50 protein-coding genes and 1 pseudogene (1 of these 51 cut by a window edge) are annotated in these 57,193 nt (G+C 64.7%); 23 read left to right on the plus strand and 28 right to left on the minus strand.

The window, feature by feature from the left end:
• Positions 1-307: 307 nt before the first annotated feature.
• A complete protein-coding gene (locus ACKOED_RS04910; protein WP_408915461.1) occupies positions 308-1,273 on the plus strand; it encodes an aldo/keto reductase in 966 nt (321 codons plus the stop codon).
• Between the two features lie 133 nt (positions 1,274-1,406).
• Here ACKOED_RS04910 and ACKOED_RS04915 read toward each other — a convergent pair whose 3' ends face one another.
• Positions 1,407-1,874, minus strand: a complete 468-nt coding sequence (locus ACKOED_RS04915) for an Lrp/AsnC family transcriptional regulator (protein WP_408915462.1) — start codon at positions 1,872-1,874, stop codon at positions 1,407-1,409.
• A gap of 121 nt (positions 1,875-1,995) precedes the next feature.
• Here ACKOED_RS04915 and ald point away from each other — a divergent pair, with 121 nt between their 5' ends.
• The gene (gene ald, locus ACKOED_RS04920; protein ID WP_408915463.1) at positions 1,996-3,114 is read left to right on the plus strand and encodes an alanine dehydrogenase; all 1,119 of its coding nucleotides are present in this window, start codon (positions 1,996-1,998) and stop codon (positions 3,112-3,114) included.
• 143 nt (positions 3,115-3,257) lie between these two features.
• Here the strand turns inward: ald and pgi are convergent, their stop codons facing one another.
• From pgi to ACKOED_RS04970, 10 genes are all read right to left on the minus strand, one after another.
• A complete protein-coding gene (gene pgi / locus ACKOED_RS04925) occupies positions 3,258-4,865 on the minus strand; it encodes a glucose-6-phosphate isomerase (RefSeq protein WP_408915465.1) in 1,608 nt (535 codons plus the stop codon).
• A 6-nt stretch (positions 4,866-4,871) separates the two neighbouring features.
• The gene (gene pheT / locus ACKOED_RS04930; protein ID WP_408915466.1) at positions 4,872-7,265 is read right to left on the minus strand and encodes a phenylalanine--tRNA ligase subunit beta; all 2,394 of its coding nucleotides are present in this window, start codon (positions 7,263-7,265) and stop codon (positions 4,872-4,874) included.
• Between the two features lie 12 nt (positions 7,266-7,277).
• Positions 7,278-7,904, minus strand: coding sequence for an endonuclease domain-containing protein (locus ACKOED_RS04935; protein WP_408915467.1), 627 nt, complete (start codon positions 7,902-7,904; stop codon positions 7,278-7,280).
• Complete coding sequence (pheS, locus tag ACKOED_RS04940) at positions 7,798-8,868, minus strand: phenylalanine--tRNA ligase subunit alpha (protein WP_408915468.1); 1,071 nt, start codon at positions 8,866-8,868, stop codon at positions 7,798-7,800. Before pheS ends, ACKOED_RS04935 begins: the two co-directional genes overlap by 107 nt.
• Positions 8,869-8,976: 108 nt before the next feature.
• Positions 8,977-9,333, minus strand: coding sequence for a 50S ribosomal protein L20 (gene rplT, locus ACKOED_RS04945; protein ID WP_408915469.1), 357 nt, complete (start codon positions 9,331-9,333; stop codon positions 8,977-8,979).
• Between the two features lie 17 nt (positions 9,334-9,350).
• Positions 9,351-9,554 carry a 50S ribosomal protein L35 gene (gene rpmI, locus ACKOED_RS04950; RefSeq protein ID WP_408915470.1) on the minus strand — a complete coding sequence of 68 codons (204 nt, stop codon included), beginning with the start codon at positions 9,552-9,554 and terminating at the stop codon, positions 9,351-9,353.
• A 106-nt stretch (positions 9,555-9,660) separates the two neighbouring features.
• Entirely contained in the window at positions 9,661-10,962 is a 1,302-nt protein-coding gene (locus tag ACKOED_RS04955; RefSeq protein WP_408915471.1) for a sensor histidine kinase, read from the minus strand.
• Positions 10,959-11,624, minus strand: coding sequence for a response regulator (locus ACKOED_RS04960; protein WP_408915472.1), 666 nt, complete (start codon positions 11,622-11,624; stop codon positions 10,959-10,961). Before ACKOED_RS04960 ends, ACKOED_RS04955 begins: the two co-directional genes overlap by 4 nt.
• A 240-nt stretch (positions 11,625-11,864) precedes the next feature.
• On the minus strand, positions 11,865-12,752 hold the full coding sequence (locus tag ACKOED_RS04965; protein WP_408915473.1) for a YihY/virulence factor BrkB family protein: 888 nt from the start codon (positions 12,750-12,752) through the stop codon (positions 11,865-11,867).
• 27 nt (positions 12,753-12,779) lie between these two features.
• Positions 12,780-13,478 carry a tellurite resistance TerB family protein gene (locus ACKOED_RS04970; RefSeq protein ID WP_408915474.1) on the minus strand — a complete coding sequence of 233 codons (699 nt, stop codon included), beginning with the start codon at positions 13,476-13,478 and terminating at the stop codon, positions 12,780-12,782.
• 60 nt (positions 13,479-13,538) lie between these two features.
• Between ACKOED_RS04970 and ACKOED_RS04975 the strand changes: the two genes are divergently transcribed.
• Positions 13,539-14,438, plus strand: coding sequence for a DMT family transporter (locus ACKOED_RS04975; protein WP_408915475.1), 900 nt, complete (start codon positions 13,539-13,541; stop codon positions 14,436-14,438).
• On the opposite strand, the gene ACKOED_RS04980 is transcribed toward ACKOED_RS04975, so the two are convergent.
• From ACKOED_RS04980 to ACKOED_RS04995, 4 genes and pseudogenes are all read right to left on the minus strand, one after another.
• Positions 14,410-14,757, minus strand: a complete 348-nt coding sequence (locus tag ACKOED_RS04980; RefSeq protein WP_408915476.1) for a YkvA family protein — start codon at positions 14,755-14,757, stop codon at positions 14,410-14,412. The genes ACKOED_RS04975 and ACKOED_RS04980 overlap by 29 nt on opposite strands.
• Positions 14,758-14,819: 62 nt before the next feature.
• Positions 14,820-14,999, minus strand: a complete 180-nt coding sequence (locus ACKOED_RS04985; protein WP_408915477.1) for a twin transmembrane helix small protein — start codon at positions 14,997-14,999, stop codon at positions 14,820-14,822.
• Positions 15,000-15,067: 68 nt separating this feature from the next.
• Positions 15,068-15,904, minus strand: a pseudogene (locus ACKOED_RS04990) (SDR family oxidoreductase).
• On the minus strand, positions 15,901-17,568 hold the full coding sequence (locus tag ACKOED_RS04995) for an acyl-CoA dehydrogenase family protein (RefSeq protein ID WP_408915478.1): 1,668 nt from the start codon (positions 17,566-17,568) through the stop codon (positions 15,901-15,903). The pseudogene ACKOED_RS04990 and the gene ACKOED_RS04995 overlap by 4 nt, the downstream one beginning before the upstream one ends.
• 170 nt (positions 17,569-17,738) lie before the next feature.
• Between ACKOED_RS04995 and ACKOED_RS05000 the strand changes: the two genes are divergently transcribed.
• The 4 genes from ACKOED_RS05000 (at position 17,739) to rbsK (ending at position 21,734) form a co-directional block, all read left to right on the plus strand.
• The gene (locus tag ACKOED_RS05000) at positions 17,739-18,257 is read left to right on the plus strand and encodes an invasion associated locus B family protein (protein WP_408915479.1); all 519 of its coding nucleotides are present in this window, start codon (positions 17,739-17,741) and stop codon (positions 18,255-18,257) included.
• Positions 18,258-18,316: 59 nt separating this feature from the next.
• A complete protein-coding gene (gene rlmN, locus ACKOED_RS05005) occupies positions 18,317-19,510 on the plus strand; it encodes a 23S rRNA (adenine(2503)-C(2))-methyltransferase RlmN (RefSeq protein WP_408915480.1) in 1,194 nt (397 codons plus the stop codon).
• Positions 19,511-19,578: 68 nt separating this feature from the next.
• Positions 19,579-20,799: an argininosuccinate synthase gene (locus tag ACKOED_RS05010; protein WP_408915481.1), complete on the plus strand. Its 1,221-nt coding sequence runs from the start codon at positions 19,579-19,581 to the stop codon at positions 20,797-20,799.
• A 14-nt stretch (positions 20,800-20,813) separates the two neighbouring features.
• Complete coding sequence (rbsK, locus tag ACKOED_RS05015) at positions 20,814-21,734, plus strand: ribokinase (RefSeq protein ID WP_408915482.1); 921 nt, start codon at positions 20,814-20,816, stop codon at positions 21,732-21,734.
• A gap of 7 nt (positions 21,735-21,741) precedes the next feature.
• Here the strand turns inward: rbsK and ACKOED_RS05020 are convergent, their stop codons facing one another.
• Positions 21,742-22,569, minus strand: a complete 828-nt coding sequence (locus ACKOED_RS05020) for a polyphosphate kinase 2 family protein (RefSeq protein ID WP_408915483.1) — start codon at positions 22,567-22,569, stop codon at positions 21,742-21,744.
• Between the two features lie 165 nt (positions 22,570-22,734).
• Here ACKOED_RS05020 and ACKOED_RS05025 point away from each other — a divergent pair, with 165 nt between their 5' ends.
• The 4 genes from ACKOED_RS05025 to ACKOED_RS05040 all read left to right on the plus strand — a co-directional run bounded on the left by ACKOED_RS05025 (position 22,735) and on the right by ACKOED_RS05040 (position 27,113).
• The gene (locus ACKOED_RS05025) at positions 22,735-23,466 is read left to right on the plus strand and encodes a TIGR00730 family Rossman fold protein (protein WP_408915510.1); all 732 of its coding nucleotides are present in this window, start codon (positions 22,735-22,737) and stop codon (positions 23,464-23,466) included.
• Entirely contained in the window at positions 23,463-25,121 is a 1,659-nt protein-coding gene (locus tag ACKOED_RS05030; protein ID WP_408915484.1) for an MBL fold metallo-hydrolase, read from the plus strand. The genes ACKOED_RS05025 and ACKOED_RS05030 overlap by 4 nt, the downstream gene beginning before the upstream one ends.
• Positions 25,122-25,174: 53 nt before the next feature.
• Positions 25,175-26,011, plus strand: coding sequence for a MurR/RpiR family transcriptional regulator (locus ACKOED_RS05035; protein ID WP_408915485.1), 837 nt, complete (start codon positions 25,175-25,177; stop codon positions 26,009-26,011).
• Positions 26,012-26,078: 67 nt separating this feature from the next.
• The gene (locus tag ACKOED_RS05040; RefSeq protein ID WP_408915486.1) at positions 26,079-27,113 is read left to right on the plus strand and encodes a J domain-containing protein; all 1,035 of its coding nucleotides are present in this window, start codon (positions 26,079-26,081) and stop codon (positions 27,111-27,113) included.
• A 254-nt stretch (positions 27,114-27,367) separates the two neighbouring features.
• Here the strand turns inward: ACKOED_RS05040 and ACKOED_RS05045 are convergent, their stop codons facing one another.
• Together ACKOED_RS05045 and ACKOED_RS05050 are read right to left on the minus strand one after the other, a co-directional pair.
• Positions 27,368-28,009 carry a DUF1638 domain-containing protein gene (locus ACKOED_RS05045; protein ID WP_408915487.1) on the minus strand — a complete coding sequence of 214 codons (642 nt, stop codon included), beginning with the start codon at positions 28,007-28,009 and terminating at the stop codon, positions 27,368-27,370.
• 18 nt (positions 28,010-28,027) lie between these two features.
• Positions 28,028-28,729 (minus strand): corrinoid protein, encoded by a 702-nt coding sequence (locus ACKOED_RS05050; protein ID WP_408915488.1) that lies wholly within the window; start codon positions 28,727-28,729, stop codon positions 28,028-28,030.
• Between the two features lie 159 nt (positions 28,730-28,888).
• Here ACKOED_RS05050 and ACKOED_RS05055 point away from each other — a divergent pair, with 159 nt between their 5' ends.
• Positions 28,889-30,130, plus strand: coding sequence for a cysteine desulfurase-like protein (locus ACKOED_RS05055; RefSeq protein WP_408915489.1), 1,242 nt, complete (start codon positions 28,889-28,891; stop codon positions 30,128-30,130).
• Here the strand turns inward: ACKOED_RS05055 and ACKOED_RS05060 are convergent.
• The 5 genes from ACKOED_RS05060 to ACKOED_RS05080 form a co-directional block, all read right to left on the minus strand.
• Positions 30,120-31,592 (minus strand): AAA family ATPase, encoded by a 1,473-nt coding sequence (locus ACKOED_RS05060; protein ID WP_408915490.1) that lies wholly within the window; start codon positions 31,590-31,592, stop codon positions 30,120-30,122. The two genes, ACKOED_RS05055 and ACKOED_RS05060, sit on opposite strands and share 11 nt — an antisense overlap.
• A 44-nt stretch (positions 31,593-31,636) precedes the next feature.
• On the minus strand, positions 31,637-32,653 hold the full coding sequence (bmt, locus tag ACKOED_RS05065; protein ID WP_408915491.1) for a betaine--homocysteine S-methyltransferase: 1,017 nt from the start codon (positions 32,651-32,653) through the stop codon (positions 31,637-31,639).
• 76 nt (positions 32,654-32,729) lie between these two features.
• Positions 32,730-33,659, minus strand: a complete 930-nt coding sequence (locus tag ACKOED_RS05070; RefSeq protein ID WP_408915492.1) for a dimethyl sulfoxide reductase anchor subunit family protein — start codon at positions 33,657-33,659, stop codon at positions 32,730-32,732.
• A gap of 4 nt (positions 33,660-33,663) precedes the next feature.
• Positions 33,664-34,461 carry a 4Fe-4S dicluster domain-containing protein gene (locus ACKOED_RS05075; protein ID WP_408915493.1) on the minus strand — a complete coding sequence of 266 codons (798 nt, stop codon included), beginning with the start codon at positions 34,459-34,461 and terminating at the stop codon, positions 33,664-33,666.
• Entirely contained in the window at positions 34,458-37,265 is a 2,808-nt protein-coding gene (locus ACKOED_RS05080; protein ID WP_408915494.1) for a molybdopterin oxidoreductase family protein, read from the minus strand. The genes ACKOED_RS05075 and ACKOED_RS05080 overlap by 4 nt, the downstream gene beginning before the upstream one ends.
• A 92-nt stretch (positions 37,266-37,357) precedes the next feature.
• On the opposite strand from ACKOED_RS05080, the gene ACKOED_RS05085 reads away from it, so the two are divergent.
• The 11 genes from ACKOED_RS05085 to ACKOED_RS05135 all read left to right on the plus strand — a co-directional run bounded on the left by ACKOED_RS05085 (position 37,358) and on the right by ACKOED_RS05135 (position 48,626).
• Positions 37,358-38,821 (plus strand): PLP-dependent aminotransferase family protein, encoded by a 1,464-nt coding sequence (locus ACKOED_RS05085; RefSeq protein WP_408915495.1) that lies wholly within the window; start codon positions 37,358-37,360, stop codon positions 38,819-38,821.
• A gap of 5 nt (positions 38,822-38,826) precedes the next feature.
• Positions 38,827-39,762 (plus strand): DMT family transporter, encoded by a 936-nt coding sequence (locus ACKOED_RS05090; protein ID WP_408915496.1) that lies wholly within the window; start codon positions 38,827-38,829, stop codon positions 39,760-39,762.
• A 220-nt stretch (positions 39,763-39,982) separates the two neighbouring features.
• Positions 39,983-40,765, plus strand: coding sequence for an SDR family NAD(P)-dependent oxidoreductase (locus ACKOED_RS05095; RefSeq protein ID WP_408915497.1), 783 nt, complete (start codon positions 39,983-39,985; stop codon positions 40,763-40,765).
• A gap of 8 nt (positions 40,766-40,773) precedes the next feature.
• On the plus strand, positions 40,774-41,856 hold the full coding sequence (locus tag ACKOED_RS05100; protein WP_408915498.1) for a mannonate dehydratase: 1,083 nt from the start codon (positions 40,774-40,776) through the stop codon (positions 41,854-41,856).
• Positions 41,857-41,926: 70 nt separating this feature from the next.
• On the plus strand, positions 41,927-42,652 hold the full coding sequence (locus ACKOED_RS05105) for a FadR/GntR family transcriptional regulator (protein ID WP_408915499.1): 726 nt from the start codon (positions 41,927-41,929) through the stop codon (positions 42,650-42,652).
• Between the two features lie 4 nt (positions 42,653-42,656).
• Positions 42,657-43,859, plus strand: coding sequence for a mandelate racemase/muconate lactonizing enzyme family protein (locus ACKOED_RS05110; RefSeq protein ID WP_408915511.1), 1,203 nt, complete (start codon positions 42,657-42,659; stop codon positions 43,857-43,859).
• 56 nt (positions 43,860-43,915) lie between these two features.
• A complete protein-coding gene (locus ACKOED_RS05115; protein WP_408915512.1) occupies positions 43,916-44,884 on the plus strand; it encodes a sugar ABC transporter substrate-binding protein in 969 nt (322 codons plus the stop codon).
• A 63-nt stretch (positions 44,885-44,947) separates the two neighbouring features.
• Positions 44,948-45,925, plus strand: a complete 978-nt coding sequence (locus ACKOED_RS05120; protein WP_408915500.1) for an ABC transporter permease — start codon at positions 44,948-44,950, stop codon at positions 45,923-45,925.
• Between the two features lies 1 nt (position 45,926).
• Positions 45,927-46,658 carry an ATP-binding cassette domain-containing protein gene (locus tag ACKOED_RS05125; protein ID WP_408915501.1) on the plus strand — a complete coding sequence of 244 codons (732 nt, stop codon included), beginning with the start codon at positions 45,927-45,929 and terminating at the stop codon, positions 46,656-46,658.
• A gap of 91 nt (positions 46,659-46,749) precedes the next feature.
• Positions 46,750-47,823, plus strand: a complete 1,074-nt coding sequence (locus ACKOED_RS05130; RefSeq protein WP_408915502.1) for a fatty acid desaturase family protein — start codon at positions 46,750-46,752, stop codon at positions 47,821-47,823.
• Between the two features lie 8 nt (positions 47,824-47,831).
• The gene (locus ACKOED_RS05135) at positions 47,832-48,626 is read left to right on the plus strand and encodes a 3-methyl-2-oxobutanoate hydroxymethyltransferase (protein WP_408915503.1); all 795 of its coding nucleotides are present in this window, start codon (positions 47,832-47,834) and stop codon (positions 48,624-48,626) included.
• On the opposite strand, the gene ACKOED_RS05140 is transcribed toward ACKOED_RS05135, so the two are convergent.
• The 5 genes in view from ACKOED_RS05140 to glgB are tightly spaced (at most 26 nt apart) and all read right to left on the minus strand, a layout consistent with a single transcriptional unit that may run on beyond the window.
• Complete coding sequence (locus ACKOED_RS05140) at positions 48,623-49,198, minus strand: NUDIX domain-containing protein (RefSeq protein ID WP_408915504.1); 576 nt, start codon at positions 49,196-49,198, stop codon at positions 48,623-48,625. The genes ACKOED_RS05135 and ACKOED_RS05140 overlap by 4 nt on opposite strands.
• Complete coding sequence (gene glgX, locus ACKOED_RS05145) at positions 49,195-53,013, minus strand: glycogen debranching protein GlgX (protein ID WP_408915505.1); 3,819 nt, start codon at positions 53,011-53,013, stop codon at positions 49,195-49,197. The genes ACKOED_RS05140 and glgX overlap by 4 nt, the downstream gene beginning before the upstream one ends.
• A gap of 9 nt (positions 53,014-53,022) precedes the next feature.
• Positions 53,023-54,453 (minus strand): glycogen synthase GlgA, encoded by a 1,431-nt coding sequence (gene glgA / locus ACKOED_RS05150; protein WP_408915506.1) that lies wholly within the window; start codon positions 54,451-54,453, stop codon positions 53,023-53,025.
• Complete coding sequence (gene glgC / locus ACKOED_RS05155; protein ID WP_408915507.1) at positions 54,450-55,712, minus strand: glucose-1-phosphate adenylyltransferase; 1,263 nt, start codon at positions 55,710-55,712, stop codon at positions 54,450-54,452. Before glgC ends, glgA begins: the two co-directional genes overlap by 4 nt.
• A 26-nt stretch (positions 55,713-55,738) precedes the next feature.
• On the minus strand, positions 55,739-57,193 hold the 3' portion of the coding sequence (gene glgB / locus ACKOED_RS05160) for a 1,4-alpha-glucan branching protein GlgB (RefSeq protein ID WP_408915508.1). Its footprint extends 741 nt past the window's final position; only the last 1,455 of its 2,196 coding nucleotides appear in the window; its start codon lies beyond the right edge, outside the window — the gene reads right to left on this strand; the stop codon is at positions 55,739-55,741.

Here is a 57,193-nt window from a genome sequence, read left to right on the forward strand (position 1 = left end):
CCCTGTCCCAACCGGCAAAAAACCAACCGGACACCCCTCCCAGGGCACCCAGCAGACCTCCGTCCTGTCAGGATCAGCCACCAAAAAACCAACAGCGCCCAAAAGCACCGCCGTCCCTCAGCAACTCCGCATATAGTCCCCCAACATACTCACTGTCAAGCGGTCTGCCGAAGAATTGTCGGTGGCGCAGAAAATGCCCGGTTTAGGCTGCATTTCCGCTCTTCGCAGCGTGACTTTCGTCCTGCCATGGCCATCGCCCCGGTCATCAGCTAGGATGGGTTTGAAAACCGCAGGGGAGCGCGAGACCATGACCAGCCTTGTCAAGATCGGCAATACCGGGGTGAGCGTACCGCGCATCGGCTATGGCGCCACGGCACTGGCCAACATGCCGGACACCTATGGCTACAGCGTTGGCGAGGACCGGGCGCTGGCCACGATTCACGCCATCCTGGCCGAGCCCCATGGTTTTCTGGACACATCCCGGAACTATGGCCTCGGGCGCAGCGAGGCGCTGATCGGCCGGGTGGTGCGCGAACTGGGCGGCTGGCCCAAAGGCCGCATCCTTTCCACCAAGCTTGACCGCGATATGGAGAACCGCCGCTTTGACGCCGCCCAGGCGCGGCGCTCGATCGAGGAGAGCCTCGCGGCGCTGGGCGTGAGCAAGGTGCAGATTCTGCATCTGCATGACCCTGAATATGCCGCCAGCCTCTCCGAGGTGACGCGCCCTGGCGGGGCGCTCGATGAACTTATGCGCATCAAGGAGGAAGGTCTGGCCGACGCCGTGGGCCTGGCGGCGGGCCGCGTCGACATCATGATGCCGATCATGCGCGACTGGGATTTCGACGCCATCATCACCCACAGCCGCTACACGCTGGTCAACCGCAATGCCGAGCCGCTGATCGAGCTCGCCAAGAGCCGCGGCATGGCGGTGTTCAACGCCGCCCCCTATGCCAGCGGCGCACTGGCCAAGGGAGCGGCCAACCACCGGCGCTATGTTTATCAGGAAGCTTCCGACGCCGTGCTGGAGCCGATTCGCAAGGTGGAGGAGGTCTGCGCCCGCCATGGCATTCCGCCCGGCGCCGCGGCGCTGCAATTCTCGCTCCGCGATCCGCGCATCGATTCGACAATCCTCGGCGTCAGCAAGCCTGAGCGCATCGCTGAGACCGTGGCCTGGGCCAACTGGAAAATCAGCGAGGAGGCTTGGCGCGAGCTTCTGTCGCTGCCCTTCTCCTGGGACGACCCGGAAACAACCCGCGTTTACACGCCGGGCTGACGGCGCCTCGCCACCGCGATGCCGATGGCAACCGGTGATCGGCAACATGACTGCCTGAAACGCCCGTTCGCGCGCGGCCGAAAAACGTCGACCGGGTGCTACGCTGGATGTACAACCTATTGAGAGATAACATCTAAATTGGATATCCGGCCCAGCCCTTGACAGTGCGCAAAGCCAGCGACGACTGGATGCGCTGCACGCCGGGCAGCCTGGAGATGCGCGAGCGGTGGATGCGCTCGTAGTCGGCGGCATCTGCGGCCGCCACCCGCAAGAGATAGTCGAACTGCCCGCTCATCAGATGGCATTCGAGAATCTCCGGCACCCGCTGCACCGCGGTTTCGAATTTCTCGAAGGCCTCTTCCGTCTGGGCCGAGAGGGACACCTCGACGAAGAACTCATTGGCGAGACCAAGCGCCGTTCGGTCGAGATTGGCGCTGTAGCTCTGGATCACGCCCGCCTCTTCCAGGAGCTTCACCCGGCGGTGGCAGGAGGACGCCGAAAGGCCTGCCCGTTCGGCCAGCTCGGCCACCGGCCGTTGCGCGTTTTTCTGAAGCTCGGACAAGATGATCTTGTCTGTCCGGTCAAGTTCGTGCGGTTTCATTCGAGAAACATATCATATCTTCGAATGAATTATCAATGCTGCACTGCTCCGGCCTGGTCTTCGGGAATTCATTTCAGCCGGTTTTGATATATTTCCGAGGTCAGGAAAGGGAGGAACTTTCATGCTGATCGGCGTTCCAAAAGAGATCAAGAATCACGAATACCGGGTGGGCATGACCCCCACCTCGGTGCGCGAGGCGGTGCGCCACGGCCACCAGCTGTGGGTCGAGGCCAATGCCGGCGCCGGGATCGGCGCCAGCGATGCCGATTATGTCCAGGCCGGCGCCAAAATCATCCCCACGGCAGCGGAAATCTTCGCCAGGGCGGACATGATCGTGAAGGTCAAGGAGCCGCAGGCCAATGAGCGCAAGATGCTGCGCCCGGGCCAGATCCTCTACACCTATCTCCATCTCGCGCCCGATCCGGCCCAGACCAAGGATCTGGTCGCCTCCGGCGCCATCTGCATCGCCTATGAGACGGTCACCTCGCCGCGCGGCGGCTTGCCCTTGCTGGCGCCGATGAGCCAGGTCGCGGGGCGCATGTCGGTGCAGTCGGGCGCCCATTGCCTGGAGAAGGCGCAAGGCGGGCGCGGCGTGCTGCTGGGCGGCGTTCCCGGCGTGGCGCCGGGCAAGGTCGTCATCCTCGGCGGCGGCGTGGTCGGCACCAATGCGGCGATCATCGCGCTCGGCATGGGGGCGGACGTCACCATCCTCGAGAAGAACACCGACCGCATGGAAGAGCTGGTCGCCCGCTTCGGCACGTCCATCAAGACGATATATTCGACGCAAGGCGCGGTGGAGGACGAATGCGCCACGGCCGATCTGGTGATCGGCGGCGTGCTGATCCCTGGCGCTGCTGCGCCGAAGCTCGTCACCAGGGCCATGCTGAAGGACTGGAAGCCGGGCTCTGTACTTGTCGATGTCGCCATCGATCAGGGCGGCTGCGCTGAAACCTCGAAGGCCACCACCCATGCCGAGCCCACCTATGTGGTCGATGGCGTGATCCACTATTGTGTGGCCAATATGCCGGGCGGCGTTGCCCGCACATCGACCTACGCCCTCAACAACGTGACTCTTCCCTTCGCGCTGGCGATCGCCAACAAGGGCTGGCAGAAGGCGCTGGCGGACGATCCGCACCTGCGCAACGGCCTCAACGTCGCCAATGGCAAGGTCACCTACAAGGCGGTCGCCGAGGACCTGGGCTACGACTACACGCCGGCTGATCTGGCGATGGCGGCTTAAGGACAGATTCGCCGCCGCCAGCGGCATTGAAAAAGCAGATGCGCTGAAATGACAGTTTAACAGTTTGTCCTTCAGAATTGAGGCCGCGGCCGCAGAAGAGCCCAGGTACCGCGTCCCTCAGGTCAAGCCGTTGAACCTCCCTGTCAGCTCAATTTCCGCAGATAGGCGGCGAGGCCGGCGGTGGAGGAATCGAGCCCGCTGGCGCGGGCTTTCCCCTCGACCACCGGCTGCAGGGCGGTGGCCAGTTCCTTGCCGAGTTCGACGCCCCATTGGTCGAAAGCATTGATGTTCCAGATGGCGGCTTCCACGAACACCCGGTGCTCATAAAGCGCGATCAGGCGGCCGAGGGTCATCGGGTCGAGCTTGCGGTAGGCGAGCGTCAGCGATGGGCGGTTGCCAGGAAACTCGCGGTGCGGGGCGAGCGCCCGGGCCTCCGCCTTGCTTTTCCCCATGGCGAGAAGCTGCGCTTCGGCCTCCCGGCGGGTACGGCCGCGCATCAGGGCCTGCGACTGCGCCAGGCAATTGGCCACCAGCAGCGCATGGTGTTCGGCCATACCCTGTTCATGCGGCTCCGCGGCGATGAGAAACTCCACGGGAATGATATCCGTGCCCTGGTGCAGAAGCTGGAAGAAGGCATGCTGGCCATTGGTGCCGGGCTCACCCCACACGATGGGGCCGGTGACGCCCGCCGGCTTGCCGTCAAGCCGCACGCACTTGCCGTTCGATTCCATGTCGAGTTGCTGGAGATAGGCGGGAAATCGCGCCAGCCGCTGGTCGTAGGGGATGACGGCGCGCGCGGCATAGCCGCAGATGCTGCGGTGCCAGACGCCGAGGAGGCCCATCAGCATGGGAAGGTTGCGAAGCGCCGGCGCATCGCGGAAGTGCCGGTCCATGGCATGGCCGCCCTCGAGGAAGCGGATGAAATTCTGTGGCCCGATGGCGATCATCAGCGGCAGCCCGATCGCCGACCAGATCGAATAGCGCCCACCCACCCACTCCCAGAAGCCGAAGATGCGGTCCTCGGGGATGCCGAAGTCCCTCACCTTGCCGATGGCGGTGGAAATGGCGGCGAAATGCGCGCCGACTTTCTTCTCGCCAAGCGTTTCGGCGATCCACCGCCGCGCCGAGCGGGCATTGGTCATGGTCTCGATCGTCGTGAAGGTCTTGGAGGCGATCAGAAACAGCGTGGTTTCCGGCTTCAGCCGTTTCAGCGTATCGGCGAGATGCGCGCCATCGACATTGGATACGAAATGCAGCCGCGGCCCGTCATGATAAGGGGCTAGCGCCAGCGTGGCCATGGCGGGGCCCAGGTCCGATCCGCCAATGCCGATGTTCACCACATCGGTGATCCTCGATGCGCGCAGCTGGCTGGCGAAGGCCGCCATGGCGGCGAGCACCGCATTGACATCGGGCATCACATCGCGGCCGTTCACCAGCACCTTCCTGTTGGCGCGGTTGCGAAGCGCGGTGTGCAGCACGGCGCGGCCTTCGGTGGCATTGATGGCTGCACCATCGAACATGGCATCGCGCCTGGCTTCCACATCCGCCACCTGAGCGAGCGTTGCGAGCAGCGCCATGGTGCGGGCATTCACCGCGCATTTCGAATAATCGAGCAGCAGATCATCATTGCGCGCCGAGAAGTCCCTGAAGCGCGCCGGATTGCCGTCGAAGGCGCGGCGCATGTCGCGCGGCGCACCAGATTTGTGGTGAGCCTTGAGCTCCGCAAGCACCTTGTTACGCGCGCTGGTCATCCCGGTCTAGCTCCGCAAGGTGCCGCCGGTCGCCTTGCTCACGGCCTGCACGATCCGCGCCGATACCGCTTCGATCTCCGGCTCAGTCAGCGTCTTGTCGCGCGGCTGCAGCGTGACCTCGATGGCGAGCGATGTCTTGCCGCCATCCAGCTTGTAGAGATCGAACACCGTGACATCCGCGATCAGCGCCTTGTCGGCGCCGCGCGCCGCCTTGACCAGCTTCTCCGCCTCGACGCCATCATCGACCACGAAGGCGAAATCGCGGGTGAGTGGCATGAGATCGGAAATCACCAGCGCGGCGCGCGTGGCGCCGCGCGACTTCGGCACCGGAATGGCATTGAGCACGATCTCAAAACCCACAAGCGGGCCTTTGACATCCATGGCGGCGAGAATGCGCGGATGAAGCTCGCCGAAGACCCCAAGCTTATTCTGCGGCCCCATCTGGATGGTGCCGCAGCGGCCGGGGTGGAACCAGTCCGGCCCGCCGGCCACCACCTGCAGGGTGGAGACGGATGCCCCCGCGGCCTCCAGCACCGCCAGCGCATCGGCCTTGGCGTCGAAGGCGTCGACGGCCCGCGCGCCACCATGCACATTGCGGCCCGTAAAGGCGCCACGGCGGCTGCCGGCGGCGCGCAGGGTCTCGTCCTGCGGCCGGTCACCGGCATAGGCGTGGCCAACTTCCGCCAGCATCAGGTCGGCAAAGCCACGGTCCATGTTGCGGCCGGCGGCGGCGATCAGGTTCGGCAGCAGCGAGGGGCGCATGTCGGAGAGTTCGGAGGAGATCGGATTGGCGAGCTTCAGCTCCGGCTTGCCGCCGCCGAACAGCCTGGCCTGTGCCTCGGGCAGGAAGGCCCAGGTGATCGCCTCGTTGAAACCACGGGCGGCGAGCATGCGCCGCGCCGCCAGCATGCGTTTTTGCAGCGGCGTGAGCACCGGCTTCGCGATGGCGCTCGGCCGCGCCATCGGCTGCGGCGGGATATTGTCGAGGCCATAGATGCGGCAGACCTCCTCGACGAGATCGGTCTCGCCATGAATGTCCGGCCGCCAGGAGGGAACCGCGCAGACAAGCTTGTCCGTCTCTTCGCTGACGCCGAAGCCGAGGGCAGAGAGAATATCCTTCTGCCGCGCCAGCGGAATGTCGATGCCAGCCAGTGAGGCCACGCGCGCTGCCGGCAGCGCGTAGCTCCGCGCTGTATCGGGCACGGCGCCGGCGATGACGAGGTTGGAGGCCTCGCCGCCGCAAAGTTCGAGGATCATGCGGGTGGCGATCTCGGCGCCAACGGGCGTAAAGGCCGGGTCCACGCCACGTTCGAAACGGTAGCGGGCGTCCGACGTGATGCCGAGCTTGCGGCCGGTGGCGGCAGTGCGCAGCGGATCGAAATAGGCCGCTTCCAGGAATACGTTCACCGTTTCATCGGTGCAGCCCGAGGCCGAGCCGCCGATGATGCCGGCAATGGCCTCCGGCCCCGCGTCATCGGCAATCACCGTCATGTCGGAATTCAGTGTGTAAGTCTTGTTGTCGAGTGCCGCGAGAGTCTCGCCCGCGTGGGCAAGCCTCGCGCGGATGTTGCCTTTCACTTTATCGGCGTCGAACACATGCAGTGGCCTGCCATAGGCGAAAGTGATGTAGTTGGTGATATCGACCAGCGTGGAGATTGGCCGCAGGCCGATCGCCTTCAGGCGGCGCTGCAGCCAGTCGGGCGACGGCCCGTTCTTTACGTTCCTGATGTAGCGGCCCACAAAGAGCGGGCATGGCTTCGTGTCGCCATCCGGGAAATCCAGCGCCACTTTGATGGGCGAATCGAAACGCCCTTCCACCTTTGGCGCAGTAAGCGGCTTCAGCGTGCCCAGGCCCTTGGCGGCAAGATCACGGGCAATGCCATAGACGCCCAGCGCATCGGGGCGGTTCGGCGTTACCTTCACATAGATCATCGGATCGTCGAGACCCAGCGCCCTGGCCGCGGGCGTGCCGATGGGCCAGCTTTCGGCCACCTCGATGATGCCGTTGTGCTCGTCTGAAATGAGGAGCTCACGTTCCGAGCACAGCATGCCTTCGGACGCTTCACCGCGGATCACACCCTTTTCGAGGGTGATTTTCGTGCCGGGAACATAGGCGCCGGGCAGCGCGATGATGCCCTTGATGCCGGTGCGCGCATTGGGCGCGCCGCACACCACCTGGATCAGGCCGGTATCCGTCTCGACCTTGCACAGCCGCAGCTTGTCGGCGTTAGGGTGCTTGTCAGCATGCTGCACATAGCCCACCTTGAACGGGGCCAGCGCCGCCGTCATGTCGGAGACCTCTTCCACTTCGAGGCCGACGCCGATCAGGCCTTCGCAGATCTCGTCCAGCGTGGCGCTGGTGTCGAGGTAATCTTTCAGCCAGGAGAGGGTGAATTTCATTGATGTTCTTCCTTATGCCGCGCCCTCACCTCCCCCAACTTCGTTGGGGCCCCTTCCTCTCCCGCGCGCGGGAGAGGACGAACGAGGTGCAGAATGTCCTCTCCCGCCTGCGGGAGAGGAAGGGGACCCATCACGCAGTGATGGGGTAGGTGAGGGGGAATGGCCAAGAGCTTGCATGATGGCGGTCAGCACCTCGTCCATGCCACTGAGAATTTCATCGTTCTGAAAGCGCAAGACACGAAAGCCCTGGGCTTCGAGATAACCGGTGCGTGCCTTATCGTATGCAAGCTCCGCTGGTGTCGAATGGGTTGCTCCGTCCACCTCGACCATGAGTTTCGAAGTCCGGCACACGAAATCAACGACGTAGGGCCCGGCAGGCGATTGACGAACGAATTTGTGACCGCCAAGTTTGCGATTACGCAGCTGTTCCCACAGCCGTTTCTCGGCGAAGGTTTCATCCCTGCGCAAGCGGCGCGCGGCGGTGGCTTTCTGGCCTTCGCGCATCAGATCCCCCGCATCTCCCCTGCGGCCATCATGACAGCCCTCCCGCCAGGCTCGGCACCTGCAGCGCCCGGAAGCCGTAGTGGCGCAGCCAGCGCAGATCGGCCTCGAAGAAGGCGCGGAGATCCGGAATGCCATATTTCAGCATCGCGATGCGGTCGATCCCCATGCCGAAGGCCCAGCCCTGCACGCGGTCTGGGTCCATGCCGCCGGCCCGGATCACGTTCGGATGCACCATGCCGGACCCCAGGATTTCAAGCCATTTGTCGCCGGTGCCGATCTTCAATTGCCCGCCTTCGCGCGAGTATTGGATGTCGACTTCCATCGACGGCTCGGTAAACGGGAAATGCGAGGCGCGGAAGCGCATCTTCACATCGTCGACCTCGAAGAACGCCTTGCAGAACTCGGCGAGGATCCATTTGAGGTTGGCGAGTGTCGCGGTCTCGTCGATCACCAGGCCCTCGACCTGGTTGAACATCGGCGTGTGGGTCATGTCCGAGTCGCAGCGGAAGGTGCGGCCGGGTGCTATGATGCGGATGGGCGGCTTCGAGGCCAGCATGGTGCGAATCTGCACCGGGCTCGTGTGGGTGCGCAGCAGCATGCGCGAGCCGTCCGGCTTCTCATGGAAGAAGAACGTGTCATGCTCCTGGCGCGCGGGGTGCTCGGGCGGAATGTTCAGCGCGTCGAAATTGTGAAAATCATCCTCGATATGCGGGCCTTCTGCCACCGCAAAGCCAAGGTCGCCGAAAATCTGCACCACCTCTTCCCACACCTGCGAAACCGGATGCACGGTGCCGGACGTTTGCGGGCGCGCCGGCAGCGTGACGTCGATCTTCTCGGCGGCAAGCCGCGCATCAAGCGCCAGGTCCTGAAGCCTTGTCTTGCGCGCCGCGATCGCCTCGCTCACCCGGTCCTTCAGCAGGTTGAGGGCAGCACCAGCTTCGCGCCGTTCATCCGGGCTCATGGCGCCCAGCGCCTTCATGCGCTCGGAGACCGTGCCCTTCTTGCCAAGCGCCGCCACGCGCACGGCCTCGAGGGCGGCCTCATCGGCTGCGGCTTCGATCTCGGCGAGGATCGACTGTTCAAGCGTAGCAAGGCTCATCTTCTGGTCCTTTGAAACAACATGACCGGGCACAGGTGTCCGGGTAGACACCATGTGGCCCGGTCAAGGCGATCGGAATTCGACGTGCGACGGAAGCGCCAGGCCCGCTCAGGCCTGCGCGGCCTTTGCCTTCTCGACGAGCGCGGCGAAGGCGGCCTGATCGTGCACGGCGAGATCGGCGAGGACCTTGCGGTCAACCTCGATCCCGGCCTTGGCCAGGCCGTGAATAAATCGGCCATAGGTCAGGCCGAGGTCGCGCGTCGCGGCATTGATGCGCTGGATCCACAGGGCGCGGAAGTTGCGCTTCTTGGTGCGGCGGTCGCGATAGGCATATTGCTCGGCCTTCTCGACGGCCTGCACGGCGACGCGGAAGATGTTCTTGCGGCGGGAGAAATAGCCCTTCGCCTGCTTGATCACCTTCTTGTGGGACTTGCGGGCGACGGTGCCGCCCTTTGAACGTGGCATGGTTTAAGTCCTCCGGCTTACTTGGCGAGATAGGGCATGTGGATCTTGACCAGGCGTTCATCGCCGGGCGCCAGAACCATGGTGCCGCGCTGGTTGCGGATCTGCTTGTTGGTGCGCTTGATCATGCCATGGCGCTTGCCGGCCTGGCCGGCCTTGATCTTGCCGGAGGCCGTCACCCGGAACCGCTTCTTGGCCGAGGACTTGGTTTTCATTTTGGGCATTTTGCTTATTCCTTTCAAAGCGTTAGAAAGCCGCCATGGCATGCCCTTTACAGGCCAGGCGGCTTGAACGAGGGTTGGTAAAGCAAAAAAGCCCCGATAATGCAAGTCAGAGGCGGATCTCGACCTTGAGACCCCCCAGCGCGGAGCGCCCGTAGATGACGGCAAATCCATAGATGTCGGCAATGTCGGCGACGATGGACAGGCCCAGCCCGGAGCCCTGCTTGCTCTCGTCCAGCCGGCGGCCGCGCTCGCCGATGCGCGCCAGTTCGGCCTCCGGAACGCCCGGCCCGTCATCCTCGATCGCCAGCACGGGCGCCGCGTAGCCTACGCGCACCGTGGTCTTGGCCCATTTGCGGGCATTGTCGAGGAGATTGCCGAGAAGTTCGGTCAGGTCGTCAGGGTCGATGGCCGCTTCGGCGCTGGCGGGAATGGCGATGTCAAATTCGAGGTCTTCGGCGCCGGGCAGCCGGCTCACCGCGGCCACCACCTTGTTGACGGCGGGCGCCAGGCTGACCGCGCCATGGCCCTTGCCGCTGGAAAGCCTGGCCCGCACCAGCGCCTGCTCGGCGTGGCGCAGCATGGCGTCCGCCTGCTCCTCGATGTCGCGGGCTTCATGCTCGCGGCCGTCCTTGCGCAGCTGGCGGGCAATCGCTGACAGCACCGACAGCGGCGTCTTGAGGCCATGCGCGAGGTCGCCCGCCCGCCGCCTGGCGCGCTCGAGCGAGGCGTCGCGCTGGTCCAGCACCTGGTTGAACTCGGCGACCAGCGGCGCCACCTCGTCCGGAAACCTGCCGGAGATGCGCTGCGCCGCGCCGCGGCCAATCGCGGCAAGCTGGGCGCGCAATTGCCTGAGCGGGCTCAGCCCCACCATGACCTGCAACCAACCCGCGCCAATCAGCACCACGGCGATGACCGAGAAGGCGAGCAGCAGCTGGTTGCGCAGTTCGGCCAGCGGCACGCTGAGCTCATCCCGGCTGGCCGCGAGGAGAAACGAGAGATCGGCCCCGCCCAGCGCGATGTTCCGGCGCACCACGATAAGCCTCTCGCGTGAGGGCTCGGCATTTGCCGCCGCTTCGAGATCGAGACCTTTGGCGGACGGCGAACTCAGGACATGCGGCATGCTGCCCTCGGCCGGTGCCGATTTGTTGACGATCTGCCAGTAGCGCCGGCCTTCGCGCTGCTGGTAGCGCGGGTCAGCGAGCGGCTGCGGCAGATCGAGCTGTCCGTCTGGCAACACCTCGACGCGGCCCACCAGCTGCGCCTTGTCGTTTTCGAGGCTGCTCAGCAGACGCTCGCGCATCTGGCCCTCGAACAGCTGCATCAGCGCCAGGCCGCTTAGGAACAGGGCAAGCACGATCAGGATCGCCGCCGCGGCGAGCAGCCTCACGCGCAGCGAGCCGGTGCTCATTTCTCGGGCGGATTGACAATGTAGCCGAAACCGCGCCGGGTTTCGATCACGTCGGCCTTGAGCTTGCGGCGCAGGCGGCCCACCAGCGCCTCGATGGCGTTGGTGTCGCGCTCATGATCATGCGAATACAGCGCCTCGCTGAGTTCGGTCTGCGAGACGATGCGGCCGCGGTGATGGAACAGGTAGTTCAAGAGACGGAACTCGAGCGGCGTCAGGCTGGTGGGCACGCCGTCGACCATCACCTCGCGGCTGCGCGGATCGAGGGTGACGGGACCCACCGCGATCAGCGGCTCGACCCGTCCGGCCGAGCGCCGGATCAGCGCCCTGAGACGCGCCAGCACCTCCTCGATGCGGAACGGTTTCGAAAGGTAGTCGTCCGCGCCGGCATCGATGCCGCCAACCCGGTCAGACCATGCACCCCGCGCGGTGAGCACCAGAACCGGCGTGGCAACACCTTCCTGGCGCCAGCGCTTCAAGATAGAGAGGCCGTCGATGCCCGGCAGACCAAGATCGAGAATGATCGCCGCATAGGCCTCGGTGCCACCCTTGAACCAGGCCTCCTCGCCATCCGCCACAATCTGGGCAACATAGCCAGCTGCCGTTACGGCATCAGCGAGATCCCGGGCGATGCGGTCCTCGTCCTCGACGATCAGGATTCTCATGCGGGAAGGCGCAGCCGGGTTAAGTTGACGTAACGGCGGGGATATGCGGGAATCCCCGGGGGGCGCCTCATATCCGACGGTGACCGGCCACGAACATACATCTTAAGTTGTCTTTTTGAGCCAAGCGGAAGGCATATCATCATTATTCAATCTTATAGCGAAATTCAGCCCAGTTCCAGTGCCGGGGCACGCGCGCCTTGCTGAGCCCACGAAAGCGGTAAATGCCGGGATTGCGCGGGCTCAGACCTCGCCATCATGCTGTTGCAGATAGCGTTCGTTGCGCAAAAGGCGGCGCATTTCCAGAACCCGGTTCACCTCGCCGCCGAGGATCAGCGCCAGCGCCGCGAGATAGACGAAGAACATCGCCGTGAATACGCCTGACAGCGAGGCGTAGGTCGAGGCGAAGGTATTGAATTTTACGAGATAGATCGAGAAGGCCGAGGACATGATCACCCAGGCCAGCACGGTGAGCAGTACGCCTGGCAGCAGCGCCAGTATGCCGTGCGCCCGCGCGGGCAGCACCCTGTGGCAGATCAGCAGGCCCACGGTGAGCAGCAGGATGCCGATCGGATAGCGCAGCTGTTCCAGCGTCACGAGGTGGCCGCGCAGGCTGGGCGCATGGGTCTCGATCTGCTGCAGCAGCAGTGGCGCGAACACGATGAGCAGGGCGAAGACCAGAAGGAAGACGGCCGAACTGATCACGAACAGGATGTCCAACGCATAGATATGCCAGTAACTCCGCGTCTCGCGCAGGTCATAGGCACGGTTGAGGCCCACACGCACGCTGTCCACCCCGCCCATGGCGCTCCAGATCGTGATCAGCGCCGAGACCGAGAGAAGCCCGGTGCGCGGCACCGTGAGGATCGACCGGATTTCGGGCGCCAGCGGCTTGACCAGTTCGGCGGGCGCCACTTCGAGAAGGTAGTTGACGACGCCCTCGGCCAGATCCTCGTTGCCGAAGAACCCGGCGAGCGCGGTCAGAAAGATCAGGAACGGAAACAGCGAGAAGACGATGCGGAAGGCAATGTTGCCGGCCAGCGGAATCGCTTCGTCGGCGAACAGCCGGTAGAAGCTTTCGCGCGCCAGCGCGGCAATGCTGGGGCTGTCATCCTCGGGCCTCGCGGTCATCGCCGCTCAATAGCCCAGCCGCGCGCTTCAGGCCACTGCCTTGCTGGCTTCCGCCTCCACGGCGGCCTTGAGCCCCGGATCAAGCTTGAGGCGCGAGGCGAGCATGGCGAGATAGGCCTGCTCGGCGGGATCGTCCGGGTCGATGGCGAGGCAGGAGGCGGCATAGATCTCGATCGCCAGTTCCGGCGTGGTGGCGGCCCTGACCACCGCATCGATGTCCAGCGGCTTGCGCAATTCATCGATGATGAAGGCCTTGGCCTCGTTATCGACGTGGAATTCGTCAAGCTTGGCGAAGATGCGGCTTTGTTCGGCCGCGTCGATCTGCCCGTCGGCCTTGGCGGCGGCGATCATGGCGCGCAGAATGGCAAGGCTCATGGCCTCGCGCTGCGGCGCGGGGGCGGGCAGGAAAGGTGTTCCTTCAGCGGCGGGCGTGATGTCCTTCATGGGCGGAACTTCGCCGGCGGCCCCGGCGTTGCGCGAGGCCTGCCACTGCGTATAGGCCTTGTAGGCGAGACCCGCGAGGGCCGCGGTACCGCCCAGCTTGACCGCGCCCTTGGCAAGCTTCTTGGAGGTCTTGCCGCCGAGCAGGATGCCGGCCAGGCCACCGGCCACGCCGCCGGCCGCCAGCCCTTTGATGAGATCGGGCGACAGGCCCGCCTGCGGCTTGCCATCGGGGCTGCGGGCGCCGCCCAATACCTGTTCCAGAAGCTTCTGCGGGTCAAACATGGGCTCTCCTCACAATTCCGTTTCCCGTTGCCACGAAAACCTGTGCAAATGGCGGGCACCATGAGCAATGCCCCCGCCACCCGCCTGCTGATCGCCGCGGCGCCTGTCCTACTCGTTGTTATGTGGGCGACGGGCTTCATCGTTGCAAGGTATTCAGCGCCCCATGCCAGCCCGCTTGCCTTCCTGTCCATCCGTTTTCCGCTGGCCGGGGTCCTGTTCGTGCTGATCGCGCTGGCCATCCGGGCGCCGTGGCCGGGCGCCAGGCCGGCGCTGCATGCCGCCGTTGCCGGCGCCTTCCTGCATGGCGGCTATCTGGGCCCGGTCTATTGGGCGGTGGCCCATGGCATGCCGGCGGGGGTCTCGGCGCTGATCGTCGGGCTGCAACCGCTGATGACGGCCATTCTTGCCGCGCGGATGGTGGGAGAGCCGATCTCGCTCCGCCACTGGCTGGGGCTGGCCATCGGCATTCTCGGCGTGGCGCTGGTCGTTTCGCCCAAGCTGCAGGGCGGGCTCACCGGGGGCATCACGCCGCTGACGGTCGCTGTCAATGTGCTGGGTGCGCTGTCGATCTCATTCGGCACCGTCTATCAGAAGCGCTTTGCCACCGCGCTCAACCTGGCCAGCGGCGGCGCCTGGCAATATGCCGGGGCGACGCTGGTGGTGCTGGCGGCGGCGCTGCTCACCGAGGAGATGCGTTTTGATGGCACGTTCCAGGCCTGGTTCGCGCTCGCCTGGTCGGTGATCGTGCTGTCGCTGGGGGCGATCACGCTGCTGATGCTGCTGATCCGGCTGGGCGATGTGGGCCGCGTGGCGAGCCTGATCTTTCTCGTGCCCGGCGTTTCGGCGCTGATGGCCTATGGCCTGTTCGGCGAAACCCTGACGCTGGTTCAGGTCCTCGGCATGGCGGTGTGCGCTGGCGCGGTGCTGATCGTCACCCGGCAACCTGCTCGCCGCGCCTGAGGCGGGCGAGCGTCTCACGGGCGCGGGCGCGGTGGGCCGCCGTCACATGGGTCCTGACCACATTGACGGCCGTCAGCAGCACGGCGAGATCGTCGGTGAAGCCAAGCCCCAGCACGAAATCCGGCACCGCATCGGCGGGCAGCACGAAATAGGCGATGGCGCCCAGCAGGATGCCCTTGGCCTTGAGGGGTGTCGCCCGGTCGAAGGCGCAATAATAGGCGGCAGCCAGATCCTCCGCGAAAGGCACGCGGGCCAGAACGCGCGCCAGCTTGGGGAAGAACTTCTCCTTCACCTCGGTTTCTTCGCGCGTCAGAATCATGGCGATGCCCTCCCAGACAGACCTGGCGATGAAATGGGGAGTGGGGGCCCGGAGATCAAGCCTCAGCGCTGGGTGAAATAGAGCGTCAGCATCAGCACCAATATGGCCAATGCCTGCAGACCTACCCGCCAGCGCATCAGCTTTTGCGAGGTATTGGCGGAGCCGCCGCGGAACATGTTGACGAGCCCCAGCAGCAGCACAACCGCCACCGCGCCCACCGCAACATAACTGATGTAATCCATGATCGAGGGAGCCTCCGGAACCTGACCCTGCATGGCCCCGGGGCGGCCTCCCGTCAAGATCGGATGACTCAGTCGGACGCCTTGTCGAGCAGCCCGTCCAGCATGCGCTGCGGCAGCAGGCGGCGGGCGAGCGCCATGTAATGGGTCGGTTTGGTCACGTAATAGCGGGCCTTTGGCCGGGGCGATTCCACCGCATGGATGAGTTTTTCCAGCACCGCTTCCGGCCCCAGCTTGTAGCGGGACGAACCACCGCGAGCGAAACGGGCGCGCTGGCCGGCATAGGCCTCCCGGTAGTGCGACTGGGTGTCGTCGATGTTGCGTTCGAAATGCTGGCGGGCGTTTTCCACGAATTTGCTGGTGATCGGCCCCGGCTCGATCAGCGAGACGAAAATGCCGGAGCCCTTGAGCTCCAGCCGCAGCGTATCCGACAGGCCCTCGATCGCGAATTTCGAGGCATTGTAGGCGCCCCGCCATTTCAGCGCGACGAGCCCCAGCACCGAGGAGCATTGCACGATCCGGCCATGGCCATTGGCGCGCATCAGCGGCAGACAGGCGCGGGTCAACTGGTGCCAGCCGAAGAAATTGGCGGCGAATTACGCCTCCAAGACCTCGCGCGTCAGATCCTCGACCGCGCCCGGCTGGCCATAGGCGCCGTTGTTGAACAGCGCGTCGAGCCTGCCGCCGGTGAGGCGTGAGGTTTCCTCCGCGCAGGCGGCGACCGAGGCGGGCGCGGCATAGTCAAGCGCCAGCGCTTCCAGCCCTTCGGCCCGCAGCCGGGCCAGATCTTCCTCCCGCCGCGCCGTGGCCAGCACCCGCCAGCCGCGGGCCTTCATGCCCAGCGCGCAATGCCAGCCGATGCCGGAGGAGCAGCCGGTGATGAGAATGGCCCGCGCCACGCCGCTCAGTTGCCACCCTCGAGCAGGCGGCGGGCGATCACCTGCGCCTGGATTTCCGCGGCGCCCTCGAAGATGTTGAGAATGCGGGCATCGCACAGGATGCGGCTGATCGGATATTCGAGCGCGAAGCCGTTGCCGCCGTGGATTTGCAGCGCGTTGTCGGCCGCCGCCCAGGCCACCCGCGCGCCCAGCAGCTTGGCCATGCCTGCCTCGAGGTCGCAGCGGCGGCCGGCGTCCTTCTCGCGCGCCGAAAACAGCGTGAGCTGGCGCGCCGCCATCACCTCGGCGGCGATCAGCGCCAGCTTGTCGGCAATGCGCGGGAAAGCGATGATCGGCTGGCCGAACTGCACCCGGTCGCGGGCATAGCCAAGGCCCTCGTCAAGGGCGCTCTGAGCGACGCCGACGGCGCGCGCCGCCGTCGGGATTCGGGCGGCCTCGAAAGTCTGCATCAGTTGCTTGAAGCCCTGGCCCTCGATGCCGCCCAGCAGGTTCTCGGCCTTGACCGCGAAATCCTCGAAGCGGATTTCATATTCCTTCATGCCGCGGTAGCCCAGCACTTCGATCTCGCCGCCGGACATGCCCTCGGCCGGAAACGGATCGTCATCGCTGCCGCGCGGCTTCTCGGCGAGGAACATCGAAAGGCCCTTGTAGCCGGTCTCGTCGGGGTTGGTGCGGGCAAGCAGCGTCATCACATCGGCGCGCACCGGGTGGGTGATCCAGGTCTTGTTTCCGGTGATCTTGTAAACGTCACCCTCGCGCACCGCGCGGGTGCGCAGTGAGCCGAGATCGGAGCCGGTATTGGGCTCGGTGAAGACGGCGGTGGGCAACACCTCGCCCGATGCGATCTTCGGCAGCCATTTCTCCTTCTGCTCGCGGGTGCCGCCGCACAGGATGAGTTCGCTGGCGATCTCGGCGCGGGTGCCGAGCGAGCCCACGGCGATCCAGCCGCGCGACAGCTCTTCCGAGACCACGCACATGGCCTCCTTCGACATGCCCATGCCGCCATAGTCCTCGGGCAGGGTCAGCGCGAACACGCCCAATTCGGCAAGTGCCTTGACGATCTCCATCGGCACATAGGCATTGTCGAGGTGCCATTGGTGGGCGTGGGGCGCCACTTCGCTCTCGACGAAGCGGCGCATGGCATCGCGCATGCCGGACAAGGTCTCGTCGAGGCCCGAGGAACCGAAATTGCCGTCCGCGAACAGGCTCACCAGCCTCCGGCGCGCCTCCGGCGTGTTGCCGCGCTCGAGCAACACCAGCTCATGAAGCCCACCCATTTCCGACCGGGTGATCCCGAGGGCGGAGAGACGCACGAATTCCCCCTGGTTCATGGGAATGCCGCCGGCCACGTGGTTGAGGTACTCGCCCGCCGCGATCTGGAGTGTCAGACGCTCGGTCTCGCCAAGCTGGCCACCGGCCGCCAGGCGGGCCGCGAAACTGGCCAGTTCGCGCAGGGTTGCCGCATAGGTGGCGAGCCAGGCGAGGCCATGCGCGGCATGCTGGGATTCGTCCAGCAACCGGCTGGAAAGCTTGCCACCCGGCATCAGCCGCGCCGCCAGCCGCCCCTTGGCCTTGACCAGCAACGCCTCTACCGTGGCCGCCGCCTGGTCCAGATGGCTTTCCAGATTGGCAACACAAGTGTCTGATAACGCTTCGCTTTCGACTGCGGCCATGGTGGCGGACCCCGGTTTCTGTGGCGCAACGCTAGCCGATGAAATGTTGCACCGCAATCAGCCATCCGGCCAGTTTCGCCTAAGGTTTTCCGCTTGCCAAAATTGGGCCGGAATCTTTGGGTCTGTCACCCCGATGGATTTCCCCAACAGGCAAGACTAAGCTTTCGCACATGATTGAAAACCGGCGAACCGGCGCCCTGGCGCTCACCTTCTTGTTTTTGTCCTCGGGGCTTGGCCTCGCTGGCAACGAACCCCAGCAGATCGGCGTCTATGAGGACTGGGTCGCCTATTTCTTCGAGTCCGGCGACGGCAAGGTTTGCTACGTGTCCTCGACGCCCAAGGCCAGTGAGCCAAAATCCGTGAAGCGCGATCCGGCGTTCTTCCTTGTCACCCATATGCCTGGCCGCAAGCCGCCGGTGAAGGGCGAGGTATCCACCATCATCGGCTATCCGTTCAAGGAAGGCCGCCCGGTGAAGCTCACCATCGATTCTCAGAGCTATGAAATGTTCTCCAAGGGCGACACCGCCTGGGTGGACAATGGCACCGACAAAAAGATCGTCGCCGCCATGAGGGCCGGTGCTTCGTTGAAGGTCCACGGCACCTCCTGGCGCGGCACCGAGACCGTGGACAGCTATTCGCTGGCCGGCATTTCGGCGGCGCTGGCGGCCATCGACGAGTCCTGCAAGTAGCGGGGCGGTAATCGCCGCCTGCTCGCAATTCCGCCGGTTTCTGTGCTATGGCCGATCGCATGACCACGCTCTTGACCGCCCGCGAAGCGCCGCCGCGCTACTTGCCCAATGACCCGCGCCCGTCGCTGATCGGCCTCACCCGCCAGGCGCTGGCGGAGGCCATGGGCCGCGTGGGCGTGCCGGAAAAGCAGCGCCGCATGCGGGCGGGCCAGGTCTGGCACTGGATCTATCACCGTGGCGTCACCGCCTTTGCCGAGATGACCAATATCGCCGGCGAGTTGCGGCAGCGGCTGGATGAAACCTTTGTCATCGGGCGGCCGGAGATCGTCAGCGAGCAGATCTCGGCCGATGGCACGCGCAAATGGCTGCTGCGGCTTTCGCCGGACGAGCGCGGCGCCCGCCATGAGATCGAAACCGTCTATATCCCGGAAGAAGACCGCGGCACGCTCTGCATCTCCTCGCAGGTGGGCTGCACGCTGACCTGCACATTCTGCCATACCGGCACCCAGAAACTGGTCCGCAACCTCACCGCCGGCGAGATCGCCGCCCAGGTGATGACGGCGCGTGACCGCGTGAAGGACTGGCCGCGCGACATTGAGGCCAATGCCAATCCGCCGCTGGGCGGGCGCTACATCACCAACATCGTGCTGATGGGCATGGGCGAGCCGCTCTATAACTTCGACAATGTGAAGGATGCGATCGACATCATCTCGGACGGCGAGGGGCTGTCCCTGTCGAAACGGCGGATCACGCTCTCGACCTCCGGCGTGGTGCCGGAAATCCCGCGCGCCGGCGCCGAGATCGGCAGCATGCTGGCGATCTCGCTGCACGCGACGACGGACGAGATCCGCAACCGGCTCGTCCCGCTTAACAAGAAGTATCCCATCGAGGAGCTGCTGGGCGCCTGCCGGCAATATCCGGGTCTTTCCAACGCCCGCCGCATCACCTTCGAATATGTGATGCTGAAGGGCATCAATGACTCGGCGGCTGACGCGAAGCGCCTGGTGCAGCTGCTCAAAGGCATTCCCGCCAAGGTGAACCTCATTCCCTTCAACCCCTGGCCCGGCACGCAATATGAGTGTTCGGACTGGGAAACCATCGAGGCCTTCGCCGAGGTGCTGAACCGCGCGGGCTATGCCTCGCCGGTGCGTACGCCACGCGGGCGTGACATCATGGCGGCCTGTGGCCAGCTGAAAAGCGAAAGCCAGAAGCTGCGGGCCAGGGAACGCATGGCGCTTGAGGCCGGAGCCTAGCCGCCAGTTGCGGGTCAAAGCCCCGGCGTGATAGGTGGCGGTCCAGTTCGCCAACCGGGACTCCAGCCATGCCGAAGCAGAAAGTGAAGAAAGTCGTCCTCGCCTATTCCGGGGGGCTCGACACCTCGATCATCCTCAAATGGCTGCAGACCGAATATGGCGCGGAGGTCGTCACCTTCACCGCCGATCTGGGCCAGGGGGGCGAGCTCGACCCGGCCCGCAAGAAGGCCGAGATGCTGGGCATCAAGGAAATCTACATCGAGGATCTGCGCGAGGAATTCATCCGCGATTTCGTCTTCCCGATGTTCCGCGCCAATGCCGTCTATGAGGGCGTATACCTGCTCGGCACCTCGATTGCGCGGCCGCTCATCGCCAAGCGCCTGATCGAGATCGCCGCCGATACCGGGGCCGACGCGATCGCCCATGGCGCCACCGGCAAGGGCAATGACCAGGTGCGCTTCGAGCTTACCGCCTATGCGCTGAACCCGGACATCAAGGTGATCGCGCCATGGCGCGAATGGACCTTCAAGAGCCGCACTGACTTGATCGAATTCGCCGAGACGCATCAGATTCCGGTGGCCAAGGACAAGCGCGGCGAGGCGCCGTTCTCGGTTGACGCCAATCTTCTGCATTCGTCTTCCGAGGGCAAGGTGCTGGAAGACCCCTGGCAGGAGCCACCGCCCTATGTCTATCAGCGCACCATCGCGCCGGAGGAGGCGCCGGACAAGGCGACCTATATCGAGATCGAATTCCTGAAAGGCGATCCCGTCGCCATTGACGGCAAGCGCATGCCGCCGGCGGTGCTGTTCACCGAACTGAACCGCCTGGGCCACGACAATGGCATCGGGCGTCTGGACCTCGTCGAAAACCGTTTTGTCGGCATGAAGTCGCGCGGCGTTTATGAAACGCCGGGCGGCACCATTCTTTCGGTGGCCCACCGCGCCATCGAATCGCTGACGCTCGACCGTGAGGCCGCGCATCTGAAGGACAGTTTCATCACCAAATATGCCGAGCTCGTCTACTACGGCTTCTGGTTCTCGCCGGAGCGCGAGATGCTGCAGGCGATGATCGACAAGAGCCAGGAGCATGTCGAGGGCACGGTGCGGCTCAAGCTCTACAAGGGCAATGTCATCGTGGCGGGCCGCAAGTCGCCGAAGTCACTCTACAAGGACGCGCTCGTGACCTTCGAGGATGACCGCGGCGCCTATGACCAGAAGGATGCCGCGGGCTTCATCCGCCTCAATGCGCTGCGGCTGCGCACGCTGGCGGCGCGCAAGCGCAACAGCTGAGCGGGGGAAAAGGCATGACGATCGCGGTTTTTGGCAGCATCAACATGGATGTGACGGCCTATATGCGCCGGCTGCCGAAGCCTGGCGAAACCCTGCATGGCCACGAATACAAGCTGGGCCTCGGCGGCAAGGGCGCCAACCAGGCGGTGGCGGCGCGCAAGCTGGGCAGCGAGGTCGCCTTCATCTGCCGGCTCGGCAATGACGATTTCGCGAAGCCGGCGGAGCGTGAGCTTGCCCTGCATGGCGTTGACATGGCGCTGGTCCGGCATGACGAAACGGGAGCCACCGGCATCGCCATCATCAATGTGGGCGAGGCTGGCGAGAACTATATTTCCTTGATCGGCGGCAGCAATCTGCGCGTCGATGCAAGCGATGTGGCGCGGGCCCGCCCGGCGCTTGAGAAGGCCAGGGTGCTTCTGTTGCAGCTGGAAGTGCCGCTGGCCGCCTCGCTCGGCGCCGCCGCCATCGTCAGAAGTCATGGCGGGACCGTGATCCTCGATCCGGCGCCAGCACCCGAGGGCGGCCTTGCGGCAGAGGTGCTGCAAGCCGTCGACATCATAACCCCCAATGAGACCGAAGCCGGGCTGATGCTCGGCTGGCAGCCGGAAACCCTGGCGCAGGGCTTGCAGGCAGCGCGCGAACTCCGCGCCCGCGGGGTGGCCGTGGCCGTGGTGAAGCTCGGCGCCAAGGGTCTGGCGGTGGCGGCTCCCGGACTCGAGACAGTGATCCCGGCCTTCACGGTGAAGGCGATCGACACGGTGGCGGCCGGTGATTGCTTCAACGGCGGACTCGCCCATGCGCTGGAACAGTGCCAGGCTCTGGAACAGGCGCTGCGCTACGCTGCTGCCTGTGGCGCGCTCTCGACCACGAAGAAGGGAGCCTCCGCGGCGGCGCCCACCAGGGCAGACGTCGAGGCTTTTCTCGCGGCACAGTGAATGCCCGTCACACCACCTTGATCCTGGCCGGGTTCCAGTCTTTCGGCTGCGGATATTGCGGGGCCATCTCTTCCAGTGTTTCGCGCACGATCCGCGAGATCACGGCATTTCGCACCCAGTTACGGTCAGCCGGGATCACGTGCCAGGGCGCGTGGCTGGTGGAGCAGCGCGTGAGCGCGATTTCATAGGCCTTCATGTAGTCGTTCCACAGTTTGCGGTCCTCGAGGTCACCGGGGTTGAATTTCCACCGCTTGTCCGGCGTCGCGATACGCTCCCTGAGCCGCACGGCCTGTTCCTGCTTTGAAATGTTGAGCATGAATTTCAGGATGCGGGTGCCATTGCCGGAAAGATGCTTCTCGAAGGCGTTGATCTCGTCATAGCGGCGGGCCACGGCCTCCGGGCTGGCCAAGCCCCTCACCTTCACCACCAGCACGTCCTCATAATGCGAGCGGTTGAAGATGCCGATGAAGCCTCTGGGCGGGCAGGCCTTGTGCACCCGCCAGAGATAGTCCTGCGCCAGCTCCTCGGCGCTCGGCGCCTTGAAGGCAGTGATGCGAACCCCGATCGGGCCGCAGGTGTTGAACACCGCGCGCACCGTGCCGTCCTTGCCGGAACAATCGATGCCTTGCAGAACCACCAGAAGCGCCCGCTTGCCTTCGGCGTAGAGCCTGTCCTGCAGGCCGTCGATGGCTTCCGCATCCTTTGCCGTCAACACCTTGGCCTCTTCCTTGTCGGCGAAGATGCCGTCGCCGCCTGGGTCGCAATCCACCAGCCGGAACCGGCGTCCCGGCCGCACCATGAACTTCTCGGCGAAAGGCTTTGATCTCTGTTTCATGTGCCGCCCCCCTGGCGTTGAACCGTCATGATCCTGTCACGGGGGCTGCAAAAAGGCCAGTCTCGACGCCCCTTGAAGCGGGCTCCGGGCTGGCCTATCCCTTGCCGGGCATCCGCATCGCCGATCAGGAATCCCGCCATCGTGACCCAATCGAACAAGGCTCAAATGGCCGCCGCCGCCTACCGGCTTCCCGCCATGGATATGGATTTTCTGCTGGGTGACACCACCCGTGGGCTGCGCTTCCAGCTCGAATATCAGAAGGCCGAGGAACACCTGCGCAAGTGGGGCGTGGCCACCACGGTGATCGTCTTTGGTTCGGCGCGGGTTCGGGAGGACGACGCCAACGGCTGGTACAATGCGGCGCGCGAATTCGCCCGCATCTGCTCCGAGGAAGGCGGCGCCAAGCTCAGGAACCACGAGCCGCGGCAGAACGTGATCGCCACCGGCGGCGGCCCCGGCATCATGGAGGCCGCCAACCGCGGCGCACATGACGTCGACGCGCCGTCGATCGGCTTCAACATCACGCTGCCCATGGAGCAGGAGCCCAACGCCTATTCGACACCGGATCTCACCTTCCGTTTCCATTACTTCGCCATGCGCAAGATGCACTTCGCGATCCGCGCCGCGGCGCTCGTGGTGTTCCCGGGCGGTTTTGGAACCATGGACGAGCTGTTCGAGATTCTCACCCTCCGCCAGACCGGCAAGATGGACGATGCGCTTCCCGTTGTCCTCTATGACTCCGGGTTCTGGAAGAAGCTGATCGACTTCCGGCAATTCGTCGATACCGGCATGATTCATCAAGACGATCTTGACCTGTTCGGCTATGCCGACACCCCGCGCGAGGCCTGGCAACAGCTGGTCAGCCGCGGCCTCAAGCTGCCGGAGACCCGAACATGATCAGACTGACGTTTCATGGCGCGGCCCGCACCGTCACCGGCTCCTGCTATCTGCTCGACACCGGCGATGCCCGTGTCCTCATCGACTGCGGCATGTTCCAGGGATCGAAGACCGAACGCGAGCTCAACTACCGGGCCTTTCCCTTCGAGCCGTCGCGGCTTACCGCGGTGCTGCTCACCCATGCCCATATTGACCACGCCGGGTTGCTGCCGAAGCTGGTGAAGCATGGCTATGGCGGCCGCATTCACTGCACCGTGGCCACCGCCGATCTCTGCGCGATCATGCTTCCCGATTCGGGCGGCATACAGGAAATGGAAGTAAAGCAGCTGAACCAGCGGCGCACGCGGCGCGGCGAAGCGGAAGTGGAACCGATCTACACCTTCGATGACGCGATGGCCTCGCTTCCGCAGTTCGAGGGCCATGACTACGAAACCTGGATCGCGCCCGCGCCCGGCATCCGCGCGAGGTTCTGGAACGCTGGCCATCTCCTGGGCAGCGCATCGATCGAGGTGGAGGTGAGCCAGCCCGGCGGCAAGCCGCTGCGCCTCCTGTTCTCAGGCGACATCGGCCCCGACAACAAGATGCTGCAGACCGACCCTGAAGCGCCGGTCAATTTCGACATCGTGATTTGCGAATCGACCTATGGCGGGCGTGACCGGTTCGAGCGCAGCGAACAGGGCAGACGGGAGATTCTCGCAACCGAAGTCAATGCCGCGGCGCGCAAGAAGGGCGCGCTGCTCATTCCCTCCTTCGCCGTCGAGCGTACCCAGGAACTGGTCACCGATCTCGTCAAGCTGATGGACGAAGGCCTGGCGCCCAAGGCCAACATCTTCATTGACAGCCCGCTGGCCTCGAAGGCCACCGCCATCTTCACCAAGCACGCGGCCGAGCTGCAGCATGGGCCCGATCTCACGCGCGCTTTCAATTCGCCCTATGTGCGCTCCACGGAAAGCGTCGAGGATTCGAAGGCGCTCGCCCGCTTCACCGGGTTCCACATCATCGTGGCGGCGAGCGGCATGTGCGATGCCGGCCGTATCCGCCATCACCTGAAGAACCATCTCTGGCAGCCCTCGACCACCGTGCTGCTGGCGGGCTTCCAGGCCGAAGGCTCGCTGGGGCGCATCCTTCAGGATGGAGCTCAGACCGTGACGATCATGGGTGAGACGATCAGCGTCAAGGCCGAGATCCGCCAGATCGAGGATTACTCAGGCCACGCCGACGGCCCGGAGCTGGTGCAGTGGGTGAAGGAGCGCCTGCCCATCGGCCGCTCGATCTTCCTGACCCATGGCGAAGAGGAAGGCCAGCGCGGCATGGCGGAGGATCTCAAGAAGCTCGATCTGCCGCATGATTGTATCCTGATACCCAGCCTCGATTCCGTCTATGACCTGTCGGGCGGCGCCTGCGCCTTCCTCGCCGGCGAGACGCGGCCGCGCATCGACCCCACCATGGTGGCGCATCTGGACAGCCACAACGACCTTGCCGACTTCATCCTTGATGTGCGTGACGCGGTGGACAAGGCGGGCGATGAGAAGGCGAAATCCGTGATCCTGCGCCGCTTGCGCCGGGCGCTGGCCGCAGGCGAACCCGGCCCCGGCGGCGATGGCAGGCGGCGGGCGCCCGTCTCGGGTCCGTCGCGGCGGAAGGAACAGATCTAAGAAGCTTCACAAAGCGGTTGGAACGAAACAGCTTTCGTGAAATATTTGTTCCAATGCCTGATGTTCCATCCGCCCCGCGTGACTTCGCCGCCCTGAAGGCGCTGATTGCCGCGCGCGCCCCGGCGCTGCCCCGGCGGCTGGGCCAGATCGCCAGCTTTGCCCTCGAGTATCCTGACGAGATCGCGTTTGGCACCGTCGCCTCGATTGCCGGACAGGCCGAGGTGCAGCCCTCGGCGCTGGTGCGTTTCAGCCAGGCCATGGGCTATGAAGGCTTCTCCGACATGCAGGAGGTTTTCCGCGCCCGCCTGCGGGACCGGGTCCTGAACTATGGCGAGCGATTGCAGCAGCTCCGCGAACACGCGCGGGAGACCTCAAAGTCCATCGTCATCTTCCAGGGTTTCTGCGAGACTTCCGCCAAGTCCATCGCGGCGCTGGAGGAAAAGCTGGTGGCCGCCGACCTTGACCGTGCGGTGGCGCAACTGGCGGCGGCCGAGACGATCTATCTCATCGGCCAGCGCCGCTCCTTCCCGATTGCCGCCTATATGGCCTATGCCTTCGGCAAGCTGGGCGTGCGGGCCATGCTGGTCGACGGGGTGGGTGGCCTTGCCGCTGAGCAATTGAGCTTCGCCACGGCGCAGGATGTGGTGCTGGCCATTTCCTTCGCGCCCTACGCGCCGGAAACGCTCGCCATGGCGCGGACAGCGGCGGCAAGGAAGGTTCCGATCCTGGCAATCACCGATAGCCCGCTCTCGCCGCTCGCCCAGTTTGCGCGGCAGTGGATCGAGATTGACGAGGCCGATTTCGAGGGTTTCCGTTCCATGGCCGCCACCCTGACCCTCGCCATGACGCTGGCTGTGGCGGTGGCCGAGCGGCGGCAGCGGCAGGCCTGAATTCTGCCGCGAATCTGTTTGATCAAACAGCCGGAGCTTAGGGCCGACCCAGGGGCAGCCATCGAACATGACCGGTTTTCCAGATCATTACGCCGTGCTGGGCATCGATCCTTCGGCCGACCAGGAGGTGATTACCGCCGCCTACCGGGTGCTTGCCAAGAAATACCATCCCGATACGGGTTCCACCGCTGGCACGGCATCGGCTGAGCGCTTCGAGCAGGTGCAGCAGGCCTATGAGGTGCTGCGGACGCCTGAGAGCCGCCGCCGCTACGATGCGGAGCTGCTTGCCGCCACCGAGCGCGAGCTTGACGCGCATCTGGCCGCCCGGCAGCGGATGATCGCGGCGGGCGTCAGGTCCGGCGGAGTGCCGCCGCCTTCCGGCATCAGTGGCATCAGGCCGGGGCCTCCGGCCTCCCGCCCCGCGAAAACGCGGCGCCGTTCGCTGCTGCCGTTCCTTGTGCCGGGCCTGTTGCTCGCGGCGGTGCTGGTTGGTGGGGCATTCCTGCTGCTGCCGCAATCGCCGCAGGTTCCGCCGCCGGTGGCCGCCGCGCCAGATCCCGTGCCGCTCGCCAAGACTGACGCGCTCCCTCCTCAGCCGCAGTCAGCCCAGCCCCGGCTTGCCGAAGCGCCAGCGCCACCGCCGGTGTTCGGCTCATCCGCCCAGATGGCAGCCGCGGCGGAAACCGAAACGCCGGCGCTGAAACTTCAGGTTTCGCCAGAGGCGACCGCATCGGTTACACCGGAACCTCCCCCCGCCCCTGCCGCTGAGCCGGTCCCGACGCCGAAGCCCAAGCCGAAGCTTGCCGCCACGCCGGCGCCCAAGAAGCCACCGCCAAAGCCAGCCGCACCGCAAGAAGCGGAGCTTGATACGCGCATGTCTGATCTGGATCCGGAGCCGAGGCAATTCGTGACCGGCGCCGGCCCGCATCGTCTGGTTGTTTTCGAGCGCCAGCCGGGCGCAAAAGCCACGGCCTGGAGCGTCGGCGTGTTCAAGAATGCCCGCCGCTGCACGCGCTTTGGCGTCAAGGCCATCATCCACCGCATGAACGAAACCGGCAGGCCCACGCCGGGCGAGATCTGGTATGAGTGCCAGCCGGTGTAACGCCTGCCGGCAGCGAGCATGCTACCCCTCGCCCGGCCGCCGACCTTGGCCGGGCGCGATTCAAACGGACCTTTTCTTGCTCTCGCCACGATCCGAAGGCGAAGGGCATGCCCCGTGGCTCCTCAATCTACTCTATGCGATCCGTCCACAACGGTCCGCATCTGGCCGTTCCGTTGAACCGCGGAGAACAGCGCTTCGGGCAGCACCAAGACGGCATGCGATATCCCCGGCCCGGGAGTTCCAGGCGGGGGCTTTTATGCTTCCGCGCGTTGTGCGAGATCGGATTCGAGATCGCCATAGCCGGTGAAGCGGTACTCGAAGCCGAGACCCAGACGCTTCGCCGCATCCTCAGCCTGACGCGTGAGATCCTCGTTCCGGGTTTGCGCCAGGAACACGATCTTCGTGTAGTTGCCGAAATAGTCCGGCAGCAATTCGGGGTGCCGGTCCAGTCCCAGCCCCTGCCAGATCAGCTTGTCGAAATGACGCGCCAGATAATCCGTCAGGAAGAAGGCCGTCACGTCATCGTCCGCATGCGTCTCAAATTCAACATTGCCTGAGAAGAATGCGTAACAGTGGGGGCCCGCGATGCGCTCGACCCCCTCCTCCGCGAGCAGCCGGTCCAGCGCGCCGCCCGTGCCGCAATCGCCGTAGAGCACGAAGATCGATTGATAGCGCCCCCGGGCGGCGGCGATCTTGGCGCGCAGCGCAGGCACGATCTTTTCTGGCGTATTGTGCCATTTGGCGGGCAGGCATTGCAGGTCGAAAGCAGACCAGCGGTTGCGCTCGATGAGGTCGACGATTTCCCGCGCCAGCGCGCCACAGGCGAGCAGAAGAACCTTGCCGTGACCCGGCTTGAACTCGAATTCGTCGGATGGCTTCAGATCGACGCCTGTCACCGCCGGCCTTTCGCCTCGTCAGCCGGCCGCTATCTGATTGTGCTTGCGGGCCATGAAGCTCTTGGCGGTTTCCACCGCGACGGCGGCGTCCCGGCAGTAAGCGTCGGCGCCGATTGCCTTGGCGAATTCCTCATTGAGCGGCGCGCCGCCCACCAGCACGATGTAATCATCGCGCATGCCTTTTTCCTTCAGCGTGTCGATCACCACTTTCATGTAAGGCATGGTGGTGGTGAGCAGCGCCGACATGCCGAGGATGTCCGGCTTGTGCTGCTCGATCGCATCGAGATACTTCTCGACCGGGTTGTTGATGCCGAGATCGATGACCTCGAAGCCCGCACCTTCCATCATCATGCCGACAAGGTTCTTGCCGATGTCGTGGATGTCGCCCTTGACCGTGCCGATCACCATCTTGCCCTGGCGCGGCGCGCCGGTTGCGATGAGCAGCGGACGCAGGATGGACATGCCCGCCTTCATGGAATTGGCGGCCAGCAGCACCTCCGGCACGAACAGGATGCCGTCCCGGAAGTCGACGCCAACGATCCGCATGCCCTCGACCAGCGCCTCGGTCAGCACCTTGTAGGGCGCCCAGCCGCGGCCGAGCAGAATGTGAACCGCCGCCTCCACCTCTTCCTTGAGGCCGTCGTAGAGATCGTCATGGACCTGCTGGACCAGTTCCTCGTCATTGAGGGAGTTGAGGTCGAGTTCGCCATCATCACTCATCGGCAGTCTCCGGGCGGAAATTCATATCAAGGCAGCATAGGCCGGGCGGCGCCAGACGGTCGCCAGCGGGCGACGCCCACATGCCGGAAAGCGACGGTTGAGGCAAGTGGAAACCGCGGCTAAACATGGTTTCCCATTGATTGAACCGGATTTTTTATCATGCCTTCGACCTTTGATGCCGCCCTCTGCCGCAGCCAGTTCCCGGCCCTGTCGATCGCCGACGAGGGCCATGCGCGCGTCTATTTTGACAATCCGGCGGGCACCCAGGTGCCGCGTCAGGTCATCGACCGCACGGTCGACTGCCTGACCCGCTGCAACGCCAATCTGGGAGGTTACTTCAAGACCACGGTGGAAGCGGGTGAACTGGTCGACCTCGCCCACCAGGCCTGTGCTGATTTCTACAACGCCGCCTCGCCCGCCGAGATCGTGTTCGGGCAGAACATGACCAGCCTGACGCTGCACATGTCGCGCTGCCTCGGCAAGCGGTTCCGGCCCGGTGACGAGATCGTGCTCTCGCGCATGGACCACGATGCCAATGTGGCGCCATGGCTGCTGCTCGCCGAGGACCTGGGCCTCACCGTGCGCTGGATGGATTTCGACACCGGCACCTATGAATTTCCCGACGATGCGCTGAGCAAGGTGCTGACGGACAAGACACGGCTGCTTGCCATGGGCATGGCGTCCAATTGCACCGGAACGGTTAACGATGTGAAGCATTTTGCCGCCGAAGCCAGGGCCGCCGGCGCCATCGTCTATCTCGATGCCGTGCAATTCGCGCCGCATTACGCGATCGACGTTCAGGATCTTGGCGCCGATATCGTGGTGTCCTCGGCCTATAAATGGTTCGGCCCGCATCAGGGCGTGTTGTGGGGCCGCGAGCCGCTGCTGCGCGAGACCTTCGGCTACAAGGTGCGCCCCGCCGGCGAGGATCTGCCGCACAAGTTCGAAACCGGCACGCTGTCGCATGAAGGCATGGCGGGCACGCTGGGGGCCATCGAATATCTGGAGCAATTCGGCAGTGGCGAAACCCGCGCCGGGAGGATCGCGTCGGCCTGGGCCGCCATCGCCGGTTACGAGCAGATGCTCACGCTGCGCCTCATCGAAGGTTTGAAAACCTTCAGGGGCCTCACGATCCGCGGCGTCACCTCGGCCAATGCCATGCACCGGCGCGTGCCCACGGTGTCCTTCACCATCGAAGGGCATCATCCCCAAGGGCTGGCGCAGGCCTTCGCCCGGGACAATATCTTCGTGTGGTCAGGGCACAACTACGCGATCGAGCCGGTCACGCGCATGGGCCTGATGGACAAGGGTGGCGTGCTGCGCGTGGGGCTCGCGCATTACAACACGGAAGCTGAGGTCGACCTGTTCCTCGCCTCACTGGCCCGCCAGGTCAGGGCGTAAGCAGGGCGCTGATCCGCGCCACGGTCTCGCTTGCGGAACCGCCGGCGTCGATGCGCCGCCAGCCGATCTGGCCAAGATCATAGCCCAGTTGCCTGTCCACCACCTGCGGTGTCGCGTCCGACGCATCGCCATGCCGGGATTCGACGCGCGATTTGAGCAGCGCTTCCGGCGCTTCAAGCCACAAGCCCTCAAACCGGACACCCACTCGGCGCGCCAGGTCTTCGGCGGCCCGCCGCTCATGAGGCGCGGCGAACACCGCATCGAGCACCGCCGCCTGCCCGGCTCTGAGAGCTGCCTCCGCACGCGCGAGGCAGGCGTCATAAACCGCGAAGGATGCGTCGCGGGAGTAGTGCGCTGCCCCCAGCCTTTCGGTTTCGCTAACACCCGCCAGCACCTTGCGTTCAATATCGCTGCGCACATGGATGGCGCCGGGCGCTAAGCCGATGCCGGGCGCCAGCGCCGCGGCGGCGGTCGACTTCCCGGTGCCGGACAGCCCGCCGATCGCGACCAGCAGCGGGGCCGCCGGCCGCAGATAGGCGAGGGCCGCCCGGAACCAGTCAAGCGCCTGGCCGCGCGCCTGCAGCGAGTCCCTCATCTGCTGCTCATGCGCCAAATCGGCGCTGACCAGCGCGCGCACCCCCGCGCGCGTCGCAAGAAACAGCGGCAGCGCCGTGAGCCCGGAGAGGTCTTCAGCATTGCGGCGAAGATGCAGATAACGGTTCAGCACCAGGTTGGCGGCGCGCCTCTCCGCATTGGTCCACAGGTCCATCACCAGGAAGGCGAGGTCATAGAGCACGTCGATGGTCGCGATTTTCTCGCTGAATTCGATGGCGTCGAACAGCTTCGGCTCGCCCGCCTCGACGATGATGTTGCCGGCGTGCATGTCGCCGTGACAGCGGCGCACCAGGCCTCTCTCGCTGCGTGCATTGAGCAGCGCCTTGCCGGTTTGCAGGGCGGCCCGATAGGCGGCGTGAAATTCGATCGTTTCGGCGGGCCTGAAGATGTCGGGCGAATCGACGAAGGCCCCGGAGAGCTGGGCGCCGAGACCCGTCATGATTCCGGCTCCCGGCGTGTCGCGGCGTGGGGCGCGGTCATGTGAATGGGCGGCCATCGCCGCCAGCTTGCCGGCCAGACCGGCATCGATGCCGCCATGCGCCATTTGCCAGGACAGAAGCGCTCCGCCCGCGAAACGCCGCATCACCAGAACCGGCTCGCCTCTCACCTCCATCAGTCCAAGATAGATATCGCCTGAAAAGATGCGGTTGATCTCAAGCTCGGCGGCCAGCGCCTGTTGCCGTTTCTCCCTGCTCGAAAAATCAAGATAGGGGAGCTTCACGTCCTTCTTGATCTTGAAGGCGCGCGGGCCCGCCAGAAACACATGTGCCGCATGAGTTTCGATATGCTCCACGGCTGCGCCGGGAAAACCCCAGGTCTCGCCCTTCAGGAATTCGGCATCGAACATGGCGCGACCTTGCCGCGCCGCGGGCTAGCCGGCCTTGACGCGTGTCAATTGCCGCGCCGGCGCTCGCGGCGGGCGGCCCCCGCGGCGGCGGCATCCCGGCCCTTGGCGAGTTCCGAGACCGGCCCCAGCTTTTCTTCGATGAATTCGATCGACGGACGTTCGCCCTTGCTGTGGCCTTCCAGCGCCTTGCGCATCGAAGCGAGATGCTCCGGAGAGGTGCCGCAGCAGCCGCCGATGATCCTGGCCCCGGCGTCGAGCGCAATGCGGGCATAATCCGCCATCAGCTCCGGTGTGCCGGTGTAATGGATGTGCCCGTCGACATATTGCGGGATTCCGCAATTGCCCTTGGCGACCACGGCGGCATCCGGCCGCGCCGCGGTGATGCCCAGCACCGTGGCGATCAGCTCGGAAGCCCCGACGCCACAATTGGCCCCGATCGCCGCGGGCTGCACCGGAAGTGCCGCGGTCATCGCCCCGAACGCCTTGGGCGTGATGCCCATCATGGTCCTGCCGTTGGTGTCGAAACTCATGGTGGTGACGATGGGAAGGTCCGCCTTCGATGCGCCTTCCACGGCCGCTTTCAATTCTTCCTCTGATGACATGGTTTCGATCCACAGCACATCGGCGCCGCCTTCCTTGAGCGCCAGTGCCTGTTCGGCAAAGGCGTTCACGGCCTCATCATGGCTCATGGCGCCAACCGGCTCCATGATCTCGCCGGTGGGGCCGATCGAGCCGCCGACATAGACGGGCCGGCCCGCCGCATCGGCTTCGGCGCGGGCGTTTTTCGCCGCCGCGATGTTGATCTCGCGCACCCGGTTCTGGGCATCGTGCAGCTTCAGACGGTGCCGGTTGCCGCCGAAGGAATTGGTGAGGACGATATCGGCGCCCGCTTCGATGAAGCGGCGGTGCAGCGAGCGCACCCGCTCCGGATGCTCGAAGTTCCACATTTCCGGGGCATCGCCGGAGACCAGCCCCATCTGAAAGTAATTGGTGCCCGTGGCGCCATCGGCCAGAAGCCAGGGGCGGGTCTGAAGAGCCTCGGTGAAGGACGGGCGGGTCATGGCGGTCTCCAATGCGAAACAAGGAATATAAAGATTTCTTTATATCGATCCCGGCGGCTTTGCCAAGGACAAACCGTCAGGCGGTGCTCGCGCCGTAAAACAGCGTCACCACATGCCGGGCTTCCGCAAAGAACAGCCAGCGTTCCACAACCGCCGCGGCAAGCGCCAGCACGGCAGCGAGCATGGCGACGGGTGCAGCGAGGAAGGCCGCCAGCATGGCGAGCACCGCAGCCACCAGCAGCAGGATCACGAGGCGGCGCAGCCTCGCGGCGTGCTTGCGCGCCACCGCATAGCCCATTTCCTTCTGCACGTAATTGGCTGACGTGTGCGGCACCTCCCACTGGCTGACCCGCCCGATGCGCCCGAGGCCGGTGGCGTCCTCGATGGTCAGGTCGCGCGGCGCGCGGTCAATGCTGTTCCAGTAGCTAAGTTTCAGCGCCGCGGTGATGATCAGCAGCACCGCGGCGAAGACCAGCAGGAAACCTGGCAGATTGCCGAACATGGCGGTGATGCCAGCCAGCAGGCTCGCCCCGGTGGCCAGCGCGAAGGCCAGATAGACAGGAACCGTGAGCGCGGTGTTCCAGGCGCGGATGGTGGGCAGCGTTGCATAGATCTTGGCCGTGCAGACCACGGTGATCATCGCCAGCAGGGCGGTAACCGCGGCCAATGGTGTGACCCAGCCGGGCGCCGGCACAAGGCCTGTCCAGACAAGCCCGAACAGCAGCGCCGGGATATAGGTCGCCACCGCCGCTACGGCCTCGCGTGACAGCCAGGAGGAGCGCCATTGCGACAGCGCCCGCCAGGCGCGCTCCGGATGGCCGAGGTGAAAAGTGGAAGATAGGAGCCCGATGGTGATCAGGCCCAGCGCGATCACCATCGCGGTGAGGCCAAACGCAAGGCTGGAGGCCTGGCCGTGGCTCATGGCGGCGAGCCCGAGCAGCGCCAGCAGGCCATAGCCGGCGCCCGAGGCGGTGGTGAACAGGATGACGGAATAGGCGGGATGCATGGGCCTAGCCTTCAAGCTCACCGGAGCGGTCGGCGGCTGCCACCGGCGTCCGGGCCTGTTTCGATGAGAGCACCTTGTCCGCCCACTGGAACAGCCGGTCGAAGGCGGAGCCATCGGGCTTGGGCAGGGTTTCCGGCGCACTGGTTGCCGCATCGCGCCGGACCCGCGGAGGCAGATATTTGTTCACCGGCTTGTAGCCCATCTGCGGCAGCAGGTCATAGCCGCCGCGCTCGGCCACCAGCTGCGACACGCTGGAGTCCGGATCGCCGAGATCGCCGAAATGGCGCGCACCCGTCGGGCAAGCCTTGACGCAGGCCGGCAGCCTGTCCTCGGGCTCGAAATTTTCGTTGTAGATGCGATCGACGCACAGCGTGCATTTCTTCATCACGCCATGGCTCTGGTCATATTCGCGCGCGCCATAGGGGCAGGCCCAGGAGCACAGCTTGCAGCCGATGCAGGTTTCGGGGTTGACCAGCACGATGCCGTCCTCGGCGCGCTTGTAGCTGGCGCCGGTGGGGCAGACGGTGACGCAGGCCGGCTCCTCGCAATGCAGGCAGGAGCGCGGAAAATGCACGATGCGCGATTGCGCCTGCCCATCCTCGCGCACCTCATAGCCATGGATGCGGTTGAGCCACACGCCCGAAGGATCGGCGCCATACGGGTTTTCGTCGTTGAGAGGCGCCGAATAGCCCTGGGTGTTCCACTCCTTGCAGGACGTGGCGCAGGCCTGGCAGCCGACACAGGTATCGAGGTCGATCACCAGGCCCAGCTTCTTCTGGGAAGGCGGGGGAAGCGAGGTCATCCGGCCTCCACGAGGCTCTTGAGGGTCGCGAATTGGGGCGCGCTTTCCATGCTCTGGTCCTCGGCCTTTTCGACCCGCACCCGGAGATCATACCAGGCCGCCTGGCCTGTCACCGGGTCGCTGTTGGCGTAGCGGTAGCCGCCTTCGCGTTCCGGCAGCAGTTCCGAGATCAGGTGATTGAGCAGGAAGCCCTGTTTCGCTTCATCGGCGCCCGGCGCCAGGCCCCAGGCGCCGGATCGCTTGCCAATCGCGTTCCATGTCCACACGGTCTCCGGGTTGACGCCGTCCATCAGCTTGGCCTGCGCCTTGATGGCGCCGTGATGCGAGGTGACCTTCACCCAGTCGCCGTCGGCAACACCCAGCCTGGCGGCCAGTTGCCGCGCCATGTAGAGCCAGTTGCGGCCAAGGATCTGGCGGAGCCAGGCATTCTGGGAGCCCCAGGAATGATACATCGCCATCGGCCGCTGGGTAACCGCATGCAGCGGATAGTCCGCGCCCGCCACCATCTCGCCCTCGAACGGCGGATACCAGAAGGGGATGGGGTCGAAATAGGCGGCGATGCGCTGGCGATGCTCCGCAGGCGGAACAATTTTTCCGTGCCCGCGGGCCGCCAGCCGGAACTTCTGCAAGGGCTCGCAATAGAGCTGGTGGATCACCGGTTCCGGCTTGCCGATGAAACCGAAGAAGGTGGCCCAGTCGAGATAGGCCCAGTTCACATGGCGGTAGTATTTCATGTGGTCGGGCAGTTCGTAGAACCAGTGGCAGCCATTGGCGATGTATTGCTCGAGCTGCCGGGGGTTCGGGGCGCCCCGCCCCTGGGCGCGGCCATTGGGCCCGCGGAAACCGGCCAGCGGGCCAACGCCGGGTGCGCGCTCGTGGTTGACGATGTAGTCCGGATAGCCGCCGGGGTAGCGCGGCGACCCGTCATTGCGCGTCATGCCGCTCAAGCCCAGGCGGGTGCCGAGGTCGAGCAGCACGGTCTGGAATGGCCGCACGTCACGGTCCGGTTCCACCACCGGCTGGCGGATCGAATCCGCGGGCCCATCGGCTTCGGAAATCGGCCGGTCGAGCAGCGAGATGCAGTCCCAGCGCTCGAGATAAGTGGTGTCAGGCAGGATCAGGTCGGCATAATGCACCATCTCGGAAGCATAGGCGTCCGAATAGATGATCTTCGGAATGGTGTAGGAGCCGTCAGGTTCTTTCTGGGTGAGATAGCGGATGGTGTCCGGCACGTTCATCGCCGAATTCCAGCTCATGTTGGCCATGTACATGAACAGGACGTCGATGCCGTAAGGATCCTTCTTGGCGGCGTTGGTGATGACCATGTGCATCAGGCCATGGGCGGCAAGCGGCGCCTCCCAGCTATAGGCCTTGTCGATGCGCTGCGGGCGGCCCTCGGCGTCGACGAGCAAGTCTTCCGGCGCCGTCACGAAACCAAGTGGTGGGCCGGGAAGCGGCGCGTTGGGCTTCACCTGGCCGGGCTTGCCGGCCGGCTTCACGCCGGGCGGCGGCGGCTTCGGGAACGGCGGCTTGTAGCGGAAGCCACCCGGCACATCGATGGTGCCGAGCAGGATCTGCAACAGGTGAATGGTGCGGCAGCTGTGAAAGCCGTTGGCGTGGGCCGAGATGCCGCGCATGGCGTGCATCGACACCGGCCGCCCGATCATCTTCTCGTGATAGCGGCCAAGATGATCTGTCCACGGAACATCAAGTGCGATCTCGCGCTCGAAGGCGGTGCGGGCAAGCTCCGCCGCGATCCGCCTGATGGTGTCCGCCGGAACGCCGCAGCGTTCCGCCACCTGGTCCGGCGCCCATTCCGGTGTCAGGAAGCGTTCAGCGATGAGGGTGAAGGAGGTCACGGCGCGCCGCCCGTCCGGCAGCGTGTAGCGGCCCATCAGCTTCGGCGCGGCATCGGGCGAGAGGGCCGGCATCGGCGAACCGGAGAAGCCGTCCCACACCAGCGCCGCGCCTTGCTGGTTGCGGGCAAACAGTCCGTCATCGGCGCCGCCCGGGTTCTCGACGATGAGCCAGGGCGCAGTGGTGTAGCGCAGAAGGTATTCGCCATCGATCTTCTGCGCCGAGAGCAGCTCGTGGATGAGGGCGCCCACGAACAGCCCATCGGTGCCGGGCCGGATGCCGATCCATTCATCGGCGATGGCCGAATAGCCGGTGCGGATCGGGTTGATCGAGACGATCTTGGCGCCGCGCGCCTTGAGCTGCCCCAGCGCCTTCTTGATCGGGTTCGAGGCGTGGTCCTCCGCCACCCCGAACAGCATGAAGTATTGCGTGTGCTTCCAGTCCGGCTCGCCGAATTCCCAGAACGAGCCGCCAAAGGTATAGAGCCCGGCCGCCGCCATGTTGACGGAGCAGAAGCCGCCATGCGCCGCGTAGTTCGGCGTGCCGAACTGCGCCGCCCACCAGCCGGTGAGGCCCTGGCTCTGGTCGCGGCCGGTGAAGAAGGCAAGCTTCTTGGGGTCCTTGGCGCGCACCGCGGAAAGCCACTTGGTCGCCGTGGTAAGTGCTTCTTCCCACTCGATCTCGCGGAATTCGCCTGAACCGCGCTCGCCCACCCTGATCAGCGGCTTCGAAAGCCTTGCGGGCGAATAATGCTGCATGATTCCGGCAGCACCCTTGCCGCAGATCACGCCCTTGTTGACCGGGTGGGCCGGGTTGCCGTCGATGTAGGTGACGCGGCCGTCCTTCATCTGCACCCTGATGCCGCAGCGGCAGGCGCACATGTAGCAGGTGGTCGTTTTGACCTCGTCCCAGGTCTTGGGCGAGGTATTCACGGCGGGTTCGGTCATGCGCGGTTCAACCTGCGAGTCCAATCTTTGCTACTCTACCGGCTATCTTGGCCCTATGATAGGTCCAGTCATAGTGTTCACAGGGACCAAACTTGCGCGACTGGCTTGTCCACATAAGGCGCAACGAGCATGCCAGCCTCCAGACCCAGATCCGCGAGGCGCTGGTGTCGGCCATTCTCGACGGGCAGCTCGCCCGGGAGGAGCCGATTCCCTCCACCCGCAAGATGGCCAAGAGCCTGGGCGTCTCGCGCAATACCGTGGTGCTGGCCTATCAGGGGCTGCTCGACGACGGCTATCTGATGGCCCGTGAGCGCTCGGGCTATTATGTCTCCGAGAAGGCCATCGAGACGGCGGCGCCGCCGAAACTGGCCGTGAAGCAGGGGCATGCCGCCCCCAGCATCGACTGGTCGCGCCGTCTCACCATGCGCCCCGCCGCGCAGGCCAATGTCTCGAAGCCACTGGACTGGCAGTCCTACCCCTATCCCTTCATCTATGGCCAGGTAGATCACAATCTGTTTCCCCTGGCTGAGTGGCGGGACTGCGCCCGCCAGGCACTGGGTAAGAAATGGCTCGGCTCCTGGACCAATGACACCTGGGCGCATGACGATCCCCTGCTGGTCGAACAGATCCGCCGCCGCATCCTGCCCCGGCGCGGCATCATGGCCAATGACGATGAAATCCTGGTCACGCTCGGCGCGCAGAATGCGCTCTATCTGCTCACCGCGCTGCTGGTCAGCCCCAAGACCCAGGTTGGCATGGAAGAACCCGGCTACCCGGATGTGCGCAATATCTTCAGCCTCAGCACTCCCAATGTTGCGCTGCTGCCGGTGGATGAGAAGGGGCTGGTTCCCAGTGACGCATTCAACGCCTGCGACATCGTGTTTACAACGCCGAGTCACCAGTTCCCGACCACCGTGACCATGCCGCTGGAGCGCCGGCTCGAACTCCTGAAACGCGCCGCCAGGCATGACGTGCTGATCATCGAGGACGACTACGAGTTCGAAACCAACTACGTGAACGAGCCTTGCCCGGCGCTCAAGTCACTCGATGACGAGGGCCGCGTGGTCTATGTGGGCTCACTGTCGAAAACCCTGTTTCCGGGCCTGCGGCTGGGCTTCCTGGTGGCCCCGGCCAATGTGGTGGCCCAGGCCCGCGCCCTGCGCCGGCTGATGGTGCGGCATGCCCCCAACAACAACCAGCGCACGGCGGCGCTGTTCCTCTCGCTCGGCCACCATGACACGCTGATCAGGCGCCTGCACCGCGCCTACCGCAGCCGCTGGGAGGTGATGGGCGAAGCGCTGAACCGGCATCTCCCCGATGCCAGCCGCGTGCCCAGTTTCGGCGGCACCAGCTTCTGGGTGAAAGGCCCCCAGCGTCTCGACAGCGATGAACTCGCCCGCGCCGCCGCGGCCAGGGGCGTGCTGATCGAAGCGGGCCGGATTGCCTTCGGCGCCCCGGAGGCGCCGCGCAATTTCTACCGTCTCGCTTTCTCGTCCATCGATGAGAGCAAGATCGAGCCCGGCATCCGCATCCTGTCCGAACTCGTGGGGCGCTGACCGGCATGCGCCTGCAATCCGATAATCGCACGCTGGCCACGCTCTGCGTTCTTTCCGGCGTGGGCCTCGCCTCCGCCCAGGACGCGGTGGTGAAATACATGTCATCCGGCTACCCGGCCTATGAGACGCTGCTGTTCCGTTGCGTCGCCACCGTGCCGGTGATCCTGTTCATTCTGTGGCGGGCAGGCCGTGGCTGGTCGATCGCGACGCCATTCCTGCCGCGGGTTCTGCTGCGCGGCGTGATCCTGGCGGGCGCCTATCTCTGTTTCGTGCTTTCGATCGCGGCGATGCCGATTGCCAATGCCGTCGCGATCTATTTCACCATGCCGTTCTTCGTGGCGGGCCTGGCGGGGCCGCTGCTCGGCGAGCGCGTCAGGCTGCACCGCTGGCTGGCGATCATCACCGGCTTCATCGGCGTCCTGATCATGGTGCGGCCGGGCGCTGGCGTATTCGAGCCGGCGGCGGTGTTCGCGCTGCTCTCGGCGCTCGGCTATGCGGTGGGGCAGATGCTGGGCCGGCCCTTGTCGCAGCAGGTGCCGCCGATCATCATCGCCGCCTGGCAGAACATCGTCTACGCCGCGGTGGCCGCGGCGGTTGGGCTTCTGTTCAACAGCGTGGATTTCGGCGGCTTCACCCATCCGAGCCTCGTCTTCCTGTCGCGGCCCTGGGTGTGGCCCGGTCCCTTCGATGCCGCACTGCTCCTCGGCCATGGGGTGCTCGCGGCCTGCGCGCTGCTGTCGTTCATCAACGCCTACCGTCTGGCTGAAACCAATTTCGTGGCGCCCTTCGAATACTCTGCGATGATCTGGGCGGTGCTGTTCGGCTATTTCCTGTTTGGTGATTTCCCCGACCTCTACACCTGGGTAGGGGCAGCCACCGTAGTCGCCGCCGGCATTTTCATGATCCTGCGTGACCGCCAGCTGGACCGTTCCCTTGGCTAAGCCGTCATCGGCTCTTTCCGAACCACGCCGAACTCCCTCCTGGCCCTGGGAGGCGACGGAAGCGAGAACCCTGAGAAGACGTCGCGTGCCGGAAAGTCAAAGGCCGGAACGCCCGTTTGCGTGAGCTGCCCGGCACAGAATCCCGCCGCCGTGAACTTCCCTGCATGGCCTCGACGTGGCATCACTTCGCCTTGGACCATGGCGGAGGGAGGAAGAGGCGATGGAGTTCATTGAAAAAGTTGCACTGGTGACGGGAACCTCCGGAATTGGACGGGCGGCGGCGCGGCGGCTTGCCGCGGCGGGCGCCCGTGTTCTCGGGCTTGGTATCGACCCCCGTGCGAATGCGGACTTTGACGCGCTGGCCAGCGCCGGGGGCTTGAGCATGGCGGCGCGCCTATGCGATGTTTCCTCGGAAGAAGAGGTTGCCGCCGCGGTCGGCGCATGCGTGGAGCGTCATGGCCGGCTTGATGTGATTGTTAACGCGGCCGCGGTTCACCCCTTTGGTACCGTGCTCACTACAGACGTGGCGGTGTGGGAGCGTTGTATGGCTGTCAATGTGGGCTCGATCTATCTGACCGCGCGCTTTGGCATTCCGCATATGACGGCGCGGGGCGGCGGGGCGATCGTCAATATCTCCTCGGTGCAGGGGCACAACTGCCAGCAGAACGTGGCGGCCTATGTGGCCAGCAAGGGCGCCATTCATGCGCTCACGCGCGCCATGGCGCTCGATCATGCGGCGGCGGGCGTGCGGGTAAACTCGGTGTCGCCCGGTTCGGTGCGTACCCCGCTTCTGTCGCTTGCGGCGCGCACTTATGGTGGCGAAGGCGTGAGCGAGGAACAGGCATTCCAGCGGTTTGGCGCGGCGCATCCCATCGGCCGCATCGGCGAGCCGGAGGAGATCGCCGAGCTTGTCGCTTATCTGGCCTCGCCGCGCGCGGGCTTCGTGACAGGCGCTGATTTCCGGATTGATGGCGGGCTGACCGCCGGTCTCGGCGTGAAGTGAGGGATATCATGAAGATCGGACTTGGCTTCTACCGCGAACAGCTGCACCGCGAGAATTTCCGATTCGCGGTGCAGGCTGGCGCCACCCATGTTGTGGCCCACCTCACCAATTACTTCGCGGGCCGGGATCCGAAAATCTACAGTGGCGACCCGCGTCACGGCTGGGGCGACTGCTCGGCCGACAGGCTATGGACCTATGAAGAGCTGGCGGCCCTCGTGGCGGCGCTCAGCGCCGAGGGGCTTAAGCTTGCCGCGCTTGAGAATTTCTCGCCGAGGTTCTGGTATGATGTGCTGCTTGATGGACCCGAACGCGCCCAGCAAATCGAGGGGCTGAAGCAGCTGATCCGCGATGCCGGGCGGGCCGGCATCCCCTGCATTGGATACAATTTTTCGATTGCCGGAGTCTATGGCTGGACCCGCGGCCCCTATGCGCGGGGCGGGGCGAATTCCGTGGGTTACGGCGTCGCCGCCGCGGAACTCGGCGCGCCGATCCCCGATGTCATGGTGTGGAACATGCTGTACCTTCCGGAGCGGCCGGGAGAGCAGCCAGTCAGTCTCACCGAGTCTGAACTCTGGGACAGGCTTGCGCGCTTTCTTGCCGATGTGATTCCGGTGGCCGAGGAAGCGGGCGTGACGCTTGCCGCGCATCCGGATGATCCGCCAGTGGACCTGTTGCGCGGCACGCCGCGGCTCGTCAACCGGCCGGAAAAATACGATAGGCTGCTGTCGCTTGTCCCCTCGCCGCGGAATGGACTTGAGCTCTGCCTTGGCTCGCTCCAGGAAATGCCGGGCGGCGGCATTTACGATCATGTACGGCGTTTCGCGCGCTCCGGGCGCATTGGCTACATCCACTTCCGCAACGTGCGTGGCAAGGTGCCGCGATATGTCGAGAGCTTCGTCGATGACGGCGATATCGACATGGCGGAGATCGTCCGCATCCTGCGCGACGAAGCCTATGATGGCGTTCTGATTCCCGATCATACGCCTGAGATGAGCTGCGATGCCTCCTGGCATGCCGGCAAAGCCTTCGCGCTCGGCTACATGAAGGCTCTGGTGCAGAACGCGGATGCGCTGGGTCCGGCTCGCCATTAGAAACGGCTTGACAGACGGCGTTTGCTGTAATGTCTTACCATTTTGGTTGTACCTGTCAGATAGGTTTTTGATGGTAAGACCTCTTGCGGCATCCCATGAGACCGTTACCGGCGAGAGCCTGGTGTCACGCGCTATGCATGCCGTCAATGCTCATATCCGGGATGAACACCTGCGGCCGGGCCAGGCGATCCCCAGCGAATCCGCCTTCGCGCTGCGGATTGGGGTCTCGCGCGCGGTGGTGCGGGAGGCGTTCCGGTCGCTCGCGGCGGTCGGGGTGATCGAGATCGGCAATGGCCGCCGCGCCCGGGTTGGCGGAATTGACGACACAGTGCTGCCAATCATCCTTGATCATGCTGTGCTGACGGAGCAGGTTTCGGTTCAGCAGATCTACGATGTGCGCCGGGCCATTGAACTGCGCACGGTAGCGCTCGCGGCGCTTCGAAGGACGCCAGCCGAGGCGGAGGCGCTTCTGGCGCTGACCGCGCGGATGGAACAGGATTTCGACAGTCCCGAAAAAGTGAAGGAGAGCGATATCGCCTTTCACGAGGTGATCGCGCGCGCCTCGCGCAACCCGCTGTTCTCCGCCATCGTCAGCGCCTTCCGCGTCATCACCGAGAAGACGTGGCATATCGGCTGGTCCAGCCGCCCGGCCGACCGGGATCGCCGAGCCAATGTGCTGTGCCATCAGCGAATCGCCGAGGCCATCGCCCGGCAGAATGCCCGGGAAGCTGAAGCGCTGATGGGCGAGCACTTCGACAATTCGGTCAAGGCCCTTCTCGCGGCGGGCATCACCTGAGATGCTGAAGATCACCGCGCTCGAGACCGTTCGCATCGCCGATTTCGGCAATCTGCTGTGGCTCAAGATCCACACCAGCGAGGGTGTTTGCGGCCTGGGCGAAACATTTCTCCATCCTGGCGCCGTCGAGGCCTATCTTCACGAGGCCGTCGCGCCCAAGCTGCTGGGCCGCGATCCTCTCGCGATCGACGCCATTTCACGTGACCTCGTCGACTATCTTGGATTCGCTTCGACGGGCGTTGAGAGCCGCGCTGCCTCGGCCGTCGATATCGCGCTTTGGGATATCTTCGGGAAATTCACCGGCCAGCCGATCGTGCAGCTGCTGGGCGGCTGGACGAGGCGCGAGATCCGCACCTACAACACCTGCGCCGGCACCCACTACATGCGCAGAGGCGAGAGCCAGTCGCCGCGGAACTGGGGGCTTGACGCCGGCGATCAGGCGCTGGGCGTTGATGACCTCAGCGGTTTCCTGAACAACGCCGGCGAGCTTGCGGAATCGCTTCTCGCCGAAGGCATCAGCGCCATGAAAATCTGGCCATTCGACGTGGCCGCCGAGCGCAGCCATGGCTGGTCGATCTCGAACCAGGAGCTGAAGGAAGCGCTGCGGCCCTTCGAGAAAATCCGCGCCGCCGCCGGCGACCGCATGGACATCATGGTCGAGTTCCATTCCATGTGGCAGTTGCAGCCCGCCATCCGCATCGCGCGGGCCCTCGCTCCCTTCGATACCTATTGGCATGAGGATCCGATCAAAATGGACTCGCTCGCCGATCTCAAACGCTACGCGGAGAACTCGCGCGCCCCGGTCTGCGCGTCGGAAACGCTGGCCAGCCGCTTCCGGTTCCGCGATCTGCTCGAAACGGAAGCAGCAGGCATTGTCATGCTCGATCTCGCCTGGTGCGGCGGCATTTCGGAAGCCCGCAAGATCGCGGCCATGGCGGAGGCGTGGAAGCTTCCGGTGGCGCCGCATGACTGCACGGGGCCTGTCGTTCTCGCCGCATCGACGCATCTTTCGCTCAATGCGCCCAACGCGCTTATCCAGGAATCGGTTCGCGCCTTCTACAAAACCTGGTATCGCGATGTGGTTACCGAAGTTCCGCCAGTCCGCGATGGGATGATCAGCGTGCCGGCGGGGCCAGGGCTTGGCCTCGAACTCCATCCCGGGATCGACAAGAGGTTCAAGCCAACGAGACGTCTATCCAAAGCATGAACAACATCCGCCGTGACGCGGTGGCAAACAACGGGAGAAAAGACATGACAAAGACCATGATACGCTCGGCGCTGCTGGCGGCCAGCCTGCTCGGGGCAAGTTCCGCGGCGATGGCGGACGGACTGAGCATTGCTTTCACGGTGCACTCTTCGCCGTCCAACACCTTTTGGCAGGCCGTGAAGAAGGGTTTTGACGATGCCTGCGAAAAGGTACAGGCGAACTGCCAGATGATCTTCACCCAGACCGAGGGCTCGATCGAGCAGCAGGTCGCCAACATGCAGGCCGCGATCGCTTCCAAACCCTACGCGCTGGTGACTTCGATCGTTGACAACAAGGCGTTTGACCAGGTGATCGCGGATGCGCGCAAGGCTGGCATCGTGGTGATCGCCACCAATGTCGACGATACCGAAGGCGCGGCCGGCAATGAGCGCCAGGCCTTCATTGGCCAGGGCTTCATCCCTGCTGGCTATTCGCTGGCCAAGGCGCAATCGGCGAATTTCCCGAAGGACGGGCCGGTCAAGGTGCTGGTAGGCATTTCGGCTCCCGGCCAGAACTGGTCGGAGCAGCGCGGCGGCGGCGTGATCAAGTTCCTTGAGGAGTACAAGGCCGCCAATCCCGGCCGCGAAATCAGCTGGGAGCGCATTGACTCCGGAACCGACCTCGCCGTGGTCGGTGACCGCGTGGGCGCGAAGCTTGCATCGGACGAGACAATCAACGTCTATTTCGACACCGGCTTCTGGCATGCCGCCGTGGCGCGCGTGTTGCGCGACCGCGGCGTTCCTCCGGGCAAGGTCCTGCTCGGCGGCTTTGACCTCGTGCCCGAGGTTTTGAATGAGATGAAGTCTGGCTATGTGCAGGTGCAGGTGGACCAGCAGCCCTACATGCAGGGATTCATGCCGGTGATGCAGGCCTATCTGTCGCAGAAAGTGGGACTCTCGCCCGCCGACATCGACACCGGCCAGGGGATCGTGACGCCCGGCCAAGTCGACGCGATCATGGAGCTCTCGAAGCAAGGTGTCCGCTGACGCCTGATACGTCTTGCCGGCCGGGTTTTCCACCCGGCCGGTCCATCTTTGCCGGGGAACGCGATGAAACGGTTCTTGAAGATCTACATGGAGCGGCCCGAGCTTGCGGGCCTTGCGCTGCTCATTCTGCTCACGGCGTTCTTCCAGGTGAAATCCGGAGGCGTGTTCCTGAGCGCCACCAACCTGCAGGGCATGCTTGGCATTCTGCCCGAAATGGCGCTGGTCGCGCTCGGCGTGACAATTCTTATGATCTGCGGCGAGTTCGATCTCTCGGTGGGCTCGGTCTTCGCTCTGACGCCGATGGCCATCGCCATCATGCTCAATGGCGGCATTCCGTTTCCCGTGGCGCTCTTCCTTGGCCTGCTCCTCGCCGCCGCGATCGGTTTCGCCAATGGCTATATCACGATCCGCTTCTCGATTCCGAGCTTCATCACCACCCTGGGCATGCTCTTCGTGGCGCGGTCGCTCACCGTCGTCATCTCAGGCGGATTCCCGCCGCTCTTGCCCACCGACATTCCGGCATGGCTGTTCAGCGGCTTCGTGGGGCCGGGCAATGTGGTGCGCATGTCTTTCGTGTGGTTCGTGGTGATTGCGCTGGCGCTCGCCGGGATGATGTCCTTCACCAATTTCGGCAACTGGATCAGAGCCACCGGCGGCCAGCTGGATGCCGCCGTAAACATGGGCATTCCGGTGAACGCCACGAAAATCCTATGCTTCATGCTATGCTCGGTGTTGGCGGGTTTCGCCGGCCTCATTCAGGTGATGCGGCTGGGCTCGCCGCTGCCGTCTCTTGGCGAGGGCCTGGAGCTTCAGGCGGTGGCGGCGGCGGTCATCGGCGGCACCGCGCTGACCGGCGGCATCGGCACGGTGCTGGGCGCCATTATTGGAGCGACGCTCATTCGCGTGATCGACAACGGCCTGGTGTTGACGCGGGTCGACGCCAACTGGTTCAAATTTGCGATCGGCATGCTGCTGATCCTCGCGGTCGTCTCCAACTCATGGCTGCGCCGCACGGCGCGGCGCATTAAGCTGGAGGTTTGATATGCCGGCTCCCATCATTGAATTCCGCAATGTCGAAAAATGGTATTCGGGCGTGCATGCGCTGAAGAACGTCAACCTTTCAGTGAGGCAAGGCGAAGTTCTGGGCCTGGTTGGCGACAATGGCGCGGGCAAATCGACGCTGATCAAGATACTCTCCGGCGTTCACACGCCGGACAAGGGCGAGATCCTGATGGAGGGGAAGCCCGTTCAGATCAGGACGCCAAAAGCCGCGATGAACCTCGGAATCGAGACGATCTATCAATACAACTCGATGGTGCCGGCCATGTCGATCGCCCGCAACCTGTTCATCGGCCGCGAGCCGCTGCGGTTCTCGGTCGCGGGCTTCGGCGTGATGGACCAGAAGCGCATGGCCCGCGAAAGCGTCGCGGCGATTGCCGACGTTGACCTGCATCTGCGTTCGCCCGACGCGCTGGTGGGCGAACTCTCCGGCGGGCAGCGCCAGGGCGTCGCCATCGCGCGGGCGATGCACTTCAAATCGAAGGTGCTGATTTTGGACGAGCCAACCAACCATCTGTCTGTGAAGGAGACGAACAAGGTCATCAGTTTCGTTAAGGGGCTGAAGCAGCAGGGCGTCACGGGCATCTTCATCAGCCACAACATGCACCATGTCTTTCAGTCCTGTGACCGGGTTGTAGCCATGGCGCGCGGTGAAATTGTCTTTGATAGTCCAGTCGGCGAGACGTCGATCGACGATGTTCATGGCTATCTCTAGCCGGGCCGGGCGATGCAAGGCTTGAACGGGGCGCGGTTTGCGCTCTACTGGATACCGCGGTCACTTGCGGGCAAAAGGAGGGAGAGGAAAGATGAAACGCGATTACAGTCTTGACGGCGAGAGCACCCGGCTGGCGATCGAGCGCGGTCTGGCCTCGGCGGATTGGTATCACACCGATGTTCCGCGCGCCAAGATGAAGGAGCTGATGCAGCGCTCTGATGGCCCCGCCATCCGCGATACGCTGTTGTGGCTGTTCCTGCTTGCCGCCTCGCTGGCGGGAGGCGTCTATTTCTGGGGCAGCTGGTGGTGCGTGCCGTTCTTCTTCGTATATGGCACGCTCTATGGCTCCGCCAGCGATGCGCGCTGGCATGAGATGGGGCATGGCACGGCGTTCAAGACGCAATGGATGAACGAGGTGATCTATCAGATCGCCAGCTTCATGATCATGCGTAACCCCGTGACCTGGCGCTGGAGTCACGCCCGGCATCACACCGACACGATTATCGTGGGCCGTGACGTCGAAATCGCCTTGATGCGGCCGCCGGCATTGATCAAGTGGGTCCTGAACTTCTTCGGCATTGTGGACGGCTATTTGTCGCTCAAGATTCTGGCGCGTAACGCGCTGGGAATTCTTTCGGCAGACGAGAAGGACTACATCCCGGAAACCGAATGGCCCAAAGTGGTGTTCGCGGCGCGCATTCACATGGCGATCTATGCCGCCACCATTGCCGCCGCGCTCTACTTCGGGTCCTGGCTGCCGCTGATGATCATCGGGCTTCCGCGGTTCTATGGCGCATGGCATACCGTGCTTGTCGGATTGCTGCAGCACGGCGGCCTCGCCGACAATGTGCTGGACCACCGCCTGAACTGCCGCACTGTGTACATGAATCCTGCGAGCCGCTTTCTCTACATGAACATGAACTACCATGTGGAGCATCACATGTTCCCGATGGTTCCGTTCCATGCGCTGCCCAAGCTTCATGAGCTGATCAAGCATGATCTGCCGGCCCCCAACCGCTCCATGTGGGAAGCCTACCGCGAAATGGTGCCGGTTTTGCTGCGGCAGCTCAAATACGAGGACTACTTCCTGAAGCGCGAGCTGCCACCCACCGCGAAGCCTTATCGCGACTCGCCTGTCAACGTATCGCCCGCGGCGGCCGAGTGAGGGGCTCAATGTCCAGAAAGAGGCCCACCATCGCCGATCTCCGGGCCCGCAAGGGCCAGGGTCAGCTAACCATGCTGCGTATCTTCTCCATCGAGGAGGCGGAGGCCGCCGAACAGGCCGGGATCGACATCGTGTCGATCCCGCCGGAACTTCTCACCCATCCGCGCTACCGCGACGTGGCGCCTGGCCTGTTTTCGATGACCGGCATGACGCATCTCGAATATGGCTCGCGCGACGACTACCGCCGCTTCGCCGCAAAGATGCTGCTGGCGGGCGGCGACGCCGTCTATTGCAGCGGCGGGCTGGAGACCGTCCGCTTCCTGGCGGAGGACCATATTCCAGTCGTTGGGCACGTCGGCCTGGTGCCGTCCCGCGCCACCTGGACAGGCGGTTTCCGGGCGGTGGGCAAGACAGCGGATTCCGCGCTGGCCCTGTTCGAGGAATGCAAAGCCTATGAACAGGCAGGCGCCTTCGCGGTGGAGATAGAGGTTGTGCCGGTGGAAGTGGCCAGCGCCATCAGCCAGCGCTTGAAACTGCTCTTGTGGTCGATGGGTTCGGGCCCTGGCTGCGATGCGCAGTATCTCTTCGCCGAGGACATTCTGGGTACCAACCGCGGGCACATGCCGCGCCACGCGAAAGTCTACCGGAATTTCGCTGCGGAGTTTGACAGGCTGCAGCGCGAACGGATTGCGGCCTTCTCCGAATTCATCGCCGATGTAAACTCCGGCGCTTATCCAGAGGATAAGCACATCGTCCGGATGCCGGATGGCGAACTTGAAGCGTTTCTGAGCAGGATAGGCTAGGCGGCCCGGCTGAGTTCGGCTGCGAGGCAATGGCCGAGCAAAAGCGTCTTGGCGTCCAGGATGCGGCCGTCCGTCATCATCTCCCGCATGTCCGCGAAGGGCATTTCGAGAACCTCGATATCCTCGCCTTCATGGGCATGGCCGCCGCCCGCGCCGGTGAAGGCGGCAAGATCATAGTCGGCGAGGAATAATTGCACCTGTTCGGTCACCGCGCCCGGCGACAGGAAGACGGCGCCCTGGGGCCGCAGCCTGGAAATCCTTACCCCCAGCTCCTCCTCCGCCTCGCGGCGCGCGCAGGTTTCCGGATCATTGCCGTCGAGAAGCCCGGCGCAGGCCTCGATCAGGAAGCCGTCCTGCCCGGTCAGATGAGCCGGCAGGCGGAACTGGCGGACGAGCAGCACGGTGCCGCGGGCCGGGTCATAGGGCAGCACTGCGGCGCCATGGCCGTGGTCATGCACCTCGCGGATCAGCCTGTCCTCGCGGCCGTCGCGGCGGCGGTAGCGCAGGGTGTAGCGGTCAAGCTTCGCCCAGCCGCGCGACAGCGGCTCCACCCTTTCGATTTCGACGGTCATGATGAGCGGTCCTCCTTGACCCGGGCAATGATCCGGCGGGCGAGCGGCGTTTGACCAAGCGTCTCGACGGGCGTTGAAACGCGGCGGCGCCAGTTGGGCCATTCCCGGTCGGTGCCCGGCAGGTTAAGCGGGTCGGTCTCGCCCGCCAGGTCATCGGCCTGGATCAGCATGATGCGCGAGGGTGTGCTGGCCACCAGGCCATGGGCGGCTACATCCGCTTCTTGTTCATCGCCGCTTTCCACGCCTGACAGGCTGTCGAGCAAGACGATCTCCCGGCGGCGTTCCGCCTTGCGGGCTTCGGCCTGCCCGGCGCCGATCTGGCCGAGGCTTTGCGCGATCTCGATGTCGCGGGCCCGCCGCCAGCCGAAGAACGTGGGCAAGTCATGCGATGCGAGGCAGGCCAGCGCTTGCGGGGGATAGGTTTCGGGCCGCCGGAAGCCGGGGCCGTCGCGCTCGAACCACAAGACACGATAGGAAAACATGTTGGAAGATGCGAGGCGCTCGCGCAGCCCTTCCGGCACGGTGCCCAGGTCTTCTCCCACCACCAGGCAGCGGTGGCGGCGGCTTTCAAGCGCGGTGACCGCCAGCAGCCCCTCCAGCGGAAACCGCACATAGGCGCCGTGGCGGCCTTCGGCGCCGCGTGGAACCCAGAACTGGCGGGCGAAGCCCAGCACATGGTCGATGCGCAGCGCCGCCGCATGGCGCATGTTGGCGGCCATCACCCGCCGCACCGGCTCAAAGCCCTGGCGGAGCAGCGCAAGCGGCGAATAGGGCGGCAGGTTCCAGACCTGGCCCGCAGCCGAAAAGGGATCGGGCGGCGCGCCGATCGATACGCCGGTCGCGAAATCCAAAGGCTGCGCGGCGATCTCGCCGCCATCATAGGCGCAGCCCAGCGCCAGGTCCCGGTAGAGGGAGTGGTGGGTGGCAGCCGCCCCGAGTTGCCGGTCGGCGATCCACTGCAGGAAGGCGCGGAACGCGATGCGGCTGGCCGAGGGGTCTTCGCCCATGCGTACTGCTTCGAAGCGGCCATGGGCCTCAAGCGCCGCGCGATCGGCGGCGACGAAGGCGTCGAACGCCGCATCGCCGGTAAACTCGGCGAAGGCCTGTTCGAGGACCTGACGCTTGGCCTCCCACACGGCCGGATAGTCCACATTGGGCAGGCGGTCGAGGGCCGTGAAGGCGGCCTGGCTGTCGCGGGCGCGGCGCGCAGTCTTCGGCAGCGGGAATGAATCAAGCAGCTTCTCGATGCTGATGTAGATCGGATCGATATAGTGCCGGTCCGAGGGCTGATAGGGGCTGGCGCGGCCGCGATCCGACGGGAACATGTGGTGCAGCGGGTTGATGCCGGCATAGCGCCCGCCGGCCCCGTGGATGAAGCCGGCCAGCCGCCGCAAGGTTTCGAAATCGCCAATGCCTTCGCTGGTCTCGTGGCGCAGAGAATAGAGATGCGCCGCGATGCCAAACACCCGCCGTCCTTCAGCGATATCGTCAGGCACATGGCAGGCGCCGGGGCTGATGACCGCCAGCCGCGGATGGCCATTGCCGTCTTCCTCGCAAATCTCGTACCGCCCTGGCGCCAGCCGCGTCAGGGGCAATTCCCCCGGTGGAACGTCGAGAGATATGGTCTGGCCTTGCTCATCCGTGGCGATCAGGCGGCGCCGGCGGTTGGAGGCCGCACCGAGGCTGACGATCATGGACGCCTCGGCAATGATTGGTCGTGGCGCGGCCAGCGCGCGCAACGATTGCGCCAGATCCTCCGGTGACGCAAAGCCAAGGCCCATTGCGGCAAGCAGGGCACGCTCTGTTTCGACGCTCACAAGATGATGCGTGCCATCAACTTCCCACCACGCGCCCTCGATCCCCGCCGCGCGGGCGAGGGCGGAGAGCTCGCCATCGGTCACGCCCGTCTTGTGAATGCGCTCCTCGATGAACACCGTAACCGAGGCAGGCGGCAGGCCTTCGCCCGTGCTGGACGCGAATAGTTTTGTCCAGCGGTGGCCGTCCCGGCTTGGCAAGACGGGTATTGCCGTCTCCTGGCCGCGATTGAAGAGCAGGGCCAGGCGCTTGCCATCCGCCGCCAGCAACAGCCCGATCACGCTGGTGTGAGGGTCGTGCCAATCCATCGCCTCGCCATCGCCGCCGATCCATTCGGCATCGCTCAAGCCATCGGCGGCAAGCGCGCCGGTCAGGAAGCGGTCTTCGAGGAATGGCTGAAGCCCATGCCGCAGCTTCGATAGTTCGGCGGTGAAACGGGCAAGCGCCGGATCGGCCTTGTCCCAGTCAAGCCAGGTGATCGCATTGTCCTGCGCATAGGCGTTGTTGTTGCCCTGCTGCGTGCGCCCGAACTCGTCGCCTGCCGTCAGCATCGGCGTGCCGCGCGAGAGGAACAGCGTGGCGAGCAGCGCCTTCACATTGCCGCCTGGCCATGCCGGCTCATGATCGCTGCCGTCACGATTGTTCTCGCCATTGGCGTAGTTCGCCTTGGCGGCATAGGTCACGGCGTCGCGCAAGGTAAAGCCATCATGCGCGGCAAGGAAATTGACGCCGGCCGAGGGTGGCCGCCTCTGTGCGGCGAAAATGTCGGACGAGCCCGCAATGCGGGTGGCGAAGGCGCCAGCCATGCCAGGCTCGCCGCGCCAGAAGCGGCGGACGTCGTCGCGGTAGCGGTCGTTCCACTCCTGCCAGCGCGCCGGAAACTGGCCGAGCTGGTGGCCGCCGGGGCCCACATCCCATGGTTCGGCGATCATGATGAGGCGGGAGAGCTGCGGGTCCTGCTCGATCGCCGCCAGCAATGGCGCATTGGTCTCGAAGCCCCGCGCCCGCCGCCCCAGAACGGTGGCAAGGTCGAAGCGGAAGCCATCCGCCCCGGTTCGGTTGACCCAGCTCCGCATCGCATCCATGGCGAGACGCATCACTGGGGGCTCGTCGAGCGCCAGGGTGTTGCCGCAGCCGGTGTCGTTGATCAGCGTCCCGCCGGCATGGCGGTAATAGAGCGCATGGTCGAGGCCGCGGAACGACAGTGTGGTTCCGTGAACGTCGCTCTCGCCTGCGTGGTTGAACACCATGTCGAGCACCACGCGGATTCCAGCCTCATGCAGGGCCGCGATGGCGGCGCGGATTTCGGCAAGGCCGCCCGGCGCCAGCCGCGGATCCGGCGCCATGAAGCTCACCGGGTTGTAGCCCCAGGCATTGGAAAGGCCGAGGGCCGGCAAATGCCGCTCGTCGATCCACGCGGTGAGCGGCATCAGCTCGACCGTATCCACGCCGAGCGTCTTCAGATGCGCGATGATGGCGGGCTCGGCCAATGCTGCCACGGTGCCGCGCTTTTCAGGCGGCACGCCGGGGTGGCGCTGGGTGAAAGCCTTGACCGGGATTTCATAGATGAAGGCTGGGCGGTGTGGCGGCAGCGGCGCGGCATCGGCAGCTGCGTGTCCGGCGATGGCTTTGGGCACCAGCGCGGACGTTTCGGCGCCGCGCCGCATCAGGTCCGGGTGATGCTGAAAGGCTCCCGTGAGCGCTGTGGCATAGGGGTCGAGCAACAGCTTGGCCATGTCGAAGCGGTGCCCCTCCTCCGGCGCCCACGGGCCTTCGGCGCGCAGACCGTAATGCATGCCCGCCGCGAGACCGGGCACGAAGCCTGCATGTATGTCGCCCAACCGCTCGGTGAGCGGCAGCCGCGCCACTTCCTCATCGCCTTCGAAAATCGAGACATGAATGCGCGTGGCATGGCGCGACACGACCCCGGCATGGGCGCCGCCGGCCACGAGCGTAACGCCCAGGGGAATATGTCCGGTGCGGACTGGATTGCGCTTCAAAGCCGGTTCTCAGGCTTTCAGCAGGCCGCGGTAGAGCGCCGCATAGGCCGCCGCGCTCTGCTCCCAGGATAGGTCGGTTGCCATGCCGCTTTTCTGAATGCCGCGCCAGAGAGGCTTGTTGTCGAAGCAGCGGGTGGCGTGCATGAGGGCATGTTCGAGCGACCATTCATCGACCGGCGCGAATTGGAAACCGGTGGCCACGCCGGCCTTGATGGCGGCGTCATTGGCGTCGATCACCGTATCGTTGAGGCCGCCGGTGCGCGCCACCACGGGCACCGCGCCATAGCGCAGCGCATAAAGCTGGGTGAGGCCACAGGGCTCGAAGCGCGATGGCACCAGGATGGTGTCAGCGCCCGCCTGCACGAGATGCGACAGCGCCTCGTCATAGCCGATGACCGCGCCGATCAGACCTTTGTGGCGGGCTGCGGCTTCGTTGATGGCCTTTTCGATGGCCGGCTCGCCGGTGCCGATCAAGGCGAGCCTGGCGCCCGACTCCACTAGCCGGTCAAGGCAGAGGGCCAGCACGTCCATGCCCTTCTGCCAGGTGAGGCGGCTCACCACGCCATGCAGAATGCCGTCACCGGGAATGAGATCGAAGCACTTTTCCAGCGCCCGCTTGTTGGCCTCGCGTTTCTTGAGGCTGGCGCGGGTAAAGCCTTGCGCGATGTGCGGGTCCGCCGCGGGGTTCCAGATTTCGGTGTCAATGCCGTTGACGATGCCATGCAGGAGGTGTTGCCTTGCCCGCAGCAGCCCGTCGAGACCCATGCCATAGTCAGGCGTGCAGATTTCCCTGGCATAGCTGGGACTGACGGTGGTGATGGCATCGGCCGTGGCGAGACCGCCCTTTAGAAAGCCGACATTCCCGTAGTACTCCAATGCGTCGATGCCATAGGCCTGCGAGGGAAGGCCGAGGCTGGCGAAGAGCGAAGCGGGGAACTGGCCCTGGAAGGCGATGTTGTGGACCGTCATCACAGTCTTCGGGCCACCGCGAAACCTGGCATAAACCGGCGCCAGCGCCGCCTGCCAGTCATGGCTGTGGAGGATGTTGGCGGCAGGCGCCGCGGTGCGGCCTGCGGCAAGGTCCGCCGCCGACCGGGCCAGCGCCGCGAAGCGCAGGCCATTGTCCGGCCAGTCCTTGCCGTCTGGTCCCAGATACGGGTTACCCGGCCGGTCATAGAGATGCGGCGCATCGAGCACGGCGATGTCGATGCCGTTTGCCATGCCTTGCAAGATGCGCGCCGCGCCACCAAAGAGTTCGGGGTAGCCATGAAGCAGTGTAGACTTATCGATTGCCCTCATGACTTTCGGATAGCCAGGCACCAGAGCCAGCATGTCAACGCCATGGGGCTTCAGCGCCGCGGGAAGCGCGCCTGCCACATCGGCAAGACCGCCGGTCTTCACCAGCGGAAAGAATTCGGATGCGACGGAAATGACTTTCATGCCAGGCGGTCGATCATCGGCTGGGTGATGAGGCAGACGCCCTTGGCGGTGCGGCGGAAGCGCTTGGCATCGAGTACGGGGTCTTCTCCCACGACCAGACCCTCCGGGATCACCACGCTGGTGTCGATCACGACCTTTTTCAGCCGGACATTGCGATGAATGCGCACCGATGGCAGCACCACCGCCTCCTCGATCTCGGAGAAGGAGTTCACCCGCACATTGGGCGACAGCATGCTGTGCTTGATGCTGGAGCCGGAAACGATGCAACCGCCTGAAACCAGCGAGGCCACGGCGGAGCCGCGCCTGCCTTCGAGGTCATGCACGAATTTGGCGGGCGGGGTCACTTCCGAATAGGTCCAGATCGGCCAGTTCTGGTCATAGAGATCAAGGGCCGGAAGCGTTTCGGTGAGGTCGATGTTGGCCTCCCAATAGGCATCGATCGTGCCGACGTCGCGCCAATAGGCCTCCGTTTCATATTCTGAACGGATGCAGCTTGCCGCAAAACGGTGCGCCACCGCCTTGCCGTTGTTGACGAGCCAGGGGATGATGTCCTTGCCGAAATCGCGGCTCGATGCGGGGTCGGCGGCATCGCGCCGCAAATGCGCGGCGAGGCTCGCCGTCTCGAACACATAGATACCCATGGAAGCCAGCGCCATATCCGGCTTGTCGGGCATGCCCGGCGGGTCCTTTGGCTTTTCAACGAAACTCACGATGCGGTCGTTGGCGTCGACCGCCATCACGCCGAAGCCGGTCGCCTCCATGCGCGGCACCTCGAGGCAGCCCACGGTCACATCCGCGCCTGAGTTTACATGCTGCTGCAGCATCAACTCATAGTCCATCTTGTAGATATGGTCGCCCGCCAGCATCACCATGTATTTCGGGCCATAGCTGAGAATGATATCGAGGTTCTGGAACACCGCGTCCGCCGTACCGGCATACCACTGATCCTCGGAGACGCGCTGCGAGGCGGGGAGGATATCGAAGCTCTCGTTGCGCTCGGGCCGGAAGAAGTTCCAGCCGCGCTGCATGTGGCGGATCAGGCTATGGGCCTTGTATTGGGTGGCGACTCCGATGCGGCGGATGCCGGAGTTCAGCGCGTTGGACAGCGCGAAATCGATGATGCGGGATTTGCAGCCGAAGGGAACAGCCGGTTTGGCGCGCCGGTCGGTCAGTTCCATCAGCCTGCTGCCACGGCCACCGGCCAGCACATAGGCCATCGCATCGCGCGCCAGCGGTGCGGTCTTGCGGTATTCAACCATGCCATCCTCCGTAAGCGGGATCGTTGCTATTGGTCCAACAAGAAGAACAAGGTTGCAAGCGGCGGCAAGGTGACGCTGGCGCGGGCGGGCTTGCCATGAAGACCCTCCGCAACGGCTATGACCTGACCGAGATTTCCCATGCCGCTGCCGCCATAGATAGCGGCATCGGTATTGATGATCTCCCGCCAGCGCCCGGCGGAGGGCATTGGCAGAACATAGCCCGGCCGCGGCACCGGCGTGAAGTTGCTGACGATGACAGCGGGCGGATACCCCTCACCCGAATGCCGCGCCCAGGCGAAGACGGAATTCTCATGGTCATCCGCCAGAAGCCATTCGAAGCCTTCGGCTTCGCAGTCACGCGCATGAAGAGCGGGATGCTCGCGATAACAAAGGTTGAGATCGCGCACCAGCAACTGCACGCCCCTGTGCGGGGGCATGTTGGTCAGATCCCAGTCAAGGCTGCGGGCTTCCGACCATTCCGTCCACGGCGCAAATTCCTGGCCCATAAACAGGAGCTTCTTTCCCGGATAGCCCCACATGAAGGCATAGTAGGCGCGTAACGTGGCGAATTTCTGCCAGGCATCGCCCGCCATCTTGTTGAGGAGCGAGCCCTTGCCGTGCACCACCTCATCATGTGAGAGGGGCAGCACGAAATTCTCCGAAAACGCATAGAGCAGGCCGAAGGTGAGCTCGTTGTGGTGGTGCTTGCGGTGAATGGGCTCACGCTTCAGGTAGGACAGCGTGTCGTGCATGAAGCCCATGTTCCACTTGAAGCCGAAGCCGAGGCCGCCTGCGGAGGTGGGCTTGGAGACGCCGGGAAAAGCCGTCGATTCCTCGGCGATGGTCATGATGCCGGGATGCTGGCCATAAGCCTCGTGGTTGACGCGCTGGAGAAAGGCGATTGCTTCCAGGTTTTCGCGGCCGCCCTGCCGGTTGGGAATCCACTCGCCTTCCTGGCGCGAATAGTCGAGATAGAGCATCGAGGCCACGGCATCGATGCGCAGGCCATCGGCATGGTAGCGCTCCAGCCAGAACAGCGCGTTGTTGAGCAGATAGCCCGACACTTCGCGCCGCCCGAAATTATAGATGGCGGTGTTCCAGTCCGGGTGGAAGCCCTGGCGCGGGTCCTCATGCTCATAGAGGGCCGTGCCATCGAAGCGGGCAAGCCCGTGCTGGTCGGTGGGAAAATGCGCCGGCACCCAGTCGAGGATGACGCCGAGCCCTGCAAGGTGGGCGGCATCGACAAAGCGCGCGAAGCCGGCGGGATCGCCAAAGCGCGCGGTGGGTGCGTAGAGCCCGGTCGGCTGATAGCCCCATGACGGATCAAAGGGATGCTCGCTCACCGGCAGAAGTTCGAGGTGCGTGTAGCCCATGTCCGCCACATAGGGGATCAGCGTTGCCGCCAGCTCGTCATAGCTGAGGAAACGGTTGTCCTCGCCCCGCCGCCACGAGCCGAGATGCACCTCATAGATGCTCATCGG

It is taken from the genome of Aestuariivirga sp. (assembly GCF_046093005.1).
GTDB lineage: Bacteria > Pseudomonadota > Alphaproteobacteria > Rhizobiales > Aestuariivirgaceae > Aestuariivirga.

Coding starts and splice junctions, on each gene's coding strand:
- ACKOED_RS04910 (WP_408915461.1), top strand. CDS start 308: ATGACCAGCCTTGTCAAGATCGGCAATACCGGGGTGAGCGTACCGCGC.
- ACKOED_RS04915 (WP_408915462.1), bottom strand. CDS start 1,874: ATGAAACCGCACGAACTTGACCGGACAGACAAGATCATCTTGTCCGAG.
- ald (WP_408915463.1), top strand. CDS start 1,996: ATGCTGATCGGCGTTCCAAAAGAGATCAAGAATCACGAATACCGGGTG.
- pgi (WP_408915465.1), bottom strand. CDS start 4,865: ATGACCAGCGCGCGTAACAAGGTGCTTGCGGAGCTCAAGGCTCACCAC.
- pheT (WP_408915466.1), bottom strand. CDS start 7,265: ATGAAATTCACCCTCTCCTGGCTGAAAGATTACCTCGACACCAGCGCC.
- ACKOED_RS04935 (WP_408915467.1), bottom strand. CDS start 7,904: ATGGCATTCCGGATCTCCGCGCCTTCTTCGAGGCCGATCTGCGCTGGC.
- pheS (WP_408915468.1), bottom strand. CDS start 8,868: ATGAGCCTTGCTACGCTTGAACAGTCGATCCTCGCCGAGATCGAAGCC.
- rplT (WP_408915469.1), bottom strand. CDS start 9,333: ATGCCACGTTCAAAGGGCGGCACCGTCGCCCGCAAGTCCCACAAGAAG.
- rpmI (WP_408915470.1), bottom strand. CDS start 9,554: ATGCCCAAAATGAAAACCAAGTCCTCGGCCAAGAAGCGGTTCCGGGTG.
- ACKOED_RS04955 (WP_408915471.1), bottom strand. CDS start 10,962: ATGAGCACCGGCTCGCTGCGCGTGAGGCTGCTCGCCGCGGCGGCGATC.
- ACKOED_RS04960 (WP_408915472.1), bottom strand. CDS start 11,624: ATGAGAATCCTGATCGTCGAGGACGAGGACCGCATCGCCCGGGATCTC.
- ACKOED_RS04965 (WP_408915473.1), bottom strand. CDS start 12,752: ATGACCGCGAGGCCCGAGGATGACAGCCCCAGCATTGCCGCGCTGGCG.
- ACKOED_RS04970 (WP_408915474.1), bottom strand. CDS start 13,478: ATGTTTGACCCGCAGAAGCTTCTGGAACAGGTATTGGGCGGCGCCCGC.
- ACKOED_RS04975 (WP_408915475.1), top strand. CDS start 13,539: ATGAGCAATGCCCCCGCCACCCGCCTGCTGATCGCCGCGGCGCCTGTC.
- ACKOED_RS04980 (WP_408915476.1), bottom strand. CDS start 14,757: ATGATTCTGACGCGCGAAGAAACCGAGGTGAAGGAGAAGTTCTTCCCC.
- ACKOED_RS04985 (WP_408915477.1), bottom strand. CDS start 14,999: ATGGATTACATCAGTTATGTTGCGGTGGGCGCGGTGGCGGTTGTGCTG.
- ACKOED_RS04995 (WP_408915478.1), bottom strand. CDS start 17,568: ATGGCCGCAGTCGAAAGCGAAGCGTTATCAGACACTTGTGTTGCCAAT.
- ACKOED_RS05000 (WP_408915479.1), top strand. CDS start 17,739: ATGATTGAAAACCGGCGAACCGGCGCCCTGGCGCTCACCTTCTTGTTT.
- rlmN (WP_408915480.1), top strand. CDS start 18,317: ATGACCACGCTCTTGACCGCCCGCGAAGCGCCGCCGCGCTACTTGCCC.
- ACKOED_RS05010 (WP_408915481.1), top strand. CDS start 19,579: ATGCCGAAGCAGAAAGTGAAGAAAGTCGTCCTCGCCTATTCCGGGGGG.
- rbsK (WP_408915482.1), top strand. CDS start 20,814: ATGACGATCGCGGTTTTTGGCAGCATCAACATGGATGTGACGGCCTAT.
- ACKOED_RS05020 (WP_408915483.1), bottom strand. CDS start 22,569: ATGAAACAGAGATCAAAGCCTTTCGCCGAGAAGTTCATGGTGCGGCCG.
- ACKOED_RS05025 (WP_408915510.1), top strand. CDS start 22,735: ATGGCCGCCGCCGCCTACCGGCTTCCCGCCATGGATATGGATTTTCTG.
- ACKOED_RS05030 (WP_408915484.1), top strand. CDS start 23,463: ATGATCAGACTGACGTTTCATGGCGCGGCCCGCACCGTCACCGGCTCC.
- ACKOED_RS05035 (WP_408915485.1), top strand. CDS start 25,175: ATGCCTGATGTTCCATCCGCCCCGCGTGACTTCGCCGCCCTGAAGGCG.
- ACKOED_RS05040 (WP_408915486.1), top strand. CDS start 26,079: ATGACCGGTTTTCCAGATCATTACGCCGTGCTGGGCATCGATCCTTCG.
- ACKOED_RS05050 (WP_408915488.1), bottom strand. CDS start 28,729: ATGAGTGATGATGGCGAACTCGACCTCAACTCCCTCAATGACGAGGAA.
- ACKOED_RS05055 (WP_408915489.1), top strand. CDS start 28,889: ATGCCTTCGACCTTTGATGCCGCCCTCTGCCGCAGCCAGTTCCCGGCC.
- ACKOED_RS05060 (WP_408915490.1), bottom strand. CDS start 31,592: ATGTTCGATGCCGAATTCCTGAAGGGCGAGACCTGGGGTTTTCCCGGC.
- bmt (WP_408915491.1), bottom strand. CDS start 32,653: ATGACCCGCCCGTCCTTCACCGAGGCTCTTCAGACCCGCCCCTGGCTT.
- ACKOED_RS05070 (WP_408915492.1), bottom strand. CDS start 33,659: ATGCATCCCGCCTATTCCGTCATCCTGTTCACCACCGCCTCGGGCGCC.
- ACKOED_RS05075 (WP_408915493.1), bottom strand. CDS start 34,461: ATGACCTCGCTTCCCCCGCCTTCCCAGAAGAAGCTGGGCCTGGTGATC.
- ACKOED_RS05080 (WP_408915494.1), bottom strand. CDS start 37,265: ATGACCGAACCCGCCGTGAATACCTCGCCCAAGACCTGGGACGAGGTC.
- ACKOED_RS05090 (WP_408915496.1), top strand. CDS start 38,827: ATGCGCCTGCAATCCGATAATCGCACGCTGGCCACGCTCTGCGTTCTT.
- ACKOED_RS05095 (WP_408915497.1), top strand. CDS start 39,983: ATGGAGTTCATTGAAAAAGTTGCACTGGTGACGGGAACCTCCGGAATT.
- ACKOED_RS05100 (WP_408915498.1), top strand. CDS start 40,774: ATGAAGATCGGACTTGGCTTCTACCGCGAACAGCTGCACCGCGAGAAT.
- ACKOED_RS05105 (WP_408915499.1), top strand. CDS start 41,927: ATGGTAAGACCTCTTGCGGCATCCCATGAGACCGTTACCGGCGAGAGC.
- ACKOED_RS05115 (WP_408915512.1), top strand. CDS start 43,916: ATGATACGCTCGGCGCTGCTGGCGGCCAGCCTGCTCGGGGCAAGTTCC.
- ACKOED_RS05120 (WP_408915500.1), top strand. CDS start 44,948: ATGAAACGGTTCTTGAAGATCTACATGGAGCGGCCCGAGCTTGCGGGC.
- ACKOED_RS05125 (WP_408915501.1), top strand. CDS start 45,927: ATGCCGGCTCCCATCATTGAATTCCGCAATGTCGAAAAATGGTATTCG.
- ACKOED_RS05130 (WP_408915502.1), top strand. CDS start 46,750: ATGAAACGCGATTACAGTCTTGACGGCGAGAGCACCCGGCTGGCGATC.
- ACKOED_RS05135 (WP_408915503.1), top strand. CDS start 47,832: ATGTCCAGAAAGAGGCCCACCATCGCCGATCTCCGGGCCCGCAAGGGC.
- ACKOED_RS05140 (WP_408915504.1), bottom strand. CDS start 49,198: ATGACCGTCGAAATCGAAAGGGTGGAGCCGCTGTCGCGCGGCTGGGCG.
- glgA (WP_408915506.1), bottom strand. CDS start 54,453: ATGAAAGTCATTTCCGTCGCATCCGAATTCTTTCCGCTGGTGAAGACC.
- glgC (WP_408915507.1), bottom strand. CDS start 55,712: ATGGTTGAATACCGCAAGACCGCACCGCTGGCGCGCGATGCGATGGCC.